The sequence below is a fragment of the Nitrospina gracilis 3/211 genome (assembly GCF_000341545.2).
Lineage (GTDB): Bacteria > Nitrospinota > Nitrospinia > Nitrospinales > Nitrospinaceae > Nitrospina > Nitrospina gracilis.
In genome coordinates, this window is sequence record NZ_HG422173.1 from 1401307 (window position 1) to 1458977 (window position 57671).

At 52.6% G+C, this 57671-nt stretch carries 49 protein-coding genes and 1 tRNA gene (1 of these 50 running past the window's edge); 32 read left to right on the plus strand and 18 right to left on the minus strand.

The window, feature by feature from the left end; translation table 11 throughout:
- From TX82_RS06690 to TX82_RS06715, 6 genes are all read left to right on the plus strand, one after another.
- The coding region (locus TX82_RS06690) for a hypothetical protein (protein WP_042250721.1) at positions 1-5210 on the plus strand (5210 nt) is incomplete at its 5' end.
- Positions 5210-8938, plus strand: a complete 3729-nt coding sequence (locus tag TX82_RS06695) for a calcium-binding protein (RefSeq protein WP_005008448.1) — start codon at positions 5210-5212, stop codon at positions 8936-8938. The genes TX82_RS06690 and TX82_RS06695, both read left to right, overlap by 1 nt.
- Positions 8939-9116: 178 nt before the next feature.
- A complete protein-coding gene (locus TX82_RS06700) occupies positions 9117-10988 on the plus strand; it encodes an HlyD family efflux transporter periplasmic adaptor subunit (protein ID WP_005008450.1) in 1872 nt (623 codons plus the stop codon).
- A 67-nt stretch (positions 10989-11055) separates the two neighbouring features.
- Positions 11056-13167, plus strand: coding sequence for a hypothetical protein (locus TX82_RS06705; protein WP_144079112.1), 2112 nt, complete (start codon positions 11056-11058; stop codon positions 13165-13167).
- The gene (locus tag TX82_RS06710) at positions 13168-15150 is read left to right on the plus strand and encodes a preprotein translocase subunit SecA (RefSeq protein ID WP_005008458.1); all 1983 of its coding nucleotides are present in this window, start codon (positions 13168-13170) and stop codon (positions 15148-15150) included.
- 84 nt (positions 15151-15234) lie between these two features.
- The gene (locus tag TX82_RS06715) at positions 15235-15975 is read left to right on the plus strand and encodes an efflux RND transporter periplasmic adaptor subunit (protein WP_005008460.1); all 741 of its coding nucleotides are present in this window, start codon (positions 15235-15237) and stop codon (positions 15973-15975) included.
- 29 nt (positions 15976-16004) lie between these two features.
- On the opposite strand, the gene TX82_RS06720 is transcribed toward TX82_RS06715, so the two are convergent.
- Together TX82_RS06720 and TX82_RS06725 are read right to left on the minus strand one after the other, a co-directional pair.
- Positions 16005-16964 carry an FHA domain-containing protein gene (locus tag TX82_RS06720; RefSeq protein ID WP_005008461.1) on the minus strand — a complete coding sequence of 320 codons (960 nt, stop codon included), beginning with the start codon at positions 16962-16964 and terminating at the stop codon, positions 16005-16007.
- Complete coding sequence (locus tag TX82_RS06725; protein ID WP_005008462.1) at positions 16952-18259, minus strand: S1 family peptidase; 1308 nt, start codon at positions 18257-18259, stop codon at positions 16952-16954. Before TX82_RS06725 ends, TX82_RS06720 begins: the two co-directional genes overlap by 13 nt.
- Positions 18260-18602: 343 nt before the next feature.
- Here TX82_RS06725 and TX82_RS15970 point away from each other — a divergent pair, with 343 nt between their 5' ends.
- The 12 genes from TX82_RS15970 to TX82_RS06775 all read left to right on the plus strand — a co-directional run bounded on the left by TX82_RS15970 (position 18603) and on the right by TX82_RS06775 (position 32370).
- Positions 18603-19133, plus strand: coding sequence for a hypothetical protein (locus tag TX82_RS15970; RefSeq protein WP_144079113.1), 531 nt, complete (start codon positions 18603-18605; stop codon positions 19131-19133).
- Positions 19134-19554: 421 nt separating this feature from the next.
- Positions 19555-19986: a transposase gene (locus TX82_RS15165; RefSeq protein WP_005008468.1), complete on the plus strand. Its 432-nt coding sequence runs from the start codon at positions 19555-19557 to the stop codon at positions 19984-19986.
- Between the two features lie 24 nt (positions 19987-20010).
- The gene (locus TX82_RS15170) at positions 20011-20220 is read left to right on the plus strand and encodes a hypothetical protein (protein WP_005008469.1); all 210 of its coding nucleotides are present in this window, start codon (positions 20011-20013) and stop codon (positions 20218-20220) included.
- Between the two features lie 220 nt (positions 20221-20440).
- On the plus strand, positions 20441-20959 hold the full coding sequence (locus tag TX82_RS06735) for an RNA polymerase sigma factor (protein WP_005008472.1): 519 nt from the start codon (positions 20441-20443) through the stop codon (positions 20957-20959).
- A 501-nt stretch (positions 20960-21460) separates the two neighbouring features.
- A complete protein-coding gene (sbnA, locus tag TX82_RS06740) occupies positions 21461-22486 on the plus strand; it encodes a 2,3-diaminopropionate biosynthesis protein SbnA (protein WP_005008475.1) in 1026 nt (341 codons plus the stop codon).
- Entirely contained in the window at positions 22483-23526 is a 1044-nt protein-coding gene (gene sbnB / locus TX82_RS06745; protein ID WP_005008478.1) for a 2,3-diaminopropionate biosynthesis protein SbnB, read from the plus strand. The genes sbnA and sbnB overlap by 4 nt, the downstream gene beginning before the upstream one ends.
- A complete protein-coding gene (locus tag TX82_RS06750) occupies positions 23526-25448 on the plus strand; it encodes an IucA/IucC family protein (RefSeq protein WP_005008480.1) in 1923 nt (640 codons plus the stop codon). The genes sbnB and TX82_RS06750 overlap by 1 nt, the downstream gene beginning before the upstream one ends.
- Positions 25445-26650, plus strand: a complete 1206-nt coding sequence (locus TX82_RS06755; protein ID WP_005008482.1) for an MFS transporter — start codon at positions 25445-25447, stop codon at positions 26648-26650. Before TX82_RS06750 ends, TX82_RS06755 begins: the two co-directional genes overlap by 4 nt.
- The gene (locus tag TX82_RS06760; RefSeq protein ID WP_005008485.1) at positions 26647-28446 is read left to right on the plus strand and encodes an IucA/IucC family protein; all 1800 of its coding nucleotides are present in this window, start codon (positions 26647-26649) and stop codon (positions 28444-28446) included. The genes TX82_RS06755 and TX82_RS06760 overlap by 4 nt, the downstream gene beginning before the upstream one ends.
- Before the next feature lie 2 nt (positions 28447-28448).
- Entirely contained in the window at positions 28449-30329 is a 1881-nt protein-coding gene (locus TX82_RS06765) for an IucA/IucC family protein (protein WP_084603983.1), read from the plus strand.
- Positions 30323-31120, plus strand: a complete 798-nt coding sequence (locus tag TX82_RS06770; protein WP_005008496.1) for an HpcH/HpaI aldolase family protein — start codon at positions 30323-30325, stop codon at positions 31118-31120. The genes TX82_RS06765 and TX82_RS06770 overlap by 7 nt, the downstream gene beginning before the upstream one ends.
- On the plus strand, positions 31117-32370 hold the full coding sequence (locus tag TX82_RS06775) for a type III PLP-dependent enzyme (protein ID WP_005008499.1): 1254 nt from the start codon (positions 31117-31119) through the stop codon (positions 32368-32370). The genes TX82_RS06770 and TX82_RS06775 overlap by 4 nt, the downstream gene beginning before the upstream one ends.
- Before the next feature lie 444 nt (positions 32371-32814).
- Here TX82_RS06775 and TX82_RS06780 read toward each other — a convergent pair whose 3' ends face one another.
- The 9 genes from TX82_RS06780 to TX82_RS06810 form a co-directional block, all read right to left on the minus strand.
- Positions 32815-33522: a DUF3800 domain-containing protein gene (locus tag TX82_RS06780; RefSeq protein WP_005008506.1), complete on the minus strand. Its 708-nt coding sequence runs from the start codon at positions 33520-33522 to the stop codon at positions 32815-32817.
- A 118-nt stretch (positions 33523-33640) separates the two neighbouring features.
- On the minus strand, positions 33641-34666 hold the full coding sequence (locus TX82_RS06785; protein ID WP_005008509.1) for a hypothetical protein: 1026 nt from the start codon (positions 34664-34666) through the stop codon (positions 33641-33643).
- Between the two features lie 14 nt (positions 34667-34680).
- Complete coding sequence (locus TX82_RS15975; protein WP_442939871.1) at positions 34681-35355, minus strand: ORC-CDC6 family AAA ATPase; 675 nt, start codon at positions 35353-35355, stop codon at positions 34681-34683.
- Positions 35264-35956 carry an ORC-CDC6 family AAA ATPase gene (locus TX82_RS06790; RefSeq protein ID WP_005008516.1) on the minus strand — a complete coding sequence of 231 codons (693 nt, stop codon included), beginning with the start codon at positions 35954-35956 and terminating at the stop codon, positions 35264-35266. Before TX82_RS06790 ends, TX82_RS15975 begins: the two co-directional genes overlap by 92 nt.
- A gap of 26 nt (positions 35957-35982) precedes the next feature.
- A complete protein-coding gene (locus TX82_RS06795) occupies positions 35983-36669 on the minus strand; it encodes an ORC-CDC6 family AAA ATPase (RefSeq protein WP_005008518.1) in 687 nt (228 codons plus the stop codon).
- Between the two features lie 9 nt (positions 36670-36678).
- Positions 36679-37650 carry a phosphoribosyltransferase-like protein gene (locus tag TX82_RS15980; RefSeq protein WP_005008522.1) on the minus strand — a complete coding sequence of 324 codons (972 nt, stop codon included), beginning with the start codon at positions 37648-37650 and terminating at the stop codon, positions 36679-36681.
- On the minus strand, positions 37647-38627 hold the full coding sequence (locus TX82_RS06800) for a DNA cytosine methyltransferase (protein ID WP_084603984.1): 981 nt from the start codon (positions 38625-38627) through the stop codon (positions 37647-37649). Before TX82_RS06800 ends, TX82_RS15980 begins: the two co-directional genes overlap by 4 nt.
- Positions 38564-38830 carry a DNA cytosine methyltransferase gene (locus TX82_RS17170; RefSeq protein ID WP_042250746.1) on the minus strand — a complete coding sequence of 89 codons (267 nt, stop codon included), beginning with the start codon at positions 38828-38830 and terminating at the stop codon, positions 38564-38566. Before TX82_RS17170 ends, TX82_RS06800 begins: the two co-directional genes overlap by 64 nt.
- A complete protein-coding gene (locus tag TX82_RS06810; protein WP_005008526.1) occupies positions 38823-39491 on the minus strand; it encodes a RusA family crossover junction endodeoxyribonuclease in 669 nt (222 codons plus the stop codon). Before TX82_RS06810 ends, TX82_RS17170 begins: the two co-directional genes overlap by 8 nt.
- A 256-nt stretch (positions 39492-39747) precedes the next feature.
- Between TX82_RS06810 and TX82_RS06815 the strand changes: the two genes are divergently transcribed.
- The 5 genes from TX82_RS06815 to TX82_RS06835 all read left to right on the plus strand — a co-directional run bounded on the left by TX82_RS06815 (position 39748) and on the right by TX82_RS06835 (position 42915).
- Positions 39748-40545 (plus strand): hypothetical protein, encoded by a 798-nt coding sequence (locus TX82_RS06815; RefSeq protein WP_042250751.1) that lies wholly within the window; start codon positions 39748-39750, stop codon positions 40543-40545.
- Between the two features lie 72 nt (positions 40546-40617).
- Entirely contained in the window at positions 40618-41607 is a 990-nt protein-coding gene (locus TX82_RS06820; RefSeq protein WP_005008532.1) for a hypothetical protein, read from the plus strand.
- Entirely contained in the window at positions 41607-41837 is a 231-nt protein-coding gene (locus TX82_RS17175) for a helix-turn-helix domain-containing protein (RefSeq protein WP_005008537.1), read from the plus strand. Before TX82_RS06820 ends, TX82_RS17175 begins: the two co-directional genes overlap by 1 nt.
- A 65-nt stretch (positions 41838-41902) precedes the next feature.
- Entirely contained in the window at positions 41903-42262 is a 360-nt protein-coding gene (locus TX82_RS17295; protein WP_042250757.1) for a tyrosine-type recombinase/integrase, read from the plus strand.
- 98 nt (positions 42263-42360) lie between these two features.
- Positions 42361-42915, plus strand: a complete 555-nt coding sequence (locus TX82_RS06835; protein WP_275450600.1) for a site-specific integrase — start codon at positions 42361-42363, stop codon at positions 42913-42915.
- Positions 42916-42981: 66 nt separating this feature from the next.
- On the opposite strand, the gene TX82_RS06840 is transcribed toward TX82_RS06835, so the two are convergent.
- Together TX82_RS06840 and TX82_RS06845 are read right to left on the minus strand one after the other, a co-directional pair.
- A tRNA-Lys gene (locus TX82_RS06840) sits at positions 42982-43057 on the minus strand.
- 223 nt (positions 43058-43280) lie between these two features.
- Entirely contained in the window at positions 43281-43625 is a 345-nt protein-coding gene (locus tag TX82_RS06845; protein WP_005008539.1) for a hypothetical protein, read from the minus strand.
- A 253-nt stretch (positions 43626-43878) separates the two neighbouring features.
- Between TX82_RS06845 and TX82_RS06850 the strand changes: the two genes are divergently transcribed.
- The 6 genes from TX82_RS06850 to TX82_RS06875 all read left to right on the plus strand — a co-directional run bounded on the left by TX82_RS06850 (position 43879) and on the right by TX82_RS06875 (position 50702).
- Complete coding sequence (locus TX82_RS06850) at positions 43879-44514, plus strand: peroxiredoxin (RefSeq protein ID WP_005008540.1); 636 nt, start codon at positions 43879-43881, stop codon at positions 44512-44514.
- Positions 44515-44593: 79 nt separating this feature from the next.
- The gene (locus TX82_RS06855; protein ID WP_005008543.1) at positions 44594-45484 is read left to right on the plus strand and encodes a transglutaminase family protein; all 891 of its coding nucleotides are present in this window, start codon (positions 44594-44596) and stop codon (positions 45482-45484) included.
- Between the two features lie 149 nt (positions 45485-45633).
- A complete protein-coding gene (locus TX82_RS06860; RefSeq protein ID WP_005008545.1) occupies positions 45634-47892 on the plus strand; it encodes a hypothetical protein in 2259 nt (752 codons plus the stop codon).
- 52 nt (positions 47893-47944) lie between these two features.
- On the plus strand, positions 47945-48163 hold the full coding sequence (locus TX82_RS06865) for a hypothetical protein (protein WP_005008547.1): 219 nt from the start codon (positions 47945-47947) through the stop codon (positions 48161-48163).
- Between the two features lie 148 nt (positions 48164-48311).
- On the plus strand, positions 48312-49637 hold the full coding sequence (locus TX82_RS06870; protein WP_042250759.1) for a tetratricopeptide repeat protein: 1326 nt from the start codon (positions 48312-48314) through the stop codon (positions 49635-49637).
- A gap of 372 nt (positions 49638-50009) precedes the next feature.
- Entirely contained in the window at positions 50010-50702 is a 693-nt protein-coding gene (locus TX82_RS06875) for an MlaC/ttg2D family ABC transporter substrate-binding protein (protein ID WP_005008552.1), read from the plus strand.
- A 43-nt stretch (positions 50703-50745) separates the two neighbouring features.
- On the opposite strand, the gene TX82_RS06880 is transcribed toward TX82_RS06875, so the two are convergent.
- From TX82_RS06880 to TX82_RS06890, 3 genes are all read right to left on the minus strand, one after another.
- Positions 50746-51375, minus strand: coding sequence for an outer membrane protein (locus TX82_RS06880; protein WP_005008553.1), 630 nt, complete (start codon positions 51373-51375; stop codon positions 50746-50748).
- Positions 51376-51469: 94 nt separating this feature from the next.
- The gene (locus TX82_RS06885; protein ID WP_005008555.1) at positions 51470-52102 is read right to left on the minus strand and encodes an outer membrane protein; all 633 of its coding nucleotides are present in this window, start codon (positions 52100-52102) and stop codon (positions 51470-51472) included.
- An 87-nt stretch (positions 52103-52189) separates the two neighbouring features.
- Positions 52190-54235 carry a transglutaminase TgpA family protein gene (locus TX82_RS06890; protein WP_187291930.1) on the minus strand — a complete coding sequence of 682 codons (2046 nt, stop codon included), beginning with the start codon at positions 54233-54235 and terminating at the stop codon, positions 52190-52192.
- Positions 54236-54450: 215 nt separating this feature from the next.
- Here TX82_RS06890 and TX82_RS06895 point away from each other — a divergent pair, with 215 nt between their 5' ends.
- Genes TX82_RS06895 through TX82_RS06905 form a run of 3 tightly spaced genes read left to right on the plus strand, consistent with a single transcriptional unit; the run spans position 54451 to position 55876 of the window.
- Complete coding sequence (locus TX82_RS06895) at positions 54451-54966, plus strand: peptidylprolyl isomerase (RefSeq protein ID WP_042250764.1); 516 nt, start codon at positions 54451-54453, stop codon at positions 54964-54966.
- Positions 54967-55016: 50 nt separating this feature from the next.
- Positions 55017-55505, plus strand: coding sequence for a peptidylprolyl isomerase (locus TX82_RS06900; RefSeq protein ID WP_005008565.1), 489 nt, complete (start codon positions 55017-55019; stop codon positions 55503-55505).
- An 8-nt stretch (positions 55506-55513) separates the two neighbouring features.
- Positions 55514-55876, plus strand: coding sequence for an STAS-like domain-containing protein (locus TX82_RS06905; RefSeq protein WP_005008568.1), 363 nt, complete (start codon positions 55514-55516; stop codon positions 55874-55876).
- A gap of 69 nt (positions 55877-55945) precedes the next feature.
- On the opposite strand, the gene TX82_RS06910 is transcribed toward TX82_RS06905, so the two are convergent.
- Both TX82_RS06910 and TX82_RS06915 read right to left on the minus strand, forming a co-directional pair.
- On the minus strand, positions 55946-56551 hold the full coding sequence (locus TX82_RS06910; RefSeq protein WP_005008570.1) for a DJ-1/PfpI family protein: 606 nt from the start codon (positions 56549-56551) through the stop codon (positions 55946-55948).
- Positions 56552-56614: 63 nt separating this feature from the next.
- Positions 56615-57671, minus strand: the 3' portion of a protein-coding gene (locus TX82_RS06915) for an ArnT family glycosyltransferase (RefSeq protein WP_005008573.1). It continues 842 nt past the right edge of the window; only the last 1057 of its 1899 coding nucleotides appear in the window; its start codon lies beyond the right edge, outside the window — the gene reads right to left on this strand; its stop codon occupies positions 56615-56617.

The following is a 57671-nucleotide window of genomic DNA, read 5'->3' on the forward strand; positions in this document are numbered from 1 at the left end:
ACCTGTTCATCATCGGCACCGGCAACGTCAGCGTCACCAAGGACGCGGGCGGGTTCGACGTCGAGTTCGTCAACGACCTGGCCAACACCGACGTGGAGCAGTTGGAAGCGAAGGTGATACCGTTCACCGTGTTCGGAAACGGCAACGGCGACCAGTTGTTCGTGCAGTCGCTCACCGAGCGCATGTACTTCCAGGGCGGCACCGGCGACGATCTGGTGAAGCTGAATGTGGATGCCACCACGCTGGCTCCGCTTGCCACCAACGGCGTCCAATCCGAGATCACGCTGGACGGTGGCGAGAACAGCGACACGTATCAACTGGGACTCATTGGCGGCGCGACCGATTCCTTGATCCACGTGTTCGATTCCGGGTTGGCCGGCACCGACGTGCTGGAGGTGACGGGCACAGAGAACCCGGACCTGTTCCTGCTCCGCGCCGCGGCGGCGGAGAGCGGACTGGCTTTCATCGCGCTGATGAACACCGACCCGAACGTCGAGCGCATCAATTACAACACCAACCTGGAAGTCATCACCATCGACAGCCTCGCGGGCGAGGACGAGTTTTACATCGACGACACCCGCGCCGCCATCACCATCAATTCGGGCGCGGACAACGACTTCTTCCAGGTCGGCCAGCTTTACAAGTCGCGGCGCACGCCGGAACTCGCGGGTGTGGCGGAGGAAGACGTGTTCGCCACCATTGAGACGACGCGCGGTTTCCTCAGCAACGGCATCAGCAACGACATGACGATCAACGCCGGGGACAACGAGGACGAGATCATCGTCTTCCACAACCTGGCCGTGCTCACCGTCAACGGTGAGGCGGGCGACGACACCATCCTCGTGCAGGCCTTCGCGCTGGTGGGTTCGCAGGAAGACAAACGCGAGCGCACCGACGTCAGCGGTGGAGCCGACGCCGACTTCATCGCCTACGCGGTCAACGCCCCGGTCAACATCGACGGCGGCGACGGGTTCGACACGGTCATCGTGGTGGGTACGGAGTTCGGCGACGATTTCGTCATCACCGAAAACGGCGTGTTCGGTGCGGGCCTCAACGTCAACTTCACCAACGTGGAGAAGCTTGAGGTCAACGGCGCGGAAGGCGACGACCGCTTCTTCGTGCAGAGCACAGGCGAAAACTTCACAACCAGCATTGTCGGCGACCGCGGAAGCGACACGTTCTTCGTCAATGGCGAGACCCCGGCGAACGGCGTCATCAGCAACGACCTCAAGGGGCACAGCGGCATCATCACCCACAGCGTGGAAAGCACCCTGCCGGGTTCGGAATACGACGGCGCGAAGGTGGTGGGCGTGTCCTCGAATGTGGCCGACAACGACGAGCCAGCGATCATCATCAACCAGTCGGACGGTCAGTCCAAGGTGGTGGAGGGCGGCGTGGCCGATACCTACACCGTCATCCTGTCGCGGCCGCCGCGTCCGGCGACCAAGATCAAGGTAACGGCCCTGCCGCCGGAAGGCCTGGTGTTCGTGAACGATCTGGGCAACGAACTGCGTAACGAGACCACCGGCGCGCCCATCGGCGCGGAGTTGATCTTCGACGACACCAACTGGAACGTCGAGCAGGAAGTGCGCTTCAAGGCCATCGCCGACGGTGCGGAGGAAGGCAACCACACCGCGGCGATCCAGCACAAGGTGTCCACCATCGGCATCAGCACCGGGCCGGTGTTCGAAGAGCAGAAAATCTTCGTGCCGGTGCCGGTATTCGTCGATGTGCCCATCTTCAAGAAAATCCACCTGCCGTTCATCGGCACGATCAATTTCTTCGTCGGTTTCGAGACCCAGTTCTCGCATTTCAACAACGTCTCTGTCGGCAACGAACTGGTACAGGTGGGCACGGAGAATGTCGAGACGGCAGAGAGCGACGCCTTCACCGGCGTCATCGAAAGCGCCACCGGACTCAAATCCGATCCGGTTCCGGCGACGCCGACGTTGACCGATCTCGAGGGCGGGTTCCCGACGGCGGCGACCGATCCCACCCGCCCGGACGGCCTGCGCGGCGCGTTCGTGACCATCATCGACGACCCGGCCAACCCGGATGCGGTCGGCCAGACGCGGCTCATTCTGTCCAACACCGCCACCACGCTGACCCTCGACCAGGCGTGGGATTCCCTGCCGTCCGACCAGGCGCGGTATGAAATCGGGCAGTTCAGCGGCCTCGTCATCCCAACGGTGGAAGTGGCTATCTCCGATGCGGATGTGGCCAGCCTCGTGGTCACTGAAACGCAACGCGAGACCATCGTCTCCGAAGGCGCGTCCAGCGGATGGGACATCATCCAAGTCGCGCTCAGTCAGTCTTTGGGCGCGGCCGAGGTGGTCACGGTCAACCTCGACGGCCACGGCCAACTGGAGTTCCGCGATGCGGTGACCGATGCGGTCATCACCTCGCTCACCTTCAACAGCGGCGGTCCGGCAACGGTGCAGGAGTTCAAAGTACTGGCGGTCGATGACGGTGTGACCGAAGGTTTCCACCGCGCCGATCTTACATTGACCGCGGTCAGCAACCAGCCGGGCTCCGATTTCAACGGCGTCGAACACACGCTGGTGGCGGACATCGGCGACGACGAATTCGCGGGCGTGCTGGTCAAGCAGACCAATGGTTCCACCGACGTGGTGGAAGGCGGGGACGACCCGGCGTTTGGCGGCCAGGGCACCGACAGCTACACCGTCGTGCTGACCAAGGAACTGGCCGTGGGCGAGGTGGTCACGGTGGCCGTCACGGCCCAGCCCACGCGCACCTCGCGCACCGGCACCACTCCGCACCCGGACAGCGTCCGCGCCTTTGAAGTCGAGGTCGAAGTGTCCCTCGACGGCATCACCTGGGCGGAAAGCGTGGACGTGGTGTTCGACGACGACAATCCCTGGGATGTGGAACAGACGGTATTCGTCCGCGCGGTGGACGACAGCCGCGTGGACGGCGGCGACTCCAAGGTGTTCGCACCGATCCTCGATCTTGCCAACAACATCAAGGGGCCGCTGTTCATCGTCGGCGGCTTCGGCGAAGACCGCTCCGGCCTGTTCGAGCGCGAGCCGATCATGCTCCCGGGCGAGACCAACTTCAAGGAATCGATGGGCGATGTCCTCGCCGCGACGGAAGCCGACGAGTTCAACCCGGCGACGTTGACCCTCGACCCGACCGATCCGGACGTGCTCGATTTCCTCGGCCGCACGGCGGAGACGGTGACGGCGAACGATTTCCTCGAACTGACGGTGGAGATCACGCGCGGAGAAGGCAAGAACAAAATCCGCATCATCGAGGCGGCGGAGTTCGACCTCGACGGCAACGTGGTGCTCACGCTCAACAAGGCTTGGGACATTCCGTTCACGGAGCCGGGCGTGCCGACGGCATTGAGCGAGTTCACGCTGTCCGACACCAACCCGAATTTCCTGGTGGACGAAGCGACGCAGACCGACCTGCTGTTCTTCAAGGACACCGACAACCCGACCAACTTCGAGGAATCGGCGTTCGCCAGCGGCCAGTTGTTCTTCGACGACAGCTTCGGCTTCACCGGCCACCGCATCACCGGCCTGGGCATGGGCGGCGACCGCAACATCGGCGGCGCGTTGCAGCCGGGCGGCGTCACCTTCCAGCAGTTGGAGGAAGTGGAGATCGTCCTCGGCTCCGGCAACAACCAGTTCACCATCGAAGACACGCATGCGGGCGCGACGACGCTCAAGACCGGCGACGGCGCGGACGTGGTGAATGTCAAGAGCATCAACGGCCATACCTTTGTCAACACCGGCGAGGACAGCGACACGGTCAACGTCACCAACGACGGCCAGACGCTGGAAGACCTGCTGGGCCTGCTCACCCTGAGCGGCGACATCCCGCAGGCGGAAACGGTGCATTTCGCCAACGGTTCGCCGGCTCAAGGATCGGTCCCGGCGGTGGACGCCATCCAGCATCTGAACATCGATGCCACGGGCGGCACGTTCACCTTGTCGCTGGGCGGCGAGTCCACGGTGGCTCTGGCGCACGACGCGAGTGAAGGGGATGTGCAGGCGGCATTGGAAAGCCTGTCCACCATCGGCGCAGGCAACGTGGAGGTCACCAAAGCAGGCAGTTTCTATCGCATCTCTTTCATCAACGCGATGGGCGGCCAGGTGGTGGACCTCCTGGCGGTCAACGATTTCAACCTGACCAACGGTCTGGGCACGCACGACATCCTGAATATTGACGACAGCGGTTACGCCGACCCGACGACGGCGCTTCTCACGCAGACCACGCTGACCGGACTCAGCACCGTGCAGACCAACGAGGTCCAGACGCTGGTGGTCGATGCGACGGCGGGCACCTTCCGCCTGAGCTTTGATGGCGAAGAGACGGCGGACCTGGCACATACGATTACTGCCTCCGATCTGGAAGAGGCGCTGGAAAACCTGGCGGGTATCGGCGACGGCAACGTCGCGGTCACGCAGAACGACGATGTGTACGTCATCCGCTTCCAGGGCGACCTGACCAATACGAACGTCTCCGATATCATTGTCAGCCTGAACAATCTGGAGATCACCACCGAAACCTACCCCGACACGTTCGAGACCGTGGTGGGCGATGCCTCGGTACACACGCGGGTGAGCGGCGATGCGGCGAACGCGGTCAACGACATGCAACAGCTCACGGTCAACGCCACCGGCGGCACCTACACGCTGTCTCTCCTCGGACGGACCACCGGTCCCATCGCCTATGACGCCAGCGCGGAAGTGGTGCGCAAGGCCCTACAGGTGCTGGTCGCCGATGACGAAAGCGAAGAATTCAAAACCGACGTCACGGTGGACAAGTTCGGCCGCACCTACCTCATTGGATTTCAGGGCAAGCTGAACGAACTGAACGGCCGCCCGGGAGTGGAACTGCTGGTGGTGGACGGCTCCGGCCTGACCGACGGCGAGGCCGACGTGGCCACGCGCATGGACGGCATCAATTACTACGGTTTCGAGACGCTGAACCTCAGCCTCGGTTCCAACAACGACATCCTGAACGTGCAGGGCACCAGCCCCGGCAGCAACGGCTTCGCCGCGGCGGGCGGCATCGCGGTGACCAACATCGACCTCGGTGCGGGCAACGAGCAGATCTTCGTTTCTTCCAACGCCGACCTCGATTTCGGTTCCGCCACGCCTTCCAGTTCCTCACCGGCGACCTGGACGACATCGAAGGCGCGCTCAATCTCGACACCGGCGACGGACGCCACCGCCTGATGATCTCCGACGAGGGCGCAACGGCCGGCGACGGCGATGTCACCATCACCGACACGCTCCCGGCGGTGCTCAACGGTCTGGCCGCCACCGCCGACATCTGGATTCAGGGCTTGTCCCCGGCGGGCATCGCTTACGGCACCGACGGCAATTTCTACGATGGCATCACCTACTGGACGGGCTCCGGTGCGGACACGATCTCCATCGACGGCTCGCACCTCGTCAACGGCGAGCGCACCACGACCACGCTCAACACCGGCCTCGGCAACGACAACGTGACTGTGGACCTCGACGACGGCGAGGACGGGTTCTTCGTGCTCAACACCATGGGCGGTGCGGAGTCGGCCAACCCCGCTCTGCTGGACGGCACCGAATCCGATGACGATGATGTCGATGCCTCCGATTCGACCCTGCCGCTGACCATCTTCGGCGGCATCGGTAACGATACGGTTCTGAGCGGCAGTGCCGACGACATCATTTTCGGCGACTTCGGCCGCGTCATCTACACCAACGCGCTGGGTGCGGTGGTGGCGGTTCACGGATTCGGCGGACGTGGTGACCGCGTCTCCAGCGACATCCTGCCGACCAGCCTGATGTTCAGCTTGCACCGCGACCTCGGTGGATCGGACACCATCTCCGGACGCGCGGGCGGTGATGAAATCTTCGGCGGCAACAGCGGCGACACGCTGTACGGCGACGACGCGACGGAGTCCTCCGGCACCGATGACAAGATCGACGTCATCTTCGGCGACAACGGCGTCATCGAGCTCGAAGACGGCATGTATGCCAAGATCAAAACCACGGACACGACCGATGCCACCGGCGGCGCGGACACCATCGAAGGCAACGCCGATGACGACATCGTACTCGCCGGCGTCAACGGCAGTGTCGATGTGATCCACGGCAACGACAGCAAGGACGTGATCTTGGGCGACAACGGCGAACTGGACTTCAGCGTGGACGGCGACCTGACCACGCTCGACACCGTTCGGACCACCGACACGCACCTGGGCGGCGAGGACCACATCTTCGGTTTCGGTGACGACGACCTGATCTTCGGCGGCACCGGCGACGACCAGATCCACGGCGGCACCGAGAACGACATCATCTTCGGCGATTTCGGTTACGCGGAATTGATCGACAACATCGTGCGCTACGTGGTCACCATCGACCGCACCGAAGGCGGCATGGACACGATCTGGGGTGACGAGCACGAGGACCTGGTGGTCGGCGGTGCGAACTCCGACCGGCTGGACGGCGGCGAGGGCCGCGACCTGCTGTTCGGCGACAACGTCGAACTCGACCGGCTGGGCGCCTTGTTCACCGATTACACCAACCCGCGTTTCCGCACGCTGACCGGCGACCGCATGTACGGCGAGACGCCGGGTGTGGACGACGGCGAGGTGCTGGTGGCTTCCACGCATTATGTGGACCCGACGGGCTCGGCGGTGTGGGCGGATTTCGAAATCACCCTGCTCGATCATTCAGCCACCGATGAAGCCGTCGGACTCAACAACTTCGGCGACGACTACATGGCGGGCGGCGCGGGCGACGACCAGATGTTCGGCATGCTCGGCGACGACACCATGCAGGGCGACGGAAGCATCGATCTTCCTTACGACGTCACCGCCTACCGCACGGCACTCAACATGCTGATGGGCAACCCGTCGGTCGAAAACGCGCTGACCGACGGCGACGATTACATCGAGGGCAACGGCGGCACCGACGTCATCTTCGGCAACCTCGGTCAGGACGACATCATCGGCGGCAGTTCAAACCTGTTCAGCCTGCTCACGGCGGAACAGCGGCCGGACGGCATGGACATCCTGTTCGGCGGCGCGGGCACCGACCTGGCGCGCAACGACATGGGCGACGACACTCTCGCCGAAGGCCACGCACTGGATTCGGATGCGATTGCCGGCGACAACGCGAACATCTTCCGGCTGTTGCAATCGGCCGACCCGACGCAGTTCGAGTCGTTCAACTATGACAACTATTCGGCGACCTTGCGCATCATCCCGCGGCCGGTTGAATTCCTGGATTACACACAGGGTGGCCCGGACATCATGGGCGTGGATGCGGCGAGCCTGGGTGACATCGGCGACAACGACGAAATTCATGGCGAGTCCGGCGACGACTTCATCTACGGCATGGTCGGCAACGACGTGCTGTACGGCGAAGGCCAGGACGACGACATCATCGGTGGCTGGGGCCACGACTGGATTTCCGGCGGTACGGGCAGTGACGGTGTGCTGGGCGACGACGGGCGCATCTACACCAGCCGGAATACTCCCACCACCGAAGGCCAGTTTGCGGAGCCGCTGTACGGGATTGAGACGGTGGAGACGGACCAGGAAATCAGCTCCAACAGCCCGTGGTTTAACGCGACCATTCATGCCGAAGGCGAACTCAAGAAAACGGTCAACCTGACACCGTTCAACGTGGACCCGAACGCGACGCAGAGCCCGCTCTACAATGCGCAGTATGCGGACGACATCATTTACGGCGGGCTGGGCGACGACTTCCTGCACGGTGGGTCGGGCGACGATGCCATCTCCGGCGCGGAAGCGCTGGCGACCTCGGCCGCGACAGTGTACCCGGATATTGGCACCACCGATCCCAACCGCACCGACGGCGTCAGCATCGTTACGGGTTACTTCACGCCGTTCAACCCGGGCAACGTGCTGAGCTTCGAGGCCTTGGTGGCGGAGGAATTCGCGTCTTACGATGAAAACGATCCACGCCGAAAAATCATGATCAACGGTTGGGAGTTCTTCCTCAACTTCGACGAGACGGAAGGCCCGATCGCGGAGGGAAGCACCCTGCCGACAGATGGCAACGACCGTATCTTCGGCGACTTGGGCAACGACTGGATTGTCGGCGGCACGGGCCGCGACCACACCTACGGCGGATACGGCAACGACCTGCTGAACAACGACGACAACCACAATTCGACGGCAGGCACCGGCGATCCGGAAGCCAACGATGAAGTCGATGGTCCTGAGTACAGCTATGAGGACATTTCTCTAGGCGGGGCCGGTCGAGACATTTTGATTGCTAATACGGCGGGGGATCGGCAGGTCGACTCTACCGGTGAATACAACAGCTTCGTCGTTCCTCAATCGCCGTTTGGTCCGGGGTCCGCAACGCGCGGAATGGAGCCGGGGATGATCCAGTTCTTCTACGACCTGTCGGAAGCCGATGGCGTCGACCCGACCCGTGCGGCGGATACGGGAAGCGATCCGGAACGCAATGGCGAGCCGCATGGCGAACTGGGTCTCGTCACTCAGCAGGACCCGGATTGGGGCGACCAGCATGGCGCGCCGGACGATCCGCAGGCGGGTAATGGCAAGAAAAAGTCAGATTTGAACGGCCCACGCACGGCGGAGCCGAACAGCACCACCACGACGGCTTCCAGCACTGAAATGCAGAAGGGCAAGAAAAACGGTCATGACAATAATGTCGAAACCACGGCCTCTTCGGAACCCGAACCGACGACCACCGAAAGCGAAACGCTGGTGTTCGACGACGGGTCCGGCTCCTTCCAGGAGATGGCCACCACGGATGAGGGCTGGGTTCTGGATAGCTCGACCATCACCAACCCGGAGGGGACCACCTATAATGTGTTCGACATGACCGAGGAGGAATACCTGCTGTTCATCTCGACCGTCGGCGCCATTGATGACGACGGCGACCACACCCAGGTGTTGATCGACTGGGACGCCCTTTAATTCCCAACCCGGTATCGGAACAATCGAGATGACCGGGTGCCCTTTTTGCGTTACACTGTTTCAGACCACAATCGACAAGGAATCAATGGGATTGCCGTGTGTCCCTTGAACGCACGAAGCTGGAGGTGCGTGCAGGTGTGTTTGGAAAACCTTGTCTTCCCGTGTAAGGATTTCTGCAATGCGTCCAGAAACCGGGTCTGAAACCAGAGGCGATCCGCGCCGCGCTTTCGTCGATCCCGCACAATGGAAGCGGTTGAGTGACGCCGCCACCCCCCAGGAATTTGCGGACGCCTGGCTCTCCCTGCAATGCAGTCACATTCCCGGAATTACCCGTGGCGTGGTTGTGCTGGGTGATCCCAAAACCCGCGAATACTCCCCCGCGGCCTTCTGGCCTGAAAAAAAGAGTGTCAATCTTCATCTTACCGGTGCTGTGGAATTGGCAATGCAACAGCGCAAGGGAGTGATGCGCAATCCCGGACAGGCCAACGGCAAAAAGAATTCATCCCAATTATCCTACCTGGCCCATCCGTTTCTCATAGGCGACGATCTTTATGGAACGGTTGCGGTGGAAGTTGCGACCGGTAACCCAAACACACTGCGAACCCTCATGCGGCAGTTGCAATGGGGCGGTGCGTGGGTGGAGCGGTTTTACCGCCGAGACAAAGACAAAACCCCTTCCGGTAACAAACACCTTGCCACCATTCTGGAATTGGTGGCGAGCGGCCTGGAAAAGGAACGGTTTCACGACGCGGCCAACGCGGTGGTGACAGACATGGCGGTGAAGCTGGGGTGCGAACGGGTTAGCCTCGGATTCGTTAAAGGTACTGGTATGAAGGTGGTGGCGTTGTCCCACAGCGCCAAGTTCAATAAGAAGACCAATCTCATCCGCAATATTTGCCGGGCCATGGAGGAATGCCTGGATCAGGCCGCGACCATCCTTTACCCTTCGCCTGATGTTTCCTATCCTTTCATCAACCGGGTGCATGGCGAGTTTTCCAAGCAACACGGTAAATGCGGTATCTGCACGGTCCCTTTGGTGATGCATGACCGCATCATTGGTGCATTGATGTATGAGTTGTCTGGTGGCAAACAGTTCACCCCGGAGCAGACGGAAGTATGTGAGGCTATCGGCCAGATGGTCGGGCCCATACTGTACACCAAGCGACGCGATGACCGTAATATTGTCACCAAGGTTGCTATTTCTTTCTTGAGTGGATTGGCGGGCCTGTTTGGTCCGCGAAATCTGGGGTGGAAGCTGTTTGCAATCCTGCTGGCTGGCGCGATTATGTTTTTCACTTTCGCTACTACGCAGTTCCGCGTTTCGGCCGATGCGACCCTGCAGGGAGCAGTGCAACGGGTCATGGTATCTCCCCTGGATGGGTATGTTTCGGAAGCGCTTGTTCGTCCCGGGGACATTGTGGAAGAAGGACAGTTGCTGTTCACGCTGGACGACAAAGACCTGGTCCTGGAACGCCTTAAATGGAAAAGTGAGCTGGAAAAATACCGGCGTCAATACCGCGATGTGCTGGCGAAGTTTGACCGAAGTGAAATCCGCATCCTCAAGGCCCAGATCGAGCAGACCCAGGCCAAGCTGGAACTGGCGGAAAAGCAACTGGCCCGAACAAAAGTCAAATCTCCCTTTCATGGTGTGGTGGTGTCCGGCGACCTGAGCCAGTCACTGGGTGCGCCGGTGGAACGGGGGGAGGTGATGTTCGAATTGGCCCCCCTGAATGCGTACCGCGTTCTGCTGCATGTGGATGAACGCAATATCAACCATATCAAACTTGGGCAGAAAGGCAGGATCGTATTGTCGGGAGCCGTGGAACAGCAGCTTCCGTTCGAAGTGAATAAGATCACGCCTGTGACGGAAACGAAAGAAGGTGGCAATTTTTTCCGTGTTGAGGCGAGTTTGGGTGCCACTCCGGCATTTTTACGTCCCGGAATGGAGGGTGTGGGAAAAATTGAAATTGGAGAACGCAAACTCATCTGGGTGCTAACGCGTGAGATGATGGACTGGATGCGTCTTCAAATCTGGACGTGGTGGCCCTAAGCCCTTTCCCTGAATCAGGAAACCTTTTATGTCCCTGGATTCGATGTACAGCCCGATGTGGTACCGTGTGGCGAACCTGAAACCACGCCTGCGAAACCATGCGGAAGTCCACCGGCATCATTATCGCGGACGCCTCTGGTACGTTTTGCAGGATCATTCTTCCGGTCGCTACCACCGCCTGAGCCCTGCCGCCTATTACCTTGTTGCACAAATGGACGGCAAGCGCACGTTTCAGGAGATTTGGGATCGTGCGGTGGATTTCCTCGGTGATGATGCGCCGACCCAGGATGAAATGATCCGTCTGGCGGGGCAGCTTCACACCAGTGACACCCTGTTGTGCGATGTTCCTCCGGATACATTGGAACTGTTCGGTCGTCACCGGCTCCACGAAAAAATGAAATTGAAGCAATGGTTCTGGAGTCCCCTTTCCATTCGCTTCCCCCTCCTCAATCCGGAACGTTTTCTTGCCCGCTGGCAATCAACTGCGCGTTATGCGTTCAATTGGTTGGGTTTCACCCTGTGGCTTGCCGTCGTGGGTTATGCAGTATTCCTTGCGGGGGTGCATTGGGGCGGGCTGACACAAAACCTGGCCGACCGTGTGATGACCCCGGAAAACCTGTTTGTGTTGTGGCTGGTTTACCCCCTGGTGAAGTTGGTCCATGAGTTCGGCCATGCGTTTGCAACGAAAGTATGGGGCGGAGAGGTGCATGAAATGGGAATCATGCTCCTTGTGTTCATTCCTGTGCCTTATGTAGAGGCGTCTAGTGCGTCGGCTTTCAGTGAAAAGTCAAAGCGTATGATCGTGGATGCGGCGGGCATCATGGTGGAACTGTTTCTTGCCGCACTGGCCATGTACGTTTGGGTCAACGTCGAGCACGGTCTGGTCCACACCATCGCTTACAACGTGATTCTGATCGGCAGTGTGTCCACTCTATTGTTTAACGGAAATCCCCTGTTGCGGTTTGACGGATATTATTTTCTTTCCGACGCAATTGAAATACCCAACCTGGGAACACGGTCCACGCAATATTTGGGTTACCTGTTCCAGCGCTACCTGTTTGGGGCGAAACATGTGAAGTCACCCGCAAACAGTTGGGGCGAACGGTCCTGGCTGTTGTTTTACGGTATTGCGTCGTTTTTTTACCGGTTGTTTATCATGGGCGTGATCGTGCTGTTCGTGGCCGGAAAATTTTTCATCATTGGTATGGTGCTGGCCATGTGGGCCCTCATGACCATGCTGGTTATTCCCATTTACAAAAAGCTCGATTTCCTCGCCCGGAGTCCGGTGATATCTGGAAAACGAGTTCGGGCTGTGGTGCTGAGTGCCGTCCTTGTATTATCACTAGGCTGGTTTATTTTTAAAGTTCCCTTTCCTTATGCAACCCGAGCGGAGGGTGTAATTTGGCCTCCGGAAAAATCGATCCTGCGGGCCCAAACACATGGGTTTATTCAAGAGGTGCAGATCAATACAAACCAGCATGTCAAGCGGGACGATGCGATCATGATCAGCGAGGACCCTCTGCTTATTGCGGAGAAAAAAGTCCTGCAAAAGGAATTGAAGGAACTGGAAGTACGGTATATGGCATTACGTTTTGAGAACAGGACGCAGGCGGAAATCAAGAAGGAGGAAATGCTTGCAGTGCGGGCCCAGTTGGAACGCATGGAGGAGAAAGAGTCCCAACTGGTGATTCGCAGTCCCTTGGATGGTACCCTCATACTTCCGAATTCAGATGACTTGAAGGATCGATTTGTAAATAAAGGCCAGCTTTTAGGTTATGTGGTTGACTATCCGTTGAGGACGGTGAGGGTGGTTGTACCTCAAGACCGAATCGGGTTGGTTAAAGAACAAACCCGTGGCGTGCAGGTTCGCATGGCCGAACGTATCTCTGAAGTGTATGCCGCACAAGTGAAGCGCGAGGTTCCTGCGGCGACAGAAAATTTGCCCAGCATGGCCCTGGGTTTGCCGGGAGGGGGTGAGGTTGCGGTGGATCCCAGCGACGAGGCGGGCACCAAGGCATTCAAATCAGTTTTTCAACTCGATCTGGAATTGCCAGCTAAGGCGGGATTAAAAAGTATAGGAGAAAGGGTCTTTGTCCGGTTTGACCACGGGAAGGTACCGTTGGCGGAGCAATGGTACCGCATGGTTCGTCAGCTTTTGCTCAAGAGGTTCGGTGTATAAATGTTTATTGGAAACTGGGGCAGACCCGGCGTTGCCTCGGGCCTCTATCCGCAAAAACAAAAGGAACAACCAGGATGGCTGGATACAACTTGGCGCCACCTTACACAGTTACGTGGTCCGGAGGCCATTGCTCCTCCGCCGGAAGCACACGAATTTCTGGATCAAGTGACCCGCCTTGCAAATGAATTCCGGGAGCTTTCAGAAAAAGAAATACGAAATGAAGCTCAGGCCATACGGTCCTCCCTCCATCGTCAGGCATTCCAGCCTTATTTCGTAGCCAGAAGTTTTGCGCTGGTGATGGAGTGGTTTGTGCGCAATGAAAATGTGCGCCCGGGTTCCGGTGAAATTTTAGCGGGTTGGGGCATCCTTTACCAGAGGGCCGTTGAGTCCTGTGAAACCGATGACAACGCTGTTTCCATTGCGTTGTCCTCGCTCACCGCGGCACTTGCAGGCTTTCCGGTACACGTAATCACCGCAACGGATCATTTGGTTCGGCGCCTATCTTCACGTCTTTCCCGAATCTGCAAAGAATTGGGCGTTTCAATAGGGGAAGTGGTAGCGGGAATGGAAATCCCCTCCCGTCAGGAGCAGTATCGAGCAGAAATCGCATTCACCACCCACAAGCAGGTTGCATTTGATTACCTGCGGGATCACCTGGCTTCTGGGGGGCGGCGAGGCCGGCTCCAGTTGCACCTTGATCGTTTGAGTGAAAAGGAGGGACGCGGACAAAACCTGGTTCTCCGCGGATTGTGTTTTGCCATTATTGATGAACTGGATACGGTGTTGATTGATGATGCCCGGGTTCCGTTGCTGATTTCAAGAAATACGGACCTGCCCGGAGTACGGAAGGTTTACGAAAAAGCCCTGGAGCTTTCAGCGTTGCTTCATATCGGGACGGATTTCGACGTTGAGGAATCCCAGCCCCGTGTGCGCCTGACCCCAAATGGACGTATTCGAATTGCGCAAGTCACGGAACACCTTGGAGGAATGTGGTCGGGGGTAGAGCGAAGCCAGGATTTAATAAAACAGGCCCTCACTGCAACTCACCTGTTTATTCGGGACCGACATTACCGAGTGGATAATGAAAAAATTCATATGGAAGAACGGGCATTGCGTGCATTAAGTATTGAGACTTCCTGGCAGAGAGGCCTGTTGCAGTTGCTGGAATTAAAGGAAGGGCTTCCCAGTACCGGAGATCGGGAAACGCTTGCCAAAATTTCTTACCAGGAATTATTCCAGCGCTACCTGCATTTGGGCGGGATATCTCATACTCTGATGGAATCCCGAAGGGAGCTCGAAACATTGTATCCATTTAAAGTAATGCGAATCCCGAAAAGGAATGGTTCTAAAAGAAAAGCGCCATATTTTCACTTTTACCCCCAGGCCGAAAGGAAATGGGAAGCTGTTGCGGAGCGTGTCGAAACATTGCACCGCTCTGGAAAATCTGTGCTCATTGCAGTACGATCCCTTCCCATGGGTGAGTTGCTTGCATCCATCCTTGCCAAACGCGGACTTTCCTGCGAGGTTCTGAAGGACAATCAGAATGAAAATGAGGCATTTCGATTGAATGAGGGGAGGCGGCCGGGTTCCATTACCGTTTTGTTGTACTCGGCGGGCAGAGGAATTCGCAGGGCGGCCCCTGGTCAACAAGGTACTTTTTCCGGGCCGCATGGCATTCTTGCCGAATGCAGCGAATCCCGCCGGCATGAACGGCAACTGATCCAACGTTGTGGAGCGGGGGATGAGCAAGGCGACTGCGATTATTTCATTTCCCTGGAGGACGATTTGGTTCAGGTATTTGCACCTAAATGGTTTGTCCATGTTGCAAGGCGATTCGGTTTATCGGGGAATTGGGTTGTCCGTTCATTATGGAGTTTGACGGAATGGAGGGTGGGCCGGCATCATGCGGCGGCGCGCGCAAAACTGAAGGATATGGATAAACAATCCGGCAAAATGCTGGCTTTTTCAGGTCGTTCGGAATAAATGAAAATAAAATCATCTGTTTTAGTTTGGGCAGCATTATGGTTTTGGATCCTTCCTGCGGGCAATGGGTTGGCTCAAAAGGGAATGAGTGACTTCGATTGTGTCATCGAACCTTTCATGACGGTGGAGTTGAGCACTTCCATTCGTGGGACTTTGGAGGATGTGTCGGTCAAACGAGGCGACCTGGTGAAAAAAGGCCAGGTGGTGGCGCGATTGCGATCCGGCGTCGAGGAGGCGGGAGTGGAACTGGCCAGAGCGCAGGCCGAATCCAAAACCCAGATTCAGATCAGCAAAGAACGTTTTGCATTGAGCCAGCGGAAACTCAAGCGGGTCAATGAGCTTTACGAAAAAAACATGGTTCCCAAGAATGAACAGGATGAGGCGGAAACGGAAAAAATCCTCGCAGAATTGGAAGTCCTGCGCGCAGAGGAGGGGTATAAGATTGCGGGGCTGGAATTGGAGCGCGCGAAGGAGGTGCTGGACCTGCGTAGCATTGTGAGCCCGATCAACGGTGTCGTTGTGGAAAGGCTGAAATCGCCGGGTGAATTTGTGGAAGAGCAACCGGTGGTGAAGCTGGCACAGATCGACCCGCTGAACGTGGAGGTCATCGCGCCCATTGCCTATCTTGGAAAAATCAAAACGGGGATGAAGGCAACTGTGTTGCCGGAAAATCCTGTAGGGGGAAAATACAAGGCGGAAGTTAAAATTGTGGACTCGGTGGTCGATGCGGCCAGCGGCACGTTCGGCATCCGTCTGGAATTACCCAACCCGAAACACAAAGTCGTCGCCGGCCTCAAATGCGGGGTGCAATTCCCAATCAAATAGAGGAGATAATGCCCGTCTACTTTTAGGACTCAATCCTCTTTAAGGCGTTCAAATTCCTCGGCCCCGTCATTTAAAAACTCATCCAAAGATTGTGGCTGAAACAGGGGGCCCATTCCAGGCGCCAGTTTGCTGTGATAAATGGGATCGTTTTGAAACCCCATTTGCCGGGAGCTTTCTCCATAGCCCGCGATGAAGACAAGAATCAACGGCACCCAGATCAATCCAAAGGATTCCCGCCACGTCAGGGAATCTTTTGCCAGTCGCACGCTGGCCCAAAACATGCCGAGGGTGATCATGAAGTTGATTACGTAATCCAGCGCATGGACCCATGTTTCATCCAACACCCAGAAATAGAGGAACGGATCGATGCCTTCCAGGATGAGCCCCAGAAAAAGCCCGATGTCGGCGATCACCAGATTGCGAACGAAATAGGATCTTCTGTATTTAAAGAAGGTGTATAGGCTGAGTATGCCTGCGAAGCTAAGAATGCTGGCTGCAAAGCCGATGACAATGCTGTAGAACTCCTTTTTCCAGAAGGAGTCACTGGGGTCCACCATCCGCCCCATCCAGGCGCCCACCGCGATGACCGCCAGCGAAAAAACGAAAGGCACCCAGGGGCGGTCGATGAAATCCCGGAATGCCATGAAGCGGTCCATTTTTTTTGTGCTTTCCACCGGGTGGTCCGGCAGCAAAAACCGAAACCGGGTGCGCCCGATGCCAATGACATCTCCGGAGTTCACGGTCACGATTTTATCCTGGAATTTCGGGGTGCCGTTCACCTGCGTGCCGTTCTTGCTGGCAAGATCCTTGAGGTAAACCTTTCCTTCTTTCAATTGCATCAGCAGGTGATCGGGAGAAACAAAGAGATCATCGATGATCACATCGTTGGAATAGGCGCGGCCGATCCGGATACGGTCGCGGTTGAATACGTGCCGCGACTCCACCGCCTGTCCCTGAGGTGCCAGCAATTCGATGATTATTCGGTCCACTGGATGCTTCCCATGAATTTATTTAAAAAATTCCGGGCCAGAGGCTCCGTCAGCCCGGCCATCCCTACCTGGATGATATATTTGCGGGGTGAGTCGCCCAGTATGGCAAAACTCACAAACACGTCATGCAGTTTGGGGTATTTGATGTAACGCCGCACGCAATACGCCGCTTTCCAGTTCCGCGAAGCGAGCGCTACAAAACTGTTGTGACAGGAGAATTTGGTGACTTCGCCGCTGGTCGCATAAGGGTAAAAGTTTCCCTGTGCGTATTGGGCGGAGAAGCGTTTGTAGAACTCGAGGGAACTCAGGCTCTGGCTTTCCAGCCAGAAAAAAGAATAGCCGATGGTGCCCGTTGATAGGTTGGAAGACAGGAAGATATTCCGGTCGCTCTGGCACCGCTTGTCGCCGTAAAAGACGAACGCATTTTGAGAGGGATCCTCTGACCGACTCCGCCCCCAGCACTTAACCACACCAGGGAGGATGCTTTGTGGGACCTTCAATGCTCCCAGGTTTTCGAACAGCCAATCCGATTTCACCGCCTTGTCGATAATGTGCTTGTACCGAGCGAGAACCTGTTCCTGAATGACCTCTGGCCAGTTTTTGGAACCGCGTCCGGTTTTGACGCTTTCCTTTAATTCGATCAGGTATTCGACAGGGACGAGATAACTGAGGTCGTTGCCCTCAATGGCTACATTCACTCCCACCACCTTACCGGAGGCATCGAAAGCGGGACCACCGCTCATTCCCGGGTTCAATGCTGCGGACAAGAGGATGTGCTGATAGGGACGATCGCCAACGAGGCCGTTGTACGTGCCTTCCAGCACCACCATGCCGACATCCAGCGGGTTTCCCATCGGGTACACGCCCGTCCCCTGTTTCTGTTTGGACGACCCAAGCCGCACCGGTTTTTTACGCGTAGGCTCGCCGCGTAGAATGGCGAGGTCGTGCGCCACGTCGATGGCCTCGACCGTCAGGTTGCCCACCTTGCGGCCCTTGCGAAAGTACTCGATGCGGTACTGGTCCGGTTTATCGACCACGTCTGAAATGACATGAAAGTTGGAAGCGAACAGGCCGTCTCTGGAGATGCGGAAACCGGACCCGATGACGTATTTTTCGCGCGAGTGGATATCGATGACGCGGATCTGGTACACCGCCTGGCTGTTGCGCTGGAACACTTTCTGCGCCGTTCCGGTGAGCGCGTGGGCCTGATCCGTGAACAACAAACCGCATGCAATCGAGAAAATAAATGTGAAGAGAAAAAGAGGAAGGCGCGAGGTTTTGGAAGGTTGGATCATTTTCGAACCGGCCCTCATTCAAAGGTTGACGGCAAAAAATGATTACATTTTCGGAACACACCCTTATATTCAAGGTAAGGGAAGCCCGCCGGGGAGGCAACGAAATAAAGCCGTTTCCAGCCAGAAAGGGGCGGAAAACACACACAATCCGCCCCCGGCTAATTAAAAAAGACTGCGCTTAAGTAAAATTTGAATGAGCCTTTTTAGATATTTTTTAAGGGGCAGGAGGAGGGTATAGATCTGTAATTTTTTAAGGAAAGAGTAATAATAATGAGGGGGCGGGCCTATTTAAATTTTGGTGAGCCGTGAAGAAATCGAACCTTCAACCTATTGATGAAAAGACGTGCAGTCTGCCCGACATCGAAACGCTGGACTTGGTGGTGAAGATTCACCTCATGGCTATGTTGATAGTGTCGGAAAACCCATTGTTGATACGAACTTGTACGGGTATACGTCAAACGATCCCATTAACTTTATTGATCGTTTAGGTCTTGATGGTGAAAAACCTGATATCGGAAAATGGAGAGGATTTTTCCCAGGCGAAGGGCCTGCATGGCACTACAATAGGAACAAAAATCAAACTTGCCCTCCTTTTGAATGGCAATGTGCCAACAAAAATAGCACGAATTGGTTTTTCGAGGGAAGGTCGGGTTTCCACGGAGGCAAAAGAAGCTATCGCGGGATTTCTACTATTAACCGTGGTTCCCAATGTGTATTCAACAGTGATGGTTCACTAGACACCAATCCTTATACAGAGGGAACCTTTGATTACTTTCCTCCATATGACAATCAGGGAAATGTGAGTCCTTTGGGAATAATAAATCACTTTGAAAATGATGTAATCCCTTGGATTCTTTTTGGTAGCGCTCCTTAAATACCTTAAAAAAATGAATAAAAAAAGTTGGTTAACTATTATCAGCCTAATATATTTCTTCGTTTCACTGGCGTTGCCCTTGTGGACCCATTATCTGAATAGAAATATGGAGATATTTATTAATGGGTTTCCCTATTTCGGGCCGATCATTACATCATTTGTTTTTTGTGTTTTAGGAGGAGGCCTTTTATTTTTGGCTTCAAAATATTCTGGCAGCGCTAAATTAAAATCTTTACTGGTTTTTGGAATGGTGTTCTCTGGGTTAGGAGTATTTTATGGAATTTTATTAATTTTTATTACCGTTTGACCTGTAAGTTTCAAAAAATAATTATTTGTGATAAATTAGTATTAGTCTTTTTGAAACAAATATTTCCGAAATTTATCTGGCCAAATTTAATTATACCCACCTTTAGGAGGTTTTATGCTAGATTCCTCCTCCTCTTCCCCGCGCCAGGGGAGCTTTTACGATCCCGAGTTTATCTGTGAACAACTGATTCCCGAAGACAGTTTCTACCGCCAGTTCAAGGAGAAGGTGGGGCGGTTGATCACGGACCGGATGTTCGAGTCGATGTACTGCACCGACAACGGGCGTCCGCCGATCTCGCCGGCGCTGTTGGCCAAGGCGACGGTTCTCCGGTTCCACCGCAACCTGTCGGACCGGGAGATGGAGCGGGCCTGCGCCTATGACATCGAGATCAATTTCGCATTGGGGCTGCTGCTGGACGCGCGTCCGTTCGACCATTCCTCGCTCGGTGACTTTCGCAAGCGCCTGCTGGAGCACGCGCAGGAGAAGGCGGTGTTCGACAAGCTCCTCAGCAAACTGGTCAAGGTGGGGCTGATCGGCCGGAATTAAGTCCAGCGGATTGACGCGACCCACGTGATTGCCGACATTGCCCTGCCGACGATGGAGGTGCTGGTGAAGAAGGGCGTGCGCCATGTGCTGATCCCGCTGAAGAAGAAGCATCCCGGAATCTATCAGTCCTTGGGTAAAAGCATAAGTCAAGGTCGAACGGCTGAGGTGTTCCCTGCATGTGCGGGGATGAACCAAGTATTTGGCAAGGCAAAATATCCGGCCGTACCGAGGTAGGTGGAGGTTTCGGCCCCGGTGTGCGGGCAGTTTGTTTGGGCGGGGCATGCGGAGACCGGTTTCGAGCGGACGCTGCCGGAGGGTGCCTGACGCGCGAGTTGGAAACAACCGGCCGGGCACCAGGTGTTTGTTGTGGGCGGAGTTTTTCTTCTTGAGATTGAAAGGAGCCAGATGCAGTTAAACAGCCTGTGTGCGCAGACAGGGAGGTTAATCCTGTACTATGCCTCATTCATATTGCGATTCCAATTTACTCGCCGTGCTGGTTTCCTGTTATGAGGATTTGAAAACGTTTTTAACTCGGAAGTATGGTTGCCGGTCGCTGGCCGAAGAGGTGGTGCAGGAGACCTGGCTGCGTGTTCGACAGCTTTCGCAGCCGATAGTGGTCGACCATCCACGCGCCTATCTGTTCAAGATGGCGGCCAACCTGGCCATCGACCACTTGCGTTCGGAAAAGGTGCGCAAACGGTATATCAGTGAGGATTCGCAGGCGGACGAATTTCCCAAAGACACTCCTTTGCCGGACCGGGTGCTCGACTACAAACAGCGCCTGGCGGTCCTGCGTCAAGCGGTTGATGAGTTGCCGCCGCGTTGCCGGGAAGTCTTCCTGCTCCACAAGTTCGAGGAGTACAGTCATGCGGAGATTGCCGAGCGGCTGGATATTTCCCGGAACATGGTGGAGAAGCACATCATCCGCGGTCTTGCGCATTGCCGGAATCGCCTGCGGCAGGCCATGCCTTAAATTGCGGGAAGGGATCGCCGGGTCGACCGGGATGAGTTCCCGTTTCGCTTGCCCGACCGCCGGAGGGGGCTGTTCCGCCGGATCGAATTAAAAATCTCCCCGCCCCACACATCGATCGTATCTCCGAAGTATCCCCTTTAATGCTTAGGAAGAAATCCCACGCTGGCTAGTTAAATCAAAAGTATGAAGTAATAAAATTTCTCTTTTCCGAAAAAAGTGCTGCCCCAGATGTCAGGGACGGACCTTCCTGGATCGTTCCAATTACAAGACACGTTAACTGTAAACGTTCTCCGAAAAAATAAATTCCGAGTGTCAGCCAAGCGGTTTCGCTTATGACATGCGATTTGTTTTTTCAGAATCTGCCTTAGGCCAATGTGCCCGCCGCTTCCGGATTCGCTTCCGGACCGTCGGGTTGTCCAAGTGCGGATTTGTTTGAGCTTCGAATGGAACCGGTGAGCACAAGCAGTGTGCATTTTTTTTTGATTAAGGAGGCCATGATAAATGGTTCATGATTCCGTTGTCAGTTGTGTGGGAAATACGCCTCTGGTTCGGCTGTCGCGGTTGTTTCCGCACCTCGGTTTGGATGTGATCGCAAAACTGGAACTGCTCAATCCCGGCGGGAGTGTCAAGGATCGGCCGGCCCGTTTCATCGTTGAAGAAGGACTGCGTGACGGGAGCATCCGGCCGGGAACTCATTTGATTGAGAGCACCTCTGGAAATCTGGGGATCGCTCTCGCCATGAACGCCAAGATAAACGGCCTAGCTTTCACCTGCGTGGTGGATCCGAATATATCCGAGACCAATCTGCGCATCATCAAATTACTGGGTGCCCGCATAGACATGGTGGAAGAAAAAGACGACCAGGGTGGTTACCTGAAAACCCGAATCAGGCGGGTCAATGAGTTGTTGGAGGAAATTCCGGGCAGCATTTGGGTCAACCAGTACGCCAACGAGAACAACATGCAGTCGCATTACCGGGGGGAAGGTGAGGAGGTCATCCGGCAGTTGGATGGACCCATCGACTGCCTGGTGGTCGGGGTCAGCACCAGCGGAACGATTCTTGGGCTCGCTCGGCGTTTGCGCGATCGATTTCCCAATCTGCGTGTGGTGGCGGTGGATGCATTCGGCTCGGTGATTTTCGGCACCGCTCCCCGCGCCCGCCAACTGCCGGGCATCGGCGCCAGCCGCACGCCGGAGTTGCTGCGTCCGGAGGAAATCGACGAAGTCATTCATGTTAGCGATTGGGAATCGGTTCAGGGCTGCCACACCCTGTTGGCGAAAGAAGGGATTTTCGCAGGCGGTTCCTCCGGATCGGTGGTCGCCGCCATTCAAAAAATGATACCGGTCTTTCCCCGTCCTTACCGTGTGCTGACGCTGTTTCCCGATCGCGGGGACCGTTACCTCGACATGGTCTATGACGAAGCCTGGGTATCGAGTCTGCGGCGCGAAGTCGTCGATGGCGCCTATTCTCTTCCCGCGAGGGAAGTCGTCGGCCTTAACCAGTCATTAAAGGTGAATGCATCATGACACAACAAGTCCAGAATCTTGTGGTGGAAGACACCACGCCGAAAGTTCTTTATCTGAGCCGTTCCGATTTGACGAGTTTGGGCGGTGGCCGGTCTGCTATTTACATGCAGGCGTTGACCGAGGGGCTGCGCCTGCATGCCCGGCAGGAATTTGTTCAACCGCTGAAACCCTATTTGCGCTGGCCGGGCGCAGGGCATATTGCTGACCGAATCATCGCCATGCCCGGTTACCTGGGAGGCGGGGCCCCGGTTGCAGGAATCAAGTGGGTGGGCAGCCGACATCAGAATCCCGGACTGCACCACCTGGAACGCGCCAGCGCCCTGACCATTCTCAACCACCCGGACACCAATTACCCGATGGCGGTGATGGAGGGCGGGCTCATCAGCGGCATGCGCACCGCGGCGGTGACGGCGGTTGCGGCGCGCCATCTGGCGCGGGAAGGGTTTGCCAGCATCGCCATCATTGGCTGTGGCCCAATCGGACGCATGCAATTGACGACGCTGCTGGAGCAGTTTCCTTCCATCACCGATGTGCATTTGTTCGACCTCAATGTGAGCGCGGTGCGCGCGCTCATTAAAGAGGTGAGCGTCGAACATGGCGACGTCCGATTTTTTATTGCGGATTCGGCCGAGGCCGCCGTGCGCGCCGGAGATGTGGTGGCGCCGTGCACCGTCACCGACAAGCCTTATATCCCGTTCGAGTGGCTGCGCACCGGTTCCTTCGTCAGCAATGTCTCGATCATGGACGTGCACAAGGAAGTTTTTTTGCAGGTTGATAAAGTGGTGGTGGACGATTGGGATCAGTGCAACCGGGAAAAGAAAGTGATAAACCAATTGGTGATGGAGGGGCGCTTCTCCCGTGAACAGTTGCACGCCGAGCTGGGCGAGATTGTCGAGGGAAGGCGTCCGGGGCGCGAAACGGAGGAAGAAATCATTCTGCTCAATCCCATGGGCATGGCCATCGATGACCTGGCGTGTGCTCACGCGCTCTACCAGCAGGCGCTTTCGACCGGCATCGGCACCTGGCTGAAACTGTACTGATGATGCGACTCCCTTCTCCAATTGATAAAGTCTCCACCTGCGCAGACCCGGCCAGCGCCGCCGTCATGCATGCGCTGGCCGATGCGATGATGCAGGAAAACCTGTTTGGTGTGATGGATCGTGCGGATGTACTGGACGCAATGCCCGAAGCGGAGGGGATTCCCGGCTTCGAACTGGGATCCGGGGAGTTCTACTTTCGCCTGCCGTTAAAAGCTCCGGACAGTTGGATTGTTTTCCGGGGCCGGCATCATGCCTTTCTGCAACCCTTTCGATTGAGCCGACTGCCGGTCCTGCACCTGTCACCCGGCGACGGCGAATGGATATGGCAGGAACAAAGTCCCGGCGAGTTGGTGCGCCACCTGGCTGCGTCGCTGGGTGGGCGCGGCGCAGAATCTGCGTTTCCAAACTTGCCCGCCCTGTTGGATGACCTGCATTTGTCCGTCGAACAAAACAGGTTGTCTTTGGCGCAGGCGGAAGACGTTGAAGCCGCTGTCACCGCACGGATTCATCCCGGCCTTGTGTCCTGGGAACGGTTCGCCGCATTGCAGGATCGCCCGTTTCATCCGACCGCACGTGCCAAAAGCGGTTGGTCGGCGGAGGCGTATCGCAGGTACGGTGCGGAGTGTGGACGGGATTTTGCGTTGGAATGGGTCGCGGTGGCGCGTGACTGCATCACAACCAGCCCCGCTGCCAGGGGAAGCGATCCGTCGGATTCGATCCTGAGCGAGGCAGAAAAGCGGGAGCTGAAGGAGGGCATGTGCCGTGCCGGTGTGTCGTCCAATGAGTATTGCGCTCTGCCGGTGCACCCCTGGCATGAGCACCGGGTGTTGCCGGATGTGTTGTCTGGCGAGTTCGAGCGCCGGGTCTGCGTGCCGCTGGCAACGCAACTCGGCCGGTTTGTTGCTACGTCTTCGGTGCGTAGTCTCGCTCCCCTGTCCGGTGGAGCGGCGCACCTCAAACTTCCGCTTGCCATCCGTTCACTGGGAGCGTTGCGCATCCTGCCGCCGCGTTATCTGCACAACGGTGTGGAAGGGCAGAAGCTGCTGGAGCAGGTAATGGCACGTTCGGCCCGAACGGATGAACAACTGCACCTGTGCCGGGAGGACAAGTGGTGGTCGCTGTCCACCCCGGAGGACGGGCCGTTGGCGGACCGTCCGGGCTACCTCTCCTGCATGATGCGCACTTATCCGGAACACGTTTTGAACGATCCCGATATCGACTTGATTCCTATGTCGGCCTTGCCGGTAGTGACGCCGGATGGACGCATGTCGGCCATGGAAAAAATATTGTCCCACGGGTCCGGCCCACAAAAGGACGGAGGCTGCGCTCTGGAGTTGTTCAGCATCATTTGCCGGAAGTTGATCGAATTTTCTTTTGTGTGTTTCGGTTATGGCGTCATGCCGGAAGTGCACGGCCAGAATGTCTTGTTGGTGATGCGCGCCGGAAGCCTCGATGGGCTGGTGTTGCGGGATCACGATACCGTGCGCATCCATCGGCCGTGGTTGCGGGATCACGGCCTCACCGAACCGGACTACAGGCTCAACCACACGACGCCGGGCACCATGATCCATGAACGTCCCGAAGACCTGCTCATGTACTTTCAAACCTTGGGTGTGCAGGTCAATCTTTATGCGATCGTTCATGCTTTGGCGCAAGCCTATCCGGTTTCCGACTGCGATGGCTGGCGGGTGATTCGAAACACCATTGAGTCCGCCCTCATCCGGCTGGATTTGCCGGATGCGGCGCGGCGTGTGCTGGAGCGGGAACTTCTGCGTAATGAAACCTGGCCGTCCAAACTGGTGTTGACTCCGTTTCTGAAGAGCAAGTTGCCGAGTGCGGGCATGCCCAGTGCGCGCGGTCGCATGCCCAACCCGTTACGCGCCTTGGATATTTTAACCGTCACCGGAAAGATGCATCCATGAATGGCGATGAAGCCGCCTGGCGGCGCGACTACCGGTTGCTGTGGAGCGGGCAATTCTTTGCGTCTCTGGGATTGATGGCGCTCGTGCCTCTGCTTCCTTTTTATCTGGAAACGTTGGGCGGCAGTGACGTTGCGAATGCGCACTGGACCGGTGCGGCCCTGGCGGCGCCGGCGTTCAGTGTATTGCTGGTGGCGCCCCTGTGGGGTTGGCTGGGGGATCGGTTCGGGCGCAAGACCACCGTGATCTGCGCCTTCCTGGGTTTTGCTCTCAGCATGATTTTGATGGGTTTTGCCCGCACCCCGCTGGAGTTCATCTTCAGCCGCCTGTTGCAGGGTGCATGTGGCCTGACGGTTTCGATCGCGGCCTTTGTCAGCGTTGCCGCGCCGGAACCGAAACGGGGGTGGGCGCTGGGCGGCCTGCAAAGCGCCACCGCCGCGGGATCGCTCGCCGGACCCCTGCTGGGTGGATTGATGGCGGACCTGTGGAGCCTGCGTCCTTTGTTGTGGTTCACCGGTGTGGCGTCCGCGATGGGCGGCTTGATTGCCTTGCGGGTGTTGACCCAGCAAGCGGTGGAAGCGACGGGCGCGGTTCATGCGTTCCCGCGCCAGGCGGTTTCCGCCCTGTTTTGCGATCCCGGTCTTCGCGCCTTCGTTCTTGCCGGTATCTGCATTCAGGCGGGCGCGTATGGCCTGGTGAGCGTTTTCACGCTTCAGGTAAAGGTCCTGGTTTCCAATCCTTCTTATGCGGCGACCTGGGTGGGGATTTTGAATGCCGCAACCTGGGGCGTCACGTTCCTGGCTGCGTCCTGGTGGGGAAGTCGTAACGACCGCACCGCCGTGGAACGCAACTTTTCCATCGCCGCCTGTGGCTGCGCGTTCAGCATCGGTTTGCAGGCGCTGGTGACCGACGTCGCATGGTTCCTGCCGTGGCGCATGGCGCAGGGCTTTTTCTTCGCCGCGCTGATTCAATCCGTGTACCTGCGCATCAGTCAGGCGGGCGTCACTCTGCATCAGGGAACCCAAATCGGCGTCGCCAACAGTTCGTTGACGCTAGGCCAGATCATCGGGCCGCTGGCGAGCGTCGTGTTGTCCACGTTCTTTACATTGTCCACGGTATTTCTCTTTATGGCAGGCGCGGTGTTTGTGGCCGCAGGTCTTGTATGGCGGCAGCGTCGTCCCTGGGAAATGGAGTATGTCTCATGAAAACACAAGTTGATAATACAGCCCGGCACTTGGCGGAGCGGGCAGCCACCGAGCGTCTCCTCAACTGTTACTTGCGTGAAACCGGTATCCTGGAACCTCCCTTCGAACCCGATGCTTCCAAACTCGATGATGCCTGCCGCGAACGCGTTCATCATTTGGAAAAGCGCGGACAGGTGATGGTCCTGCGGCTCGCGGCAATGGATGCGGTGCTGATGGGAGTGTGCCGTTACCGGTCCGTGGTGGGGCATCACGAATACGAAGCGGAATGGTGGTGCCGTCATGGTGGGGAGGCTCCCCGGCCGATCGCGGGAGTGATGGAACTGGGAAGGTTGTTGATGGCGGAACTGGCGGGCGAGAATCAGGAAGCGCTGGTCGACAGCTTGCTGGGTTACGTTCAGAACAGCCTCGAAAAGACGACGCGTTATATCGAGATGCGTTTGCGCAACGGTCCGACGGATTGGGATCCGAATGTTTCCGATCCGCTTTTGACCTCCGAACGGTCGTTGCTGTTCGGTCACCCGTTTCACCCGACGCCGAAAAGTTCGGAAGGATTTTCGACCCAGGATCTGGCCCGTTATTCGCCTGAACTGGGGGCCACGTTTCGGCTGCACTACTTTGCGGTGGACCCCGCGCTGATCCAGGAGGATTTCTTTCCCGATGCGGATCAGGTGGTCATCCCGGAGCCGGTGCGGGAAGAGGCCGCCCGGCGTCTGGAGGCGCGTTTTCAAGATTGGCCGCTGTTGCCCTGTCATCCCTGGCAATATGAATATTTATTCCGGGAACAGGCGGTGCGGGACTTGCTGGCGGACGGCCGCGTCCACGACCTGGGCATGCTGGGCAATGAAGTCTACCCGACTTCTTCCGTTCGCACCGTGCTGGATCCCCGCCACGATTATTTTTTCAAGCTTCCTTTCAATGTGCGCCTGACCAATTTCGTGCGGGTGAATCCATTGGAGCAAATGCAACGCAGTGTGGCGGCCAGCCGGGCTTTGTCGATCTGGGCACAGCACAAACCCTTCCATTGCTTTTCCGTCCTGACTGAATTCGGTTACCGGACTCTCTTCAATCCGGAATGGGATTCCGATACGTGTGAGCGAATGGCGGCCAGCTTCGCTGTGCTGTTCCGGGCGGCGCCGTCCGGCCTGCCGTCCCCCATGGTGCTGGCGGGACTGCTGGAGCCGGACATTCAAGGCGGTCAGCCCGCGATCATGCAGTGCATCGATCGCGCTGCGCGCGACCGAAGCCGCACAGTCGACACGAAATTCCTCGGCGAGTGGTTGGGGCGCTATGTGGAAATCAGTTTGCTGCCGCTTCTGCAATGCTTCGTGCAGGCGGGTATCAGCCTCGAGGCGCATGTGCAGAACAGTCTGGTGGCGGTTCGTGCGGGATGGCCGGACCGGTTTTTTGTTCGCGATCTTGAAGGGGCCAGCATCGCGCGCGGCATTGCGGCGCGTCATGGACTGTTCCACCATCTGGAAGCGGACAGTGCGGCCTTTTACGACGATAGCGAAGCCTGGCACCGTTTCAAGTATTACATTCTGGTAAATCATTTCGGCCATTTGATCTCCACGCTTGCGCGCCATGGGGAGGCGGACGAGCAGGGCCTATGGAACGTTGTGCGCGCCACCCTTCAGGACAACCTGAATTTATTTTCGGAGAAAGGGGAGGCGGACTATATCCATGATTTGCTAACCAGTAAAACGCTTCCGGGAAAAGCCAATTTCATCAGCCGGCTGCGCGAGCGCGGCGAGCGTCCTCTTTATGTACCCGTTCCCAATCCATTGCAAGAGAGTTGACCATGACCCAGCCGTTCGTTTTACCAGATGACTCCGTATTGCATGCCGCCCGTCCCTGTCATGAACTGGAGCAGGCATTGCGATCCGAGTCCTTCATTCAAGTACACCGCCGCGTATTGCGGCAACTGATCGAGACGCTGATTTATGAAGATGTGATTCAGCCGCGCCGGAAGGAAGTCGATGGATCCGTGCATTTTCAGTTGGACGGATGTGATGCGGAAGGCCACGCCCTGCACTATCGCTTCAGCGGTCGCCGCCGCGTCAGTTTCGATCGCATCCGGCTGGATGCCGCGCCCGTCATGCGTTATGCGCGGGATGCCGTCAGTGAGGTGGATTCGCTGGCCGGTTTTATGATGGAAATCGACTTCCCGGTGGATGTTGAGCCGGAACGGTTGATGCAGTTTACCCATGAGCTGGAACGGACCCTGTTCAATGACAGTTTGGCGCAACATGCGCGGCGGCACCGTCCCACCGCCCTGCGCGCGCTCGAGTTCGACGCTGTGGAATCCCTGCTTGCCGACGGTCATCCGTATCACCCTTGCTACAAGTCCCGCATCGGTTTCGATGCTCTGGATAACTTCGCCTTCGGTCACGAATTCGGATCGTTCTTGCAACCGCTGTGGCTGGCTGCGCGCCACGACAGGCTCCGGGTGAAAGGTTTCGAGGGCGCTGATTTTTCGGCGTTCATTGCCGAGGAGTTGGGCGAGACGGTGGTCGAACGATTCTACGAAAGGATTGAACAGCAGGGGGTGAGGCCGGACGATTATTATTTCCTGCCGGTTCATCCCTGGCAGTGGAGGGAGCAGGTTGTACACACGCTGTTTCAGGATATCCGGCGGAAAGACATTCTCGTGCTGGGCCAGGCCGAAGACCGCTACCGCGCCCAGCAATCCATTCGGACCCTGGCCAACGACAGCCGGCCGGACCGGTGTTATTTGAAACTTTCCATGGGCATTCTCAATACCTCGACGTCGCGCATCCTCGCTCCGCACACTGTGCAAAATGCGCCGGCCATCTCCGCCTGGCTCCAGTCTCTTCTGGAGCAGGATGACTTCCTGCGTGAAGAACTGCGCCCGGTGTTTCTGGCTGAAGTGCATGGAGCGGTCTACCTGCCCGCGGGTCCGGAGGTGGCGCGGCAAAAAGCCTATGGCATGCTCGCCTGTATTTGGCGGGAAAGCCTGCATCCTCATTTGAATGTGGAGGAGGCCGCCGTTCCTTTCAACGCACTGACGCACATCGATGACGACGGCAAGCCATTCATCGAACCCTGGGTCCAGGCGCATGGACTGCTTGCCTGGTTGCGCTGCCTGCTGGAAGCGAGTGTGTTGCCGGTGCTGCATATCTTGTATGCGCACGGCATCGCGCTGGAGTCCCACGCGCAGAACATGATGCTGATTCACAGGCAAGGAATGCCGGCACGCGTGGCACTCAAGGATTTTCACGACGGCATCCGTTTTGTGCGGGAGTGCCTCTCCGATCCTGAAAACCGGCCGGAGTTGCTGGCGACGCCGGAGGAGCACGCGCGCGTCAACCGCAACTCCTATATTGTGACCGATGATCCTGTCGAACTGCGCGACTTTGTGCACGATGCGTTCCTGTTTATAAACATGTCAGAACTGGCGCTGCTGTTGAGTGAACATTTCAATTTCGACGAAGACGCATTCTGGACGCTGCTTGCAGAAGTCCTCTGTGAATATCAGGATCGTTTCCCCACGTTGCAGTCGCGTTTCTCCCTGTTCGATTTTTTTGCGCCGGAGGTCCGGGTCGAGCAGTTGACCCTGCGCCGTTTGTTGCCGGACACCGAGGTGCGGATGCACCGCGTCGCCAATCCCCTTGCAGGAAAAAAGCGGGGAGACCGCGCGAGGAGCCGCCCGGCATGCTGAAACCCAATGGATTGAAGCGGGCCTTACAGGATAAGACACCCGTGGCCGGTTTGTTCTGTTCGACGCCCTCTCCGCTGGTGGTGGAGATGATCGGATGCGCCGGATTCGATTTCGTGATTCTCGACACCGAGCACGTGCTGTTGAATCCGGAGACGCTGGCGAACATGATCCGGGCAGCCGAAGGCGTGGGGCTGACCGCACTGGTGCGCGTTCCGGCGAACTCGCCCGATGCCATCCTGCATGTACTGGATGCCGGTGCGCAGGGCGTGGTGGTGCCGCGCGTCAACCGGGTGGAAGATATCGAGCGCGCGGCGCGGGCCAGCCGCTACCATCCGCATGGGAACCGCGGCCTCAACGGTGGCCGTATGGCCGGATTCGGCAAGATGGATTTGCTGGAATACATCCAAGCCGCCAACGAGGAGGTCATGGTCGTCGCCATGATTGAAGAGAAAGAAGGGTTGCGCAACCTGCCGGCAATCCTTTCCGTGCCGGGGATCGACATGGTGCTGGAAGGCGCGGCGGACCTTTCCCAGTCGCTGGGCATTCCGTGGCAGACGCGCTCTCCGGAAGTACGCCAGGCGCTGATGGAGATGTATGAAGCGGCGCGACAACAGGACATTCCGTTTTGTGCCATCCCGCGGGCGCAGGCCGATCTTTCCGCGTGGCGGGACGAGGGCGTTCATGTTTTTGTCCTCGGGGACGAACGGAGCATCGCCGCGCGCGCCCTGCGTGCGGAACAGGAATCTTTCATGCAGGCATTGAACCTGACTAGCAAGGAGTCGCATACTTGAATCACATTGCCGATTTCATCCGAACCATCCAATCACAAGACACGAGGCCCTGTTGCGCCTACCTGTATGATCTGGATCATCTGCGCCGTCATGCAAGGCAGGCCATGCAAACCCTGCCGCCGTCCTGCCAACTGTATTATGCGATCAAAGCCAATTCGGAAGCGCGCATTCTGAAAACATTGTCGCCGATTGTGCACGGCTTTGAAGTGGCGTCCGGCGGGGAGATAGAAAAGGTCCGCGCCGTGGACGGAGATGCACCGATCATGTTCGGCGGTCCGGGCAAGAGCGATGAAGAGATCGTCTCCGCCATTCGCCACCGGGTCAAATTACTAAATGTGGAAAGCCTGCATGAGTTGCAGCGCGTGAAATACTATGCCGCGCAAATCAATGCGAGCGTGCCCATCTTGTTGCGCGTCAATCTGAGTGGGCCCCTGCCTGCCGCCAAGTTGCACATGGCCGGTGCGCCCACGCAATTCGGCATTGCCGAGGAGGATGTTCCGAAGGCGATCGCTCTGGCGCGGCAATGCGATCATGTGGATCTGCACGGGTTCCATTTTCATTCCATCTCCAACAACCTCGACGCGCTCCAGCATGTGCAACTCATCCGTCACTACATCACGGCTTCGCAGGCCTGGGCGGAAACATTTGGAGTTGACCTGCGCCATCTCAATGTGGGCGGCGGGATCGGGATCAATTATGCCCATCTCAATGAGCAATTCGATTGGCAGACATTCACTTTTCAACTGGGTTCGTTGATTAAGGAATTACGCCCGGACTTCACCCTGTTGTTCGAGTGCGGCCGTTACCTGAGCGCCGCATGTGGCTATTATGCCGCAGAGGTTTTGGATTTGAAATTGACTCATGGAAAGTGGTTTGCCGTTCTGCGTGGAGGAAGCCATCACTTCAGGTTGCCCAGCTCCTGGCAACACAGCCATCCTTTTCGGATTGTTCCTGTTGATGACTGGCGGTTTCCTTTCCCGCGCCCTGAAGTGCATGGCAAGGATGTGACCCTAGCCGGTGAGCTTTGCTCGCCGAAGGATCTGTTGGCGCGCGATGTTCCGGTCGAACGATTGCGCGTGGGGGACATTGTGTTGTTTCTCCATGCGGGCGCGTATGGCTGGCATATTTCCCACCATGACTTTCTCAGTCATCCCCATCCGCAAATGCATTACTTCCAAAAGGAGGGGGAGACGCAATCGAGAAATAGAGAACCCAAAGCAGATCATCTAAGTATCCAGCAACGTGCATGAGTATTAAGGTATCTCTGTGGTCTAAACTAAAGGAAACAAGAAACCCCACGAATTTTTTCCCGGCATCGGGGTCAAACTTGGCTCCCGGAAGGAAACCAAGAGAAAAGATGGGGAACGACGGAAAAAGTGGACTTCGATTTGCTAGCCACAGTGCTAGCCTGGAGGGGGAATTGAGAGAGGCTGGTTTATAACTTATTGAAACTTGGTGAGCCGTGAAGGAATCGAACCTTCAACCTACTGATTAAGAGTGTTAATTTCAGTTCTTTAGGAAGTTTTTGATTTAAGGCTGGTTTCCCCTATCTGCTTATTTGAAAAGATATTATAGTCTTCCACTCAAACCATCAATTCCATATATTCTGTCCAAGGGGGTAACTTCTATCATACTTTTATCATAGTCGGGCTTACTGATTATTCTGGAGTTGGTAATTTTTAATCCAAGAAATACTATTTAGGCCATATCTTGTATTTTGAGGGAGAAAGGTTGATATTATCATCATGTAAAATATTAAAAATAGATTTATGCTTTTCATCTTTTGAAAGCCTGTTTCTAAGTTGAAATTGAAGGGTCCACGCGTATATATCAGCTAACTGCAGAAAACGACTTAGATGAGAATGGGTAAAGTGTACCGGCTCTACTAAGTTCTTAATACCTTGCCCGAAAGCGTATTCTGTCCCCCAAGTTCTATATTCAGATAAGCTTTTCGAAAATCGCTGTGAAGTTTGATCGCTTTCTCGATCACCGATAAGCATCCCCAAAGACCTTTTTGCATTTAAAAAAGCATCTACCCTTTCACAAAGAAACATAAAAGCAACTTCTTCAGGTGGTAAGGGACCGTAAAATTTCTCAATATTTATCTGAATATCTATTAGATAAACATCATCCCTGGAAAGAATTGCAATAAGTCTCCTCAAAACATCATATCGTTTGCCAATATCAGCCCAAGACTTAAAATTTTTTCTACGATTATAAATCTCTGAAGCATGAAACTCTGTAGAAGATTCCAATATGTGATTACCAAAAACTTCCTTTGCCAATTTGGACATTTCATCTTCTACACTTTTGAGACTATTTTCATCAATACAAACTGCTCCAATATGATAATGAGGATGGCCCCTGTCATTTTTTACTTCATCAAAAAATACTAATTTCATTAGATTATTATCTAGAATGTAAGAGTTTTATGAGGTTTAGAAATGCCAACAATTTAATTTTCCTAAGATTTCACTCGCTACAAAAAAGAGAGATGATGAGATAAAATTTCGAACTAATCTATTGCTTTACATAATAGTTCTCTTGATTCAAACGAATACAATAAATATAAATTTCATAATTTCCATTAATCTTATTAATTCCAGAGCAATAATGTGGATTATATGCCTCCGGTTGGGTGTAATAGACTATCGAATCATACAGACTTGCATAAAGACACATCGCGAGCGAGATAGGTTTAGGTCCATATGGTGCAAATATCGCATTTTTTTGCCCAAAGTTTGTAGACATGCAAATATGACGAAAAGCATCTGAAGCATCTACAAATCCAACCCTCAAAATATCTTCATTTAGCAAACCTTTGAATTCCCTCTGTATTCTTTCTACAAAGCCCCACGTTCTCTGATAATTCGGGGGACCTGGGGGAAAGGGGAAAAGCAATTTAAGTGAAGCTTTTTGGTAAGAGGCTTTTAACAGCTCTGCCAACCCAAAGGGCAAAAAACCAACACCAACAATAGCCAATTCTACGGGTGGGTCAGGGTGGACTTGAGGGCCGAATAGGGGCAAATGATGCCAACCCCCTGGGTTCTTAGCCAGTTCTCCCTTAAAGTAGGACTTGGGAGCAGTATATGCAATTAGTATATTGTCAACTTTACTAGCATCTGACTGTAGTAATTTTTTTACAATTGGGAAAAAATATCTTTTAGGAAAGGAGGAAATATCAAGTAAGATATTTCCATTGCAATTGCCAATAAACTGATCTATTTCAGCGAAAATGGGAGTTATTGGATCTTCAAAAAGGCTATAACTGTTAATTTTGCTGGGCTTCCCTGAAATTATTCCCTTAAATTCGTTTCTTCTATTTTTTAGAATCGCCTCTGATTCGCTTACATATTCTGGTAATGGCAAGTCAATGATTTCTAGAAAAAATGCCGAATTCAAACAATTCCTTTTTTGCAGCTCAATTAAACTACCCAAGCAACGTTGCTCTGTTGACAAGCAACCCAGCAAATCCCACTCAACGTTTGGAATTTTATTCCAAATCCAAGGCATCAAACCCCAAGGCCTAAATTTATTACCAAGCATTAGGTAACCTTTATTTATTTGGAAAAAAGGTTTAATTGCATTTTTTCTTTTTGAGTTAAAGCTTCATATGAGTCCAGCCAAGCAGGAAAATTTTGCGGAGAAAAATACCTAGGTTCTTTGGTGTGCTTACAAGGTATTCTGTAATACGGAGATAATATGGGATTTAAATACCATTTCCTTCGCTTTTCCCCTCTTATTTTTGATGTATGGCTTAATCCATATAAATCACCATAACTTTCAGCTGTATTTAAAAAATCCTTGAGGGCAGTATTTTTATCGAGATCGTCTAAACTAAAGGAAAACCCATTGCCACCCGGATAAGACATCGCTGTATCCTCAATAAGCGAGTTATAGAGCCGCCTACCAAGCCTTCTTATAAATTTAGCTCTTTCATCACCGCCAGGGTTCTCACTAATTTTCTCATTCCATAGCCTACTAACCTCCAAAATCCCTAATGATTGAATGCCTTTATCAATTGATGGGATTTCTTTATTATCAAGATTATTATCTTTAGAATCTTTTAACCAGTATTCCCAAATCTTTTGACAAATGCTCAAAAATATCAAAATATTTCCACCGCTTAAACACAATATATCATCAACTCCATACCATCGTAACTGTTGTTGATTTTTTTGAAGCAATTTGCAATAGACCTTGATCAACTCTCTCTTTCTTCCAATAAACCTTATCCCAAGGAAACGGCTTTTCTTGCGGGATTGGTTTAGAAATTTGTTCTTTTCCCACTCGTTGCCGAGCCCATGCTGCCCCAAGCCAACTAGAAAACAGGTCTTCCTTGGATAGTGATATCAAAAAGTCACACCATGGCTTGGGCCACTCGGGTTCTAATTTCAATAATGATTCTGGAGCTTTTTTTTTGCGTCCAATATAATGACTAATTTTATCCCTAGACTCATACTTCCCAAAAACTTTATCCATTAAATTGGAAGTATCCCCTTCAATTTTTAAATTAGCTAATTTAAGGCGTCGCTCAAATATGTCTTCGGCAAATTTAGGAAAAATCCAACTCTTTTTATCCTCCTTCCTCTGCAAAGATATATCAATGTCAATAATTTTAAAGTTTCGTTCCTCCTCTAGGTTTGAAGTTGTACCAAAAATAGTTGGGATTGCAGGCCATTCACCTCGGCGAACTCCAATTCGATAAGAAACACTAGGGTCTCTATTCCCTAGGGCCTTGTGAATTATTTGCTGAAATTGTGGCGTTACAGTTTTATATAACTTTTCAAGAGCATTCAACTCACCGTACTGATCAATTTTTATAAAAACCTTCATGTCCTCTGAAATCAACCCACATTCGATCAATTTCTCGACAGTTTTGGATATTGGATCTCCAATCCTAGTTTTAGAATTGATAAATTCCTCAGAAAACGAATCAATATTAAAATTAAAAACTTACGATACGTTGTAATCCGTTCTGACAACTTACTTTGAAATTCTTCTAAAGAATTTGTTTCTCCAATGTAACCAAACCAGCAATCGTCTCTTCCTAACACCTGGACAAACTTTTTCAAGGCATCCAAACTTAGTTTTATTCCAATTTTCTCACCTAGATCTCCTTGAGAATAGGTTGCAAGCTTATAAAATGAAGAAATTAAATCAGATACAATCCAATAGTTTAAAAAATCACCAAAATATAATGGAATTAAGTTTTCCGAGTCTCGGCCTTTTTCACTTATTTCACGTTGACCAAAATCGGTAGCCCCAGAGGTAGTTAAATTAATCCCCGCGCCGATGAAACTTTGGAACTCTGCAGGGACAGGAAAGTTGTCATTTGCCCTAAAATAGGCTAATCGAATCTCAGGCTTCAATAAATTGAGAAGCATACTTTTACCACTTCCCTGCAAACCTGTTAAAACCACATTTCCTGGTTGAAAAAGAGCCATTGCATGTTCTACAAAACTTTTGCTAAATATCTTTACAAAAGAATCCTCTCCAAGCAATTCGGTAATATATAGTTCATGGAATGGGTTGATTTTCTGCGCCATTATTAATTCCTATATCCTTGAATGCCGAGGGAACAATGATTCCCAGCTATCTGAAGTCCAGTGAATAATTGGCAACGAGTTATCCGGCGAATTTGTAAATAGTATCAATAGGCTCCCTGTTTTTTGATACCCCAAATAGTGATAAGGTTTGGGGCCAGGCAGACACCCTCCCGTCATTCTCTTGTAATATTTCATGATCAGTTTTTTAACTTCTAAAAAATAAAGGGAATTTTGACTATTATCAGTGGATATTAAATTATCTTTATTTATTTCCAAGGTTGGCGCTATAGATAAATTGCTATGAGCCGCTATAGAAAAATTCATATTTTCCAGCCCTTTAGGGCAAATTATCAAGGGAACAAATAATATCTGAGTATTTGGCAGCAAACTAGCAAGATCATTAATATCTTTAAAAGATTGTTCTCCAGAACCAACAAAATCCTCTAAAAGAATCAATCTAGAAATGCCTTGGAATTCCTTTTTGATTTTATTTGAATCTCCAAAACGCATTAATGAACGAAGATCTGGCCTAAAATCCTGACCCCCAGGGATATTATTTAGATGGAAAAAAGAATTAATTCTTAAACTATCGGTCACGGGGAAAAAGTAAGTATTTCTGACAGCATGCTTGAGTTGTTTTTCAGGATTTCGAGAAGAAAAGTTTAACCCGATTTGGTCAATCAGCCATCTTGCAATAGGACCATTGTAGGATGAACGATAAAGAGTCTCCATTTCATCTCGTCCAATAAAAAATATATTTGGAATTAACTTAAAAGCAAATTTTTGATCCTCATCTTCGACAAAATTGTTAAGCCAATTTTCCAAACGTAAATTAAATTCTGGGCTTGGTCCTCTAGTTGGCTCATATGAAAAATACAAATACTGGTCAAGAAAATTTATTGTATCGTATACAGCAAGACAATCTAAATCCTGTCCAGAGTTAACCCAATGCTGAATTTTTTGTGACAACGGACTTGTCATTGGATAATTTGCCTTTTTATGATTTTGGCCAAACCCTCAGACATTGGCGGGGGAACAGCGTTCCCAATCATTTTGTACTGGTCTCTTTCCCCACCTTCAAAAATAAAAGTGTCTGGGAATCCTTGAATTCTTGCGGCCTCTCGAATTGTAAAACCCCTATGCTCCTCAGGGTGTAGATAATACTTTGATTCCCCAAACCTAGTGTCAACCGTATTAGATGGCTCATCCCAAGACATTCGTCTGAACTTCCCATTAAAGGTATTTGTAAGATCATAATGTTTATCTAAACGCCTGATATATCCCTTAAATTCTAATGATCTAATGATTTGTTTTCCAAACTGCCTATGCAAGAGACTAACCGGAATAGGATCGGCATCTCCATAATCCCTTACTCTTCTTTGTCGCCGAATAAGAAGCATTGCCTCTAGAACCGTTTTTTCTTTAATTGTTGTAAAACCATAAACCTCAGGAATGTCCCATGTATGCACTGCCCTAGGTCCGGATCGAACATTACTTAGCTTTTGACCAGCCTTTATTTTCTTACAAATTAAATATTGCTCACTATCTTTAGGTATGATTTTCGGGTTGTGATTTATGGTGCCGTTTATATTACTAATGACATCTTTCAGGACCTTCCTTTTGGAAGGGCGTATTATTAAATTAAAATTTTTCCGACTTTTCCAAGCTAACAGGAATATCCTTACCCTAGTTTGAGCTATTCCCATCTCAATCCCTTTGCAATGAATTTCGGTGGTTTGATAGCCACCTTCCCTAAGCATGTCTTGCAATGTATCCCAATATTTTTTATGGGCTCCAGACAATACCCCAGGAACGTTTTCGACAATAAAAACTTTGGGTTTAACTTTTAGGGCAATTCTGCCTGACAACAGTAGCAACTCATTTCTTGGATCATCTATATGCCTTTTCCCCAAGGTTGAAAAACCTTGGCAAGGGGAGCCGGACAATAAAACATCAATTTTTTTTGCCTAAACAGGCTGCCGGTCGATAGGGTTAGATCACATTGGAAAACTGGAGACTCCAAGTTCTTTTGATGGGTTTTGAGAGCAACAGGATCAATATCATACGCACCCACGCACCTAAACCCCTCTTTCTGAAAACCAAGGTCAAACCCACCACACCCTGAGAATAAACTTAAAAAGTTTAGAGCTTTATTAGCCATTCTTTTTTAGACTTTTCCTGAATGATTTATAATCTTCAACTTGAAAATCTTTTATTTTTGAAATGTGAAAGGCTCTCTGGGAGGGCATTTCCCTAGATGCAACATAGTAATCTACTCCCATTTCCATCCATTTTTTTCTAGCGGATATCATTTCATCAAACTTATCTATAACCAGTAATTGCATTTCATTTGGAACTCCATTGAAATTAAAAGGAAAACATAACCCCTTGGAATACTCGATAAACACAAGTCCATTCTTTATAAATTTTTCCCAATAAAAATGAGGTTTTATTCTAATGGAAAAGTTTTCATCCCTCTTATATCGATCCAACCAAATCGAAGAAACTGACTGCACTTGACAATCATCAATCAGAATTCCATCTTTTCCACATAAAGCATCCAAAATTGGTTTTGTAGTATTATCGATATCTGGAGTATGGTCCGACTCATAACGGCTTTGCTCATCAACAAACCAGTCAATTTCAATTTTCACGTCACCCGTAAAAGTAAAATCATATTTTCGGATTAATTCTTTTATTATTTCTCTGACCTTTTTCCTTTTACCCTGAGATGTTATGGATGGCGGCTTGCAGGGAACCTCAATAAAGATTTCTTTTGGCCCTTCAAATTCTATATCTGATAAATTCTCAAAATCATCCATTATAACCACCATGATAAATGAGAAAATTAGCAATACCAAATTATTCCGCAAGCTTCCAAAGCTTTATAATTAAAGAGTTTATAACCAATTTCGACTTATATTCCTAGCGAAAAAATTGCCAACAAGAACATACTTATAGGATCAGTCTAATAAGATCCAAAAAAAGAAAACTTTAGGGGATCGGTTTATTTAAAGTATCCATAATGTAATGAAATGATCCCCAAGAATCTTTGACTTAATTTACCTGTATAAAACCGTGGATAACCAAAATCTCAAGAATGATCTCCTCCCTTTTTTCACTCAAATTTTAAAGATTTTTGATTTATTTGAGCTTTCTAAAACTGAGTCATTCTCCTTTAATCCTGAATTATTTAAGTCCTTTGAAAAGCTGGGTTTCCCAAATTGGAGCCAGTACTACCCATCCCATGAAAATTCAAAGTGTCTTCCTTTTTCCTCAATCAGCGAAAGGGAGATTGATGAGGACTTTTTTCTTGGTTTCGATGATGAAGAAAAATTTTTAAAGGAAAGTCGGCTGATTAATGAAATCAGAAAACTAAGCACTAAGGAACAAATAGAAGGCAAAGAAGTGTTTTTAAACCAAAAACAAGCTTCAATGATATTAGCCTGCTATGCTTGGATGAATTTCTCCATGATTGCCAGTCTTTTTGGAAAAAATCCTTTTGTGCTTTTTGAAGAAGCTAAAAACGGAAATAGAGACTCTATTTTAAATCTAATTCAATTGGATAAGTCCTTCATTGAAGCCGAATGGTCCATGAGGGAAATTAAAAAAGCCCAGTTGGCTGGGGATCAGAAATATTTCGAGAAAATTTCAAAAGCATTTAAAACAGACCCCTTTAAGCCGAAGAAAAGAAACTTAAAGCTAACTTTTGTTTTGGTTTTTGGGTGGGAAATGGGCCTGGATAAACTTTCCAATGACGAAATATTGGATTTCGTCAAAGACCTTGGAGTCTATGGAGGGGATGACTCCGATTCTCTCTATAAAGAAATTCAGAGATTGGGATTAAGGAAAAGGATCAACAAGAATAAAAGATGAACTGAATAATACGGACTCAAAAGGACATAAATTTCCATTTTCTTGTCCTAACAACTATCGATAGGTTCGTTCATGATTAAGCCATTGGCAATTATTGCCAATGGCTTTTTTTATGGCCTCAACATCCACCCTGGATCGCCAGCGAGTATTTACCGGCAAAGTCGTACAAGAGGAATTATGAGCATTGGAAAACTGGATTTAACTACGCAATTAAAACCGGATATCTCTAAATTGAGAAAGTTAGGAACAATAATAAAAGATATTCCTAGTCGTAAAATCTATAAAAACTTCTGCAAGCTGGAATTCGCTGAAATCATGTGGCACCCGCATAAGTTTGATTTCATCACGAATTTAGGAATCCCTTATACAAAGATATCCATCCATTCAAAATACTTTGAGCGATTCTATTTGCTAAGGGAATATTTACTTAAAATATTCCATTCTAATGATGCTATCGAATTAGACCAATCCAATATCTCCCGAATAGAAATCCATTCAGATATTGAAGAATTGTCATTGGATACCGTACTAGCTCGACTCTGGGTTATGGGGTATCGGCGGGAAAGTGTGAGTTTTTATAAAGGGAATACTATTTATATTGGCTCTAATCCTAAAATCCGAATATTCGAAAAATCCCAGCAAATTAAAAGGAAGTCATTAAAGGGAAAACAACTCTCCGCTTTCGAATCAAAAATACTCGAATCCAAAAAATCCATTACCCGCTTTTCCATTGAGACAGACAATTTCAAAGGAACCTTACAGAACCTAGCTTGCAATCCAAAGCAATTGGTTTCCTATTTTGATCGATTCAAATTCTACGATTTTGAAAATGACGAATCTATTAATCGATTAGGTGGGTTTCAAATACTTATGTCCAAAATTCGGCGGGAACATCGAAAGTCTTTGGAGAAATATAAACAAAAGGATTTGGAATTACTTCTTAAAAAGAATTTTGTTTCTAACTTTGACGATTGGTTTAAAGAGGAAAAGCAAAAGCCTTTTGATTTGAGTAAGGAAATCAAAAAAGGGATCAGGCAGTTAAAGGAGGCAATTGAAATCTAATGTCCCCTAAACACTTTCTATCCATTAAAGAATTGTCCGAATACATCGGAATCAAACCCAAAACTCTTTATTCCTGGGTTGCTAAAAGGGTCATTCCTCATTACCGCATTATGGGTTTGGTTCGATTCCATAAGGGGGAAATCGATATTTGGTTGAAATCTTGCCATGAAAACAGTGAAGACCTTACAAACAAAAGGGTTAATGAGATTGAGGATGAATATTCCCTTTGATATAATTTCCCTTACAGATAAGGGGAAACCAGACCTGAAATCAGCTTCCAGAAGGGAGGTTGTGAATGGGTCTTTATAGACAGAAGCGAAGTAAGGTCTGGTGGATGAGTTACTCGTTTCGAGGGTGCCAAGTCCGTAAATCCACGGGAACGACGAGTAAAAAGATTGCTGATACAATCTATTACAAGGTCCAAACCCAGATTGCGGAGGGTTCTTATCTGGAATCAACGAGGGGCAAGAACAAGACATTTGTGGATATGGCCGAACGGTATCTGAAGGAAGTGACACCGGATAAGAAGCCGAATACACAGAGAGACGATAAGTTCTATGCCAAGACATTGACCAAGTTTTTTGGCAAGTTTTACCTCAATGAAATAACTCCAGATTTAATTACCCAATATGTCCTCAAACGTAAAAGAAAGTAGGACCGAGTTCCATTAACCGTGAGCTTGCGTTTCTTTCTGCTTCCTTCAACAAAGCCTTCAAGCTTTGGGGGTGGAGCCGTGGAAATCCTGTTTGCACTATTAAACGGGAAAAGGAGCGTAAGCGGGTCAAGTATTTCTCTGATACAGAATTTCAAAAAATCTTTGAAAACTTGACCGAATGGGTTCGCCCCTTGGTGCTGTTAGCCAAAAATACCGGATTGAGGAAAGCGAATGTTGTTAGCCTCAGATGGTCTGAAGTGAATCTCAAAGACAGGCTTGTTATTTTGGAGGGAGAGGTTATGAAAAATTCTGAATGCCTTGGAGTTCCTTTAAATGATACTGCTTGGAAAGTGATTAAAGGCCAAATGAGGGTTAGGCAACTTCAATCCCCGTATGTATTCTGCAAGAAAAACGGGGAACCTTATACCGGCTGGGGGGTGTACCAGGCCTTCAAGAAAGGTTGTGTGGATGCGGGTTATCCTGACTTCCGGTTTCACGATTTGAGGCACGATTTCTGTTCCAAACTGGTTCAATCAGGAATCGATCTCTACACCGTGAAGGAATTGGCCGGGCACAGGGACATCACCACCACGCAACGCTATGCTCATCTAAACCGGGGCAGATTGAAGGAAGCGGTTTCGGTCCTTAAATGATTATCATAATTTTATCATACCTACTAAAAAAGGACTCACAGCAAAGCCTGTAAGTCCTTAATTAATTGGTGAGCCGTGAAGGAATCGAACCTTCAACCTACTGATTAAGAGTCAGTTGCTCTGCCAGTTGAGCTAACGGCCCACCCTTGTATATATATGTATAGATTTCTTCACCGATTCCGCGTGCGGGTAAATTAGCACGGTTGCATGCAAATAACAAGATTTGGTCGCGTGCCGGTTTTGCGGTTTTTGAACCCCTGGAAAAAACCGGAGAGCGGACGTGTCAACGCTTCACCAATGACGGGTCCACCTGAGTTTTCCTTCGTTTACCCCCTCAAGTTTTCCAACCCGCGGGAACTCTCCCTTCACCCCAATATAAAGTTGAACACTTTGAACTGTGTCGCGCCGACCAGGGTGGACAGTCCGCCGAGCAGGAGCGACGCGAACAGGTACATGAACGCCTTGTCGCGGTCGATGCGCGTCTGCACAATGTCCGTCAGAAGCCCCAGCCCCAGAAGGCCGAAATAGAGCACCCGCTGGATGTTCCACAGGTTCTCCTCGCCTTTCAGCGGTTCCTCCCGGAAGCCGGGGAACCGGAGTTCGTTGTATATGCAGGCCGCGTAGAGTGCGATGAGGAAAACCACCCAGATTTTCTTCAGCAGGGTCAGGGTTTCGTCGATTTTCTGGATGCTGGGTTCGTTGTCGGCCATGGCTTGGTGGTTCCGGAGGGGGCAATTTCAATAAAACCTTTCGCGGGAATCCGGCATCGAATCGATAAACAGACAGGAATCGCCACCCGTCCTCCCGGCCCCTTCAGGAGGTCCGAACGGGACGCCGTTTTTCTTGAAATATATGGTATAATCCGGCCATTCCAACGACAAATTTTTCTTGCCCACGGGATAAGACGGATTGGTTGGCCCTGCTCAAAGTTTCAGGTAAACCCTTATTTTGAAAGGATTTGTTATGGCTATTCGATTGGGAGACACTGCGCCGGATTTCTCGGCGGAAACCACGGAAGGCAATATCAATTTTCACGAGTGGCTGGGGGATAGCTGGGGCATCTTTTTTTCGCATCCCAAGGATTACACCCCGGTCTGCACGACGGAACTGGGACGGGTGGCCAACTTGAAGAAGGAATTCGAGAAACGCAACGTGAAAGTCATCGCTCTCAGCGTCGATCCTCTCGACAGCCACAAGGGTTGGATCAACGACATCAACGAAACGCAGAACTGCACGATGAACTACCCGATCGTCGCCGACCCGGACCGCAAGGTCGCGCAGATGTACGACATGATTCACCCCAACGCGCTGGATAACATGACGGTCCGCTCCGTGTTCATCATCGGTCCGGACAAGAAAGTGAAACTGACGCTCACGTACCCGGCATCCACGGGCCGCAACTTTGATGAGCTGTTGCGCGTCATCGATTCCCTGCAACTGACCGCCAACTACAGCGTGGCCACCCCCGCCGACTGGAAGAACGGCGAGGACTGCGTGGTGGTTCCGGCCATCAAAACGGAAGACATTCCCGCAAAGTTTCCGAAAGGTTTCAAGGAAATCAAACCATACCTGCGGATGACCCCGCAACCGAACCTTTAATACCAAAGCACAATCCGGCCTGGATGGAGCGCAACCTCCATCCAGGCCGAAATTCCTCTCATCCTCTAATGAAAGTGTTATGAAGAATTCCCCCTCGTCGAACAATCCCAAAACCGCGCCCGAATCCGGCAACGCGGAAATCGATTCCCTCATCCGCCTGCTGGACGACCGCGACGCCTTTGTCCGAGAGCGCGTGCAGGCACGGCTGATAGAGTTGGGCGGAGAGGCCCTCCCGTTTCTTGAAGAGGCGCGGAGCGTGGAGAACCTGGCCCTGCGTGCGGAAATCGCCCAAGTTTTAAAGCGCATCGAACCGCGTCTGATCGAACAGGAGTTTGAAGCCCTTGCCCAAATACCCGTCAGTGAGGATCTCGACCTGGAACGGGGGGTGTGCCTCATCATGCGCTACGGTCACCCGGATGCGGACCCGGTGCAGGTGGAAGAAATACTGGACAACCTGGCTGCGGACCTGGCGCCTCGAATCCGTGTGCAGGCGCGTGCGTCGGAACTGGTGCGGGCCCTCACCGACTTTCTATTCCACGAAAAAGGATTTCACGGCAACAAGACCGATTACTTCAACCCCAGCAACAGCTACTTCGACACCGTGCTCTCGGAGAGAACGGGTATCCCCATCACCCTTTCAGTGCTGTGCATTCTGATCGGGCAACGGCTCGACCTGCCGATTTCCGGCGTCGGGCTGCCGGGCCATTTTGTCGTCCGCTGCGATACGGACAAGGACCCGGTGTTCTTCGATCCCTTCAACGACGGCCGGATCGTCACCCCTGCGGGGTGTGAAGAGATGGTGAAGGGTTTTGGCATCCAGTTTGAAAAAAATTTTCTTTTGCCCGTCACCAACCGCGAGATCCTGATCCGGATGCTCCATAACCTGATCATGATTTACAACCGCACCAACGACACCGACAAGGCAGAACAGCTCACCGAATACAGCCGCATCCTCATGCAGAGGAAATGACTGCCAGCATGAGTAGCAGGCCGTAAGCCACGAAGCAGAAAGCCGATTCGTACGAAGGGGGAGGGGGTCGGCAAGCACCTTCCCGGACCGCTATTGCGGGTCCATTCACATTCAAATGATTCATCAATCCACCGCATCAAGGAGTGCGCATGGCCGTCATCGACTGTGATTCGCCTTATCCGATTAGTGGGAAAGGAAAAGTTTCGTATTCGTTTTCAAGTACCGCCACCCAGGCTATCGCCAACGCCGTTGCGAAAGTGCAGGAACAGGCGGACGTGCTGGCCGGGCTGGAGGCCCTGAACCATGAATGCCGCGTGGAGTGCCCTCACCGAAGCGTTTCCACCGCGCAATACACCATCACCCGGCGGTGGTCCACCTGGACCTCGATGTGGGATTTGATTGCCAGCGTTTTTCATTTCGAGTGGAAGTACAGCGGACATGTGGAGTTCGACTGGAGCGCCAATGTCCGGTGCGGTCGGCCGCCCCACATTGGCATCGAACCGCCTCCCTCTCCGTTCGATCTGGAACCCGAGGGGCAGCCTTTCAAGCCCGGCGATTTCGATATGATGTCTTCCACTTCCGGTGTCCGGGTGCTGGACTCCGAAACCCAGGCAGCGGTGCCGGGAGTGGCGGTGCAGTTCAAAGTGCACTCCGGACCGTTCCGGTTCGATCGCGGCGCTCAGCAGGCCCGCGCGGTATCGGATGAATCCGGCCTGGCGTCCGTGCCGGGAACGTTTTTGAAAACGGGGGCATCGATCGTGTCCGCCACCTGGGCGGATGGAACCGGACCCGAAGCGTTTTTCCTGCGTCAATCCGGAGCCACCACGTTCAACCTGGATATAAAGGGAGCCTGCGACGTCTCCGCTGATGACGGAAACATCCGCGTTCGTGTCCATGCTACGGATATGGCGGGTCGTCCGGTTGCCGGTGCGAAATTGAAGCTGGAAGGACAGTACGACCGCCGTCTCTCCCGCACGGTTGTCGAAGGCACTGTTCAGGACCTGGGCGGCGGAGTTTATGAAGGCGTTTTGAAAGCGCACGAGGCCGGTTCGCTTCTGCTGTATGTGGAGGACCCTTTGACCGAGGCAGCGCAATCCCGCTGGATTTGCGTGAAACCGGGAAAGGCCGCGGCCATCCGGATCGTGGGCAACACTCGACCCCGCATTCAGCAACCTTATGGAGAGATCACACTCCGCACCCGTCTCGAAGATCAATTTGGCAATGCCCTGGACCCCGCCCGGATTGTATGCTCGGCCAACGGGGCGGAGGTTCCCCTGCAGACGGTGGAACATGACGAAGGCAGGTTCGTTCTTGTCCAAAAGGGACATCAAACGGTGGACGTTGTCTTGTCGGATAAGGAAAGTGAGGTGACCGCTCAGCAACCTGTGGAGTTTCCCGCCGTGTGGCTGGGTCGCCCCGGGCTTGTCTATGAAGGGGACACGTACATCACTCCCTTGTATCTGGCCCCTCCGCTGGAGCGGGAGGTCACGGAAGGGCAGGTGAAGGTCCGCTTTGATACGAAGATGGTGGCGTTTCAAAAATTTTCCGAGGCGCCGGACTTTAAGGGCACGGTGGAACGGGTGACCGACGCGCCGGGTGACACGCTGCTATTCAATCTTGCGCCGGAAATCGCATTGACGGCGGAAAAGTTTCCCGATGGACTGTACCTGGGTGATGTGGTCTGGCAGTGCCAGGGTGTGGGCGAAACCTGTTTTTCCACGTCAGCGATTCTGTCTCCGGAAACACCTGCGTACGTTGACTGCCTGCCGCAGAAGGCGCGACTGGCCGTGGCGTGCGTTTGCGTCAACATCATTCACCCTTCGTTCGACCACATCCCCAATCGACGCACATGGGAACGGGCCATCAATGCGATCGAACGACGCGCTCAAATTTTCGGCACGGCCATCTCTGCGAACGTAACGCGTTGTTGTCCGCACATGTCCGTCCGCGTTCAGCGAACGGCGTTGAGTCGGCAGGAAATTCGGCAAATCACGCAGATTGTCGGTACGCGGGGAATCTCCGCAGTCTCGGATTCGCAGAAGTTCAGCAATCCGGCGCGGTTCCCCAACGAGCCCATTGAATTCGGGATTCGCGAGAACTGCATCAACATTTACGTGTGGCCGTTCAGCCGCGCCAACCCCAATTACCGGGAGCGCGGAGACACGCACATTGGTCCGGTTGCGGGCCGTTCGACGGGGCTGGCGGGGCGTTGCGTCATTGATCCCGTTGTCGCCGCCAACGAACGCTATGCCGTGGCACACGAAATGGGTCATGCGATGGGCTTGACCCATGCCAGCGCGGGAGGGGAGCGGTTCAATCTGATGTGGCCGCAATCCAACCGCGGCGCGAATCTGAATGAAGATCAATGCAAGACGATTTGGGCCGCGCAAACGACTTATCCCTGTTAGCCTCTGAAAACCGCAAAAGTCGACTTGGTTGTCCGCCGTTGTTGCGGAAACGATGGTTTCCGGCAAGGGTAGTGTGCAGGAGGTGAAAGGTTTTGGCATTCAGTTCGAAGAAAGTTTTCTTTTGCCTGTCACCAACCGCGAGATCCTGATCCGCATGCTCCACAACCTGATCATGATCTACAACCGCACCAACGACACCGACAAGGCGGAACAACTCACCGAGTACAGCTGCATCCTATCCTCATGCAGAGGAAGTAAAGAACCCGCCTAAAGCAACGCAATTTGGTGAAAAGCGTCGTTTTTCTTCCAAAGGCGAAAAGCCAATTTCATTCTTTCTGCCTACTTGCTGGAATTCTTGGGACCTTCCCTTATACTGAAAGTAGCCATATCTTTTGTGACTCTCCCGAAAGTTTGATGGTTTGAAGAAAGGCAAAGCCTGTATTGGTAAGAGAATGAATTCGGAAATAGATGGAAAATTAGAAGATATTTATCATCTCGCGATGAAAGAAAACGAATGCGGGAACCGGGAAGTACATGTTGTTGAATTGTTGAACCATTATTTGCTGGTCGATCAAGAAAATCCGGATGCATTGTACCATTTGGGAAGAAACTACATAGCGCTTGGAAGGTGCGATCTCGCTCTCAAGCCTCTTAAAAAAGCCTTGGACTTGTTTCCCGATCGGCACAAAGGAGATATTTGTTTTGTTATTGCTGACTTGTTCGAAGCAAGTAGACAACGACAAGAGGCCAAGCGCTGGTATCAATCAGGGATTGAACGTTCAGAAACTATCAGGATTAGTTCCTGGATTTTAATGGGAGCAAACCTAGCAAGACTTGAAGAGTTTTCAAGTGCTCTTGAGTGCTATGAAAATGCACTGGATGCGGAACCGGATGAAGCTCATCATGAATTGAGAGCGGAAGCGCGTCTGAACATGGGCTTTGTATACCGGGCTATGGGAGATTATGGTGAGGCCTTAATTTCTTTTAATGATGCAAAAGAGATGGATCCATGGGATGAGAGGGTACAAGATTCTATCGGGGAGTTACACGGATTGGAGAAAATCTGGAATACATTGGAGTCATTGAAAAATTTGAAAAAAGAAAACTCCCCTGATTGCGATAATGAAATTAAGAAATTGCTCGATTGGATTTTCGTCCAGGCAAGAATAGAGTTTGAAATAGAAGATAAGGATGTGACCGTTATTGAGCTGTTAAGGCAATATTTGGAATTCAGGAAACAGGATGCCGAAGCCTGGATGATTTATGGACAGGCTCTTCGTATTATAGGAAGGGCCCGTGAAAGCTTGGAGGCGTTACAAGTTGCTTTGGATTTAAGTCCGGAAGAAGATCAGCATTGGGTCTGTTTGGAAATAGCATTGTTGCACGCATTCCATAGATCAGGCGAGGAGGCTGCTATGTGGTTTGATAGAGCTTTGAGCTTGGAGAAAAACTTAGCAGTATTGTGGTTTGAAAAAGCTGAAAACTCGGCCACATTGGCAAACTGTGAAGAAGCATTAACATGCTATCAAAATGCTCTGGATTTGGATGATGGATCCGTGAAGGTTCAAAATATCTATTATCGAATGGGATGCATTTGGAGGGGATTGGGTAATTACACGCAAGCCATTAACGGTTTTAGGAAGGCTCTCCTTATAGAACCAACAATGCTGGATTCGAAAATGGCTCTCCAAGGTTTGGACGGCATTGATGAGACTATCAAGGTTTGTCGTCAAATTTCCAGTTAATTAGTGGCTTGGGAAATTGATCCTCACGATATTTTATCGGATATTTGAATTTCATTTCATTGGTTGGGCGGATAGAACTTGCGGTTTTTCAAGGTAATTCAAGTCTTTAGGGCCTGATGCCGGGGCCATCCGGGGTGTGGGTCAGTTAACGTATTGTATTTACAGATTTTAATTTTATGTTACAATTAAACCACAATTTCTTTCCATCTAAAGGTGTGCCAGGCATGGGAACAGCCTGGTTTCAGAGGGGCGATAAACAATGAGGGTAGTCGGAAATCCACCAAGGAATGTGCAGGGTTTTTTCCCAAGTGCGGATGCGTTTTTGAGTTTCTTTTTCAAGAAATGCGTCGCCAAACTGGGTAGGGCTGAGTCATGATTCCACATTCTACTTCCTGGAAACCGAAGGTCGCACTGGTTTTGGCTTTGCTGTGGTCGTTTCCGCACTTTGCCTTTTCCAGCATCCGCAATCACGACAAACCGGTACACGTTTCACCTGCATCCTTGAGTACATCGAAAGAACTGTCCAGCATTCTGGTGAGCGGTTTCGCCTTTTCCCAGCCCGCACGCGCTTTGAAGGAAACCATCCACCGTGTGTTGGAGGTGGTTACGGAAGAAGGCCTGAAGAAGGATGCGGAGCAACGCCGCGTTGTATTGCGCCAGGTCATTCATGACCGGCTGAATTTCAACCGGTTTGCCCAATCCACTTTGCAGGGGCACTGGCAGGCCCGCACGTTTGCAGAGAAGCGGCGTTTTGTAGGCCTGTTGCAGAAACTCCTTGAGCAGTCTTTTCTGCAATTCATCGAGAACTACCAGGAAGGCACCCTGCATTACCTGCAGGAAAGCGTGAAAGGCGAATTTGCGCTGGTGAAAACCCGCGTCATCACCCCCGCCGACACGGTTTCCATCGATTACCGGATGGTGCTGGAAAACGGCGAATGGCGGGTGTTCGATTTTTATATCGACGGCGTCAGCATCGCCCGAAACTACCGGGCGCAGTTCCAGAAAATCTTGAAACGCGAATCCTTCCAGAACCTCCTCGACCGCCTCGAAGACCAGACCGCCTGAGGCCATCCTAACCATCTTCAATTTAGAATAATTTCAACCGGTTTCAGAACCGGTAGCGCACACCGAAGAGGACCTGCTGTGTTTCGTAGGAGGTGTCGAGGTCGCGGCCACCCAGGGTCAGGTTGGGGTCCTGCAGGTATTGCAGACGGAATTCGCCGGTCAACACCCATTGCGGATTGATGTCGGTTTGAAAGCCAAGCATCAATTGCCATGCACCGACCACGTCGCTGGCGGAATCGGGAAGGTTGCCGACAAAGTTTGCCGATTTGGTTTGCACCCGGACGACGCCCAGACCGACACCCGCTCCAATGTAAGGGGCCATCGGCAGTTTGTGGTCGCGAATTCTAAGGGGAACGTCGAAGTAGGCGTTGACCATCGTGGTGAACGCGGAGAAGCTTCCAGTGGACGAGACGCTGGTCTGGGGGTTCATGCCATCGAAAGAGTTGTAATTGTAACCCAGTTCGAGTTCCAGGCGGTACGGTTTGTCAAACCGGTACCCGGCCGCGCCCAGAAAACTGATTCCCGTATCGAATTGAAGCGTGGCCGCACCCAGGGTGTTGTCGAATTTGGCGGTGCCGCCGAGCTTTGTAGAAACATAAGGATTTCCCGCCCACGCTGCATTCGCTCCGAAAACCAGTATCCATCCTGCCGCCCAACCTGCAAGTCGCTTCATGACTCTCCCCAAACGAACAAAAAGATTTAAATCATAGCCGAAGGCGCACGATTGTCAATAGTCGTTGGGGAGAGTCGCGAAACGTGGACGAACCTTACTCAAAATCGAACCGGACGCCAAGAACCAGGTCATGGCTGTCCAGATCCGTTTGCGCACGAACCCCGCCGAACTGGAAATCCGGGTCGGTGGTCGCAAAATACCGGTAGGAAGTGAAAAATGACAGACGGTGGTTGTGGCGGTATTGCAGACCGCCGATAAACTGGTATGCGAAAACCGCGTCGGTATCCGTGTCGGAAAAACCGAAGTTGTCTTCCAGGGAAGACGTCGCCAGTCCGAGACCCATCCCGAGTCCGACGAAAGGCTGGATCTGGTGGCGAACGGGGATATCGTAGTACCCGTTGACCATCAGCGTGGCGGCGCCCACGTTCCAGTCACGAAACGCAGGCAGGGGCTCATCCACACCATTATTGCGGAATGCGACTTCGCCCTCGATTCGAAAGTTGTCCGGCAGGTACATTCCCGCAGCCGCACCGCCCACTCCGCCAAGGCTCACATCCTGTTCGCCGCGTGGATTGCCTGCCACCCGCGAACCGGAAAAGGAGGAATCCGCATCGGTGCGGAAAGAAGGTCCGATCATCAGGCTGAAATATTTTTTATTCGCCGCATCCACCGGGCCGGGGATGGCGAAGGTGAGAGCAGTCAGGGTCACAATCAAAAAGCGTTGCATGTGGTTGCGTTCTCCTTTCCAAAAGTAAGGGTTTCATATAGACCGTGGGCGGCAGGTGGCACCGCACGACAGCATTTTGTCAGATGCTCACAACTGGCGCACCAGTTTTTCCATGTGCTCGATCTGAGGTTTGGAGGCGAAGCCTTTTCCAAACCGGTGTTGCTCGTAAAATCCGGTGATTTCGCGGACACAATCCAGCTTTTCCTCGGGGAGACCGGACAGGTGTTCCATGAACTCCAGGTGAGTGGAGGAAGGGGGTTTGTGGATGCCCCGTTTCTCCAGTTTGCGAAGCATTTTTTGGTACAGTTGGGCCGCATAGGGTGGGGTGGGTACCCAGAACCATCCTTTCCAGAACCGGGTTCGCGGCAACAATAACAGGAGCGCCGCCAGCACGGCAATTCCCACCCAGATTTCCGGCCGGTTCCCCAAAGCTTTCAACAGGTCGTCAAACGTCAACGATCGGATTTTCTTGATCTGGGAGGTGAAATCGTGTGCCCGGCGGTTGAAGAACTCGACCACTTTCACCTGGTCCTTTGCGGAGTATTTGACGATGTATCTCTGCCAGTAAAGACGCATCATGTCGTAGGTGCGGGTCAGTGCGTTTAACTGGTTTGAACCCGCGTTGGGGTCGGGGGGAGTCGGATCGTACGTTTTCCATCCTTTGCCGGGAATGTAAGCTTCCACCCACGAGTGTGCATTGGCCTGACGAACGATCATGTAATTTCCCATTTCGTTCCACTCCGTCCCCATGAATCCATTCACCATTCGTGCAGGGATGCCGTTGATCCGGAGTAAAAGCACCATGGCCGACGCAAAGTATTCGCAATGACCGGTCTTCCGTACAAACAGAAACTCATCGATGGCGGAAAGCCGGGTTTCGCGTTTCATGTCCATGGAGTAATTGAAGTGCTGGAGATGGTTCATGATTTTCGATGCCTTCAGCTCTGCGGGGTCCGAATCATTTACCAGCGTGGGGGCGAACTGTTTCAGCCGGTCGCTGAGTTGAGGCAGTTGCAGGTGAGGGGACGGGCCTTTTTGCAAAAAACTCAGGTCGGGTTGGATCGGCAGGCGAAAGGCATGGTAGTCCGCCCCCAGGTCCGAGACCATGGAAAACCGGCGTGGACCCATGCGGTTGTCCGTGGTTTTGAACACCTGGCCGTTATCCATCTGGATACGTTCGAATGTTCCGTCTATCTTCATTGGCACCCCGTGGGTGAAAATCACAGGGGAGTCAAACGATTCCATGTAAATTTCCTGCTCCACCACGGTGGTCGGGTTAGGGACGTGAAAGAGAACCGTATTGGTTCCGGGCCGGTGGCGGGACCGCCACACCATGGGCATGGTGGACCGCCACGTTTGCCCGTCATAGTGGTCCAGCGCCACTCCTCTCCAGAGTACTTTCGACTTCGGCCGGTAGGGTCTGTCGTGGCGTGTGAATTCGACGCGCATGACCACGCTCTGGTTTTTCTTGATTTCACCCACCTCTCCCAGCCGCACCTGGTCGGAAAATCCCGTGACCGGGGAACTGCTGGTGGCCAGTTCGAGAAATCCCAGCCCGAAACGCGGAAAACTGAAAAAGATGGTGGCGGTGATCACCAGGCTGACCATGATCATCAGTGAAGACAGCCCGAACAAGGAACCACGGGCGGTGTCGGCTTCCCCGATGAACCGGAAGGCCTGCGGGGCTGCGCGGCTTCCGACCTTTTCCACCATCATGTGATAAAACATCAGGGCCCAGCTTAGGATCAGGTAAAACGCCAGGAACATGAAAGCGAATACCAGGTCCTGGGTGAAAATGGCTCCGATCAAAAGACAGACGATGGATACCAAATATCCATACAGGTAGTCGTTCAATTCGGTTTTATACAAAAATCGTGAGAGAAGAACGAAGAGGAGAAACCCCGTTACCAGGTCCAGCATTTTCGGCTGGAATAAAAAGTAAATTACGGGCAGGACGATGAGTCCGATTTTCCAGAGGGAAAACAGGCGATGTGGCATCACCGGGATCTTCTTGCTCCATTCCAGTATCCAAAACGTTCCCAGCATGGTTAGAACCAGGATGCCGAAAGAAAGCGGAATCACCTCTCCCAGAAGAAGGCAGGAAACGGCAAGAAAGGCCAGGAGGTAATTCAAGGAAATAAAACAGGTTCTCACGCGCATGGACAAGACCCTAGCAAATTGACAATTTCCAACCCGTTTGGCTACAATGGCGGGCGTTCCAACCAAAACGCATACCCGTACCGGTGGCGTCCCGCTTTCCGGACAATGCGGTTTTCCCCTATAGTTTAATTGAAAATCCGGGAGACAAAATGCATAACTTGATAAGAGTTGTTTTTATAACCATTTTCATGGCGTGGGGGATCAGTTCCACGGTCTGGGCGGGAGAGATTGCGGTCATTCAAACCAAATTCGGCAATATGAAAATCGAATTTTTTGAAGACCAAGCCCCGGGCCATGTGAAGAATTTCAAGGATCTGGCCAAAAAAGGATTTTATGACGGGACCCTGTTCCACCGGGTGATTCCCGGTTTCATGATCCAGGGTGGGGATCCCAACACCAGGAACCAGCAACGCGAGATGCACGGTATGGGCGGTCCCGGCTACACCATCGATGCGGAGTTCAGCAATATCCCGCATGACCGCGGCATCGTGTCCATGGCACGCGCCCAGGACCCCAACAGCGCGGGCTCGCAGTTTTTCATCGTGGTCAAGGACGCGCATTTTCTGGATAAAAAATACACGGTTTTCGGCCGGGTGACCGAAGGAATGGAGGTCGCGGACAAGATTGTCAGTCAGCGCCGCGACCACAACGACAATCCGTTCGACCCCATTGCGATGAAAGTCATCATTAAGAAGGACAAATAACCCGAAATGAAACGAAAGATACATTTTTCATATAAAGGAAGGAAATTATCATGGCAAACGCAACAGCGGTGATTGAAACCGTTCACGGGACCATAGAGCTGGAATTTTTCGAGGACAAGGCTCCCGGGCACGTCAAGAACTTCAAGGACCTCGCTCAAAAGGGGTTTTACGACGGCACGACCTTTCACCGGGTGATTCCCGGTTTCATGATCCAGGGCGGCGACCCCAACAGCCGTGATGAAAACCGGTCCAAGCACGGCACCGGCGGGCCGGGTTACAATATCGATGCCGAATTCAACGACGTCAGCCACAAACGGGGCGTCCTTTCCATGGCGCGCGCGCAGGACCCCAACAGTGCGGGCTCGCAGTTTTTCATCGTGGTCAAGGACTCCACATTTCTGGACCGTCAATACACCGCATTCGGCCGTGTGACTACCGGCATGGACGTGGCGGATAAAATCGTCAACGAGCCGCGGGACCAGAATGACAACCCCCACAATCGCATGGAGATCAAATCCATCACCATCAAGGAAGGTTGAGGGTTTCCATGGAAGATGAACTGTTTATAAACATTTACCAGTTTATTGGGGAGGACATGCTTGTGGGGCGCACCACGCCGGACGGTTCCCCATCGGCCGAATCCCTTCGTCATTACATCCTTGAAAACTGGGATAAATACAGGAAAATTTCCATTTCCCTGGAATCCATCGTCAAGATCACCCGCACGTTTTATGACGAGGCGTTCGCCAAGCTCCTGGAAGACAAAACCCTCGAGGAGTTCAACGAAAAAATTTATTTTCCTGATGCCAAGGAGGCGTTTGTGAAGGAAATGAATCAGGCGTTCAAGTTGCGCCTGAAGATCATCGCTTCCAAAAAGGAAAGGGAATCGGGGGACGGATTGGGATTTTAAAAGGATAGGAAGGCGATTTTCAGAAGGGACCGGCCGTTTACCCCGTTGCGGGGTAGCGGCTGCAAGCCTTTACTTGAGTTTCGTTTTTTCAATCAAGTCGATCATGGCGTAGGCAAACTCTTCCGCCACGTCACCATCGGCGGCGGTGACGATGCGGTCGTTTACGGTCAGCTTATCTTCCGCAACCACCGCGCCCACGCGATCCAGTTCCGGCAGGCTGTATTTGTCCTGTGCCGCGGCCAGTTCCAGGTTGTTGATCAACTGCGCCTCCGCCAGGCAGGGAACCGCGTTGCCCAGGGCCCCCACAACCATATTGCTTTTATATCGATCGATCAGCAGAATTCGCAGCAAATTGTCTTTCCACAAATATTTGCGTGCCCCTTTTCCTCCCACCACCACGACACCGTGAAACACTCCCTTGATCTGGCGCGTTCCCTTGCCGTCGGTGACGTAACTGTCGCCGGTAATGCCTTCAATGGAATCCACGATCAGTACATCGGGTATCATGCGGCCGCCGTTGTCACCCACGGCTTCCTTGAATTTGCTTGAGGCCACGCGAACGTCCGCGCCTTCTTTCAGAAATATCTCGCGCGGGATTTCCAGCTGTTTTTCGTCGTAGTAATCCTTGGGAATGATCATCAGGATGTTTTTCTTCAGACCTTCGAGACGTCCCATGATCTTGCGCTCCTTCCTCCGGGCCGGGGTATGCTTCCGGCGGTCACTGGTCAATGAGGATGCTCAGTTTATCACAATGCGGTGCAGGTAATATTGGCGGTGCCGGGCCACTTGCTCCGTCCGGTTCAACAAGAACCGGTGAAACCGCTCCTGATGCTCGCGAGGGAATGCGGAATCCTGACCCCAAACATAATTTGAATCGAACATGATATGGGTTGCGCCCAGCGATTGCAACCGCTGAAAAACCTCTTTTTCGTTTTCTGCAGACTGAAGAATTTTTTGCAGGGTGTGCGCCTCGAACACGCTGTCGCTGATGAAGTCGCGGTGTGCCAGGTAGCCCAGGTTGCGCATGTAAACGAATAGCACGCGTCCGTCTGGAGTTACCCGTGTGTTCATCATCCGGTACATGGGAAACGCGCTTACGTTTCGGGACAGGTACGCTTCCCTCGACTCGTCACCCGTAAGGTACGCGAGGGGATCTTTCTTGTTCCATGTCTCAAGCGCAAGCAGGACGTTGAAAACCAGCCCAAGCGCGATCAGTCCCGTCCACGCGCGGTGAAGCCAAAACCCGAAATCTTCCCGCGGTGTTTTAGCTTGCCATGCTTCCAGTCCGTACACCAGAAGAAGCGACAGGAAAACCAGGGCGGGGGCAAGAAAACGGATGTATTGAAAGTAGACAAACCAGAACAGAATGAGGACACCAAAGGTCACGGCCAGCGGGCCCAGCCGTCGCCGTCGATACAACCACACCCCGATCACCGACGGCAGAATGATCAGGTAAGCGATACCCAGGCGGCCATCGAACCGCAGCGAGTGGGGTTCGCTGTGGAACGTGAGGTTATAGGGCAACATCAAAAAATCGACCAAACCCCGGCCCATGCCGAACATCCGGACGTACTGGTCCATCATGAGCGCGCGGGCGGGGTCCCAGTTTATCCGGTCCTGTCCGCCCAGGACCTGCATGAACAGGGGCGCAAACGGATTGCCCGAATAAATAAGATTGCGGGCCCACCAGGGGGCCATGCAAAGAAAGACCACCCCCGTAAAGACGAACAGTTCCCCCAGGACTCGCATGCCGGAGGCATTGTGGCGCCGCGCCCACACAATCCCCAACGCCGCC

Coding starts and splice junctions, on each gene's coding strand:
- TX82_RS06695 (WP_005008448.1), top strand. CDS start 5,210: ATGATCTCCGACGAGGGCGCAACGGCCGGCGACGGCGATGTCACCATC.
- TX82_RS06700 (WP_005008450.1), top strand. CDS start 9,117: ATGCGTCCAGAAACCGGGTCTGAAACCAGAGGCGATCCGCGCCGCGCT.
- TX82_RS06710 (WP_005008458.1), top strand. CDS start 13,168: ATGTTTATTGGAAACTGGGGCAGACCCGGCGTTGCCTCGGGCCTCTAT.
- TX82_RS06715 (WP_005008460.1), top strand. CDS start 15,235: ATGAGTGACTTCGATTGTGTCATCGAACCTTTCATGACGGTGGAGTTG.
- TX82_RS06725 (WP_005008462.1), bottom strand. CDS start 18,259: ATGATCCAACCTTCCAAAACCTCGCGCCTTCCTCTTTTTCTCTTCACA.
- TX82_RS15165 (WP_005008468.1), top strand. CDS start 19,555: ATGCTAGATTCCTCCTCCTCTTCCCCGCGCCAGGGGAGCTTTTACGAT.
- TX82_RS06735 (WP_005008472.1), top strand. CDS start 20,441: ATGCCTCATTCATATTGCGATTCCAATTTACTCGCCGTGCTGGTTTCC.
- sbnA (WP_005008475.1), top strand. CDS start 21,461: ATGGTTCATGATTCCGTTGTCAGTTGTGTGGGAAATACGCCTCTGGTT.
- sbnB (WP_005008478.1), top strand. CDS start 22,483: ATGACACAACAAGTCCAGAATCTTGTGGTGGAAGACACCACGCCGAAA.
- TX82_RS06750 (WP_005008480.1), top strand. CDS start 23,526: ATGATGCGACTCCCTTCTCCAATTGATAAAGTCTCCACCTGCGCAGAC.
- TX82_RS06755 (WP_005008482.1), top strand. CDS start 25,445: ATGAATGGCGATGAAGCCGCCTGGCGGCGCGACTACCGGTTGCTGTGG.
- TX82_RS06760 (WP_005008485.1), top strand. CDS start 26,647: ATGAAAACACAAGTTGATAATACAGCCCGGCACTTGGCGGAGCGGGCA.
- TX82_RS06765 (WP_084603983.1), top strand. CDS start 28,449: ATGACCCAGCCGTTCGTTTTACCAGATGACTCCGTATTGCATGCCGCC.
- TX82_RS06770 (WP_005008496.1), top strand. CDS start 30,323: ATGCTGAAACCCAATGGATTGAAGCGGGCCTTACAGGATAAGACACCC.
- TX82_RS06780 (WP_005008506.1), bottom strand. CDS start 33,522: ATGAAATTAGTATTTTTTGATGAAGTAAAAAATGACAGGGGCCATCCT.
- TX82_RS06785 (WP_005008509.1), bottom strand. CDS start 34,666: ATGCTTGGTAATAAATTTAGGCCTTGGGGTTTGATGCCTTGGATTTGG.
- TX82_RS06790 (WP_005008516.1), bottom strand. CDS start 35,956: ATGAAGGTTTTTATAAAAATTGATCAGTACGGTGAGTTGAATGCTCTT.
- TX82_RS06795 (WP_005008518.1), bottom strand. CDS start 36,669: ATGGCGCAGAAAATCAACCCATTCCATGAACTATATATTACCGAATTG.
- TX82_RS15980 (WP_005008522.1), bottom strand. CDS start 37,650: ATGACAAGTCCGTTGTCACAAAAAATTCAGCATTGGGTTAACTCTGGA.
- TX82_RS17170 (WP_042250746.1), bottom strand. CDS start 38,830: ATGGCTAATAAAGCTCTAAACTTTTTAAGTTTATTCTCAGGGTGTGGT.
- TX82_RS06810 (WP_005008526.1), bottom strand. CDS start 39,491: ATGGATGATTTTGAGAATTTATCAGATATAGAATTTGAAGGGCCAAAA.
- TX82_RS06820 (WP_005008532.1), top strand. CDS start 40,618: ATGATTAAGCCATTGGCAATTATTGCCAATGGCTTTTTTTATGGCCTC.
- TX82_RS17175 (WP_005008537.1), top strand. CDS start 41,607: ATGTCCCCTAAACACTTTCTATCCATTAAAGAATTGTCCGAATACATC.
- TX82_RS17295 (WP_042250757.1), top strand. CDS start 41,903: ATGGGTCTTTATAGACAGAAGCGAAGTAAGGTCTGGTGGATGAGTTAC.
- TX82_RS06845 (WP_005008539.1), bottom strand. CDS start 43,625: ATGGCCGACAACGAACCCAGCATCCAGAAAATCGACGAAACCCTGACC.
- TX82_RS06850 (WP_005008540.1), top strand. CDS start 43,879: ATGGCTATTCGATTGGGAGACACTGCGCCGGATTTCTCGGCGGAAACC.
- TX82_RS06855 (WP_005008543.1), top strand. CDS start 44,594: ATGAAGAATTCCCCCTCGTCGAACAATCCCAAAACCGCGCCCGAATCC.
- TX82_RS06860 (WP_005008545.1), top strand. CDS start 45,634: ATGGCCGTCATCGACTGTGATTCGCCTTATCCGATTAGTGGGAAAGGA.
- TX82_RS06865 (WP_005008547.1), top strand. CDS start 47,945: ATGGTTTCCGGCAAGGGTAGTGTGCAGGAGGTGAAAGGTTTTGGCATT.
- TX82_RS06875 (WP_005008552.1), top strand. CDS start 50,010: ATGATTCCACATTCTACTTCCTGGAAACCGAAGGTCGCACTGGTTTTG.
- TX82_RS06880 (WP_005008553.1), bottom strand. CDS start 51,375: ATGAAGCGACTTGCAGGTTGGGCGGCAGGATGGATACTGGTTTTCGGA.
- TX82_RS06885 (WP_005008555.1), bottom strand. CDS start 52,102: ATGCAACGCTTTTTGATTGTGACCCTGACTGCTCTCACCTTCGCCATC.
- TX82_RS06895 (WP_042250764.1), top strand. CDS start 54,451: ATGGCGTGGGGGATCAGTTCCACGGTCTGGGCGGGAGAGATTGCGGTC.
- TX82_RS06900 (WP_005008565.1), top strand. CDS start 55,017: ATGGCAAACGCAACAGCGGTGATTGAAACCGTTCACGGGACCATAGAG.
- TX82_RS06905 (WP_005008568.1), top strand. CDS start 55,514: ATGGAAGATGAACTGTTTATAAACATTTACCAGTTTATTGGGGAGGAC.
- TX82_RS06910 (WP_005008570.1), bottom strand. CDS start 56,551: ATGGGACGTCTCGAAGGTCTGAAGAAAAACATCCTGATGATCATTCCC.